Annotated in this window: 60 protein-coding genes (1 of these 60 only partly in view); 17 read left to right on the top strand and 43 right to left on the bottom strand. The window is 44.1% G+C overall.

What is annotated here, in order from left to right; all coding sequences use genetic code 11:
- Nucleotides 1-178 precede the first annotated feature (178 nt).
- The gene (locus BLV90_RS12200; protein ID WP_091741360.1) at nt 179-571 is read right to left on the bottom strand and encodes a DUF2283 domain-containing protein; all 393 of its coding nucleotides are present in this window, start codon (nt 569-571) and stop codon (nt 179-181) included.
- 792 nt (nt 572-1,363) lie between these two features.
- Here BLV90_RS12200 and BLV90_RS12195 point away from each other — a divergent pair.
- The 5 genes from BLV90_RS12195 to BLV90_RS12175 all read left to right on the top strand — a co-directional run bounded on the left by BLV90_RS12195 (nt 1,364) and on the right by BLV90_RS12175 (nt 6,061).
- A complete protein-coding gene (locus BLV90_RS12195) occupies nt 1,364-1,891 on the top strand; it encodes an NAD(P)H-dependent oxidoreductase (RefSeq protein ID WP_091741357.1) in 528 nt (175 codons plus the stop codon).
- Between the two features lie 162 nt (nt 1,892-2,053).
- Nucleotides 2,054-3,229: an MFS transporter gene (locus tag BLV90_RS12190; protein WP_425433889.1), complete on the top strand. Its 1,176-nt coding sequence runs from the start codon at nt 2,054-2,056 to the stop codon at nt 3,227-3,229.
- A gap of 219 nt (nt 3,230-3,448) precedes the next feature.
- A complete protein-coding gene (locus BLV90_RS12185) occupies nt 3,449-3,865 on the top strand; it encodes an Ohr family peroxiredoxin (RefSeq protein ID WP_091741354.1) in 417 nt (138 codons plus the stop codon).
- Nucleotides 3,866-4,215: 350 nt separating this feature from the next.
- A complete protein-coding gene (locus BLV90_RS12180; protein WP_425433892.1) occupies nt 4,216-5,601 on the top strand; it encodes an MDR family MFS transporter in 1,386 nt (461 codons plus the stop codon).
- A gap of 127 nt (nt 5,602-5,728) precedes the next feature.
- On the top strand, nt 5,729-6,061 hold the full coding sequence (locus tag BLV90_RS12175; protein ID WP_091741349.1) for a hypothetical protein: 333 nt from the start codon (nt 5,729-5,731) through the stop codon (nt 6,059-6,061).
- Between the two features lie 67 nt (nt 6,062-6,128).
- Here the strand turns inward: BLV90_RS12175 and BLV90_RS12170 are convergent, their stop codons facing one another.
- The 13 genes from BLV90_RS12170 to BLV90_RS12110 all read right to left on the bottom strand — a co-directional run bounded on the left by BLV90_RS12170 (nt 6,129) and on the right by BLV90_RS12110 (nt 16,119).
- Nucleotides 6,129-7,109: an ABC transporter substrate-binding protein gene (locus BLV90_RS12170; RefSeq protein WP_091741346.1), complete on the bottom strand. Its 981-nt coding sequence runs from the start codon at nt 7,107-7,109 to the stop codon at nt 6,129-6,131.
- Between the two features lie 101 nt (nt 7,110-7,210).
- Nucleotides 7,211-7,708, bottom strand: coding sequence for a BsuPI-related putative proteinase inhibitor (locus BLV90_RS12165; RefSeq protein ID WP_091741343.1), 498 nt, complete (start codon nt 7,706-7,708; stop codon nt 7,211-7,213).
- Nucleotides 7,709-7,854: 146 nt separating this feature from the next.
- A complete protein-coding gene (locus BLV90_RS12160) occupies nt 7,855-8,247 on the bottom strand; it encodes a thioesterase family protein (RefSeq protein ID WP_091741340.1) in 393 nt (130 codons plus the stop codon).
- Between the two features lie 14 nt (nt 8,248-8,261).
- Nucleotides 8,262-9,470, bottom strand: a complete 1,209-nt coding sequence (locus BLV90_RS12155; RefSeq protein WP_091741337.1) for a thiolase family protein — start codon at nt 9,468-9,470, stop codon at nt 8,262-8,264.
- On the bottom strand, nt 9,463-10,218 hold the full coding sequence (locus BLV90_RS12150; RefSeq protein ID WP_091741334.1) for a 3-hydroxyacyl-CoA dehydrogenase family protein: 756 nt from the start codon (nt 10,216-10,218) through the stop codon (nt 9,463-9,465). Before BLV90_RS12150 ends, BLV90_RS12155 begins: the two co-directional genes overlap by 8 nt.
- Entirely contained in the window at nt 10,208-11,065 is an 858-nt protein-coding gene (locus BLV90_RS12145; RefSeq protein WP_091741331.1) for a 3-hydroxyacyl-CoA dehydrogenase family protein, read from the bottom strand. The genes BLV90_RS12150 and BLV90_RS12145 overlap by 11 nt, the downstream gene beginning before the upstream one ends.
- A 2-nt stretch (nt 11,066-11,067) precedes the next feature.
- A complete protein-coding gene (locus tag BLV90_RS12140) occupies nt 11,068-11,379 on the bottom strand; it encodes an EthD family reductase (protein ID WP_091741328.1) in 312 nt (103 codons plus the stop codon).
- Nucleotides 11,380-11,484: 105 nt separating this feature from the next.
- The gene (locus BLV90_RS12135) at nt 11,485-12,819 is read right to left on the bottom strand and encodes a phenylacetate--CoA ligase family protein (protein ID WP_091741326.1); all 1,335 of its coding nucleotides are present in this window, start codon (nt 12,817-12,819) and stop codon (nt 11,485-11,487) included.
- A 56-nt stretch (nt 12,820-12,875) separates the two neighbouring features.
- On the bottom strand, nt 12,876-13,358 hold the full coding sequence (paaD, locus tag BLV90_RS12130; protein WP_245726350.1) for a 1,2-phenylacetyl-CoA epoxidase subunit PaaD: 483 nt from the start codon (nt 13,356-13,358) through the stop codon (nt 12,876-12,878).
- A gap of 13 nt (nt 13,359-13,371) precedes the next feature.
- Nucleotides 13,372-14,166, bottom strand: coding sequence for a 1,2-phenylacetyl-CoA epoxidase subunit PaaC (gene paaC, locus BLV90_RS12125; protein ID WP_091741324.1), 795 nt, complete (start codon nt 14,164-14,166; stop codon nt 13,372-13,374).
- A gap of 14 nt (nt 14,167-14,180) precedes the next feature.
- Complete coding sequence (locus BLV90_RS12120) at nt 14,181-14,567, bottom strand: phenylacetic acid degradation protein (RefSeq protein WP_091741320.1); 387 nt, start codon at nt 14,565-14,567, stop codon at nt 14,181-14,183.
- A 15-nt stretch (nt 14,568-14,582) separates the two neighbouring features.
- Nucleotides 14,583-15,500 carry a 1,2-phenylacetyl-CoA epoxidase subunit PaaA gene (paaA, locus tag BLV90_RS12115; RefSeq protein ID WP_245726352.1) on the bottom strand — a complete coding sequence of 306 codons (918 nt, stop codon included), beginning with the start codon at nt 15,498-15,500 and terminating at the stop codon, nt 14,583-14,585.
- A 13-nt stretch (nt 15,501-15,513) separates the two neighbouring features.
- Complete coding sequence (locus BLV90_RS12110) at nt 15,514-16,119, bottom strand: TetR/AcrR family transcriptional regulator (RefSeq protein ID WP_091741317.1); 606 nt, start codon at nt 16,117-16,119, stop codon at nt 15,514-15,516.
- Nucleotides 16,120-16,341: 222 nt separating this feature from the next.
- On the opposite strand from BLV90_RS12110, the gene BLV90_RS12105 reads away from it, so the two are divergent.
- Both BLV90_RS12105 and BLV90_RS12100 read left to right on the top strand, forming a co-directional pair.
- Nucleotides 16,342-16,557 (top strand): hypothetical protein, encoded by a 216-nt coding sequence (locus BLV90_RS12105; RefSeq protein WP_091741314.1) that lies wholly within the window; start codon nt 16,342-16,344, stop codon nt 16,555-16,557.
- Between the two features lie 397 nt (nt 16,558-16,954).
- Nucleotides 16,955-17,410, top strand: coding sequence for a protease complex subunit PrcB family protein (locus tag BLV90_RS12100; RefSeq protein ID WP_091741311.1), 456 nt, complete (start codon nt 16,955-16,957; stop codon nt 17,408-17,410).
- 32 nt (nt 17,411-17,442) lie between these two features.
- Here BLV90_RS12100 and BLV90_RS12095 read toward each other — a convergent pair whose 3' ends face one another.
- Complete coding sequence (locus tag BLV90_RS12095) at nt 17,443-18,195, bottom strand: sirohydrochlorin chelatase (protein WP_091741308.1); 753 nt, start codon at nt 18,193-18,195, stop codon at nt 17,443-17,445.
- A 372-nt stretch (nt 18,196-18,567) separates the two neighbouring features.
- Here BLV90_RS12095 and BLV90_RS12090 point away from each other — a divergent pair, with 372 nt between their 5' ends.
- Nucleotides 18,568-19,155 carry an ANTAR domain-containing response regulator gene (locus tag BLV90_RS12090; RefSeq protein ID WP_143035053.1) on the top strand — a complete coding sequence of 196 codons (588 nt, stop codon included), beginning with the start codon at nt 18,568-18,570 and terminating at the stop codon, nt 19,153-19,155.
- Between the two features lie 323 nt (nt 19,156-19,478).
- Nucleotides 19,479-20,027 (top strand): GNAT family N-acetyltransferase, encoded by a 549-nt coding sequence (locus tag BLV90_RS12085; protein WP_091741303.1) that lies wholly within the window; start codon nt 19,479-19,481, stop codon nt 20,025-20,027.
- A gap of 52 nt (nt 20,028-20,079) precedes the next feature.
- Here the strand turns inward: BLV90_RS12085 and BLV90_RS12080 are convergent, their stop codons facing one another.
- Complete coding sequence (locus tag BLV90_RS12080) at nt 20,080-20,829, bottom strand: polysaccharide deacetylase family protein (RefSeq protein ID WP_177168039.1); 750 nt, start codon at nt 20,827-20,829, stop codon at nt 20,080-20,082.
- Nucleotides 20,830-21,019: 190 nt separating this feature from the next.
- Here BLV90_RS12080 and BLV90_RS12075 point away from each other — a divergent pair, with 190 nt between their 5' ends.
- Entirely contained in the window at nt 21,020-21,457 is a 438-nt protein-coding gene (locus BLV90_RS12075; protein ID WP_091741297.1) for a peptidylprolyl isomerase, read from the top strand.
- A gap of 179 nt (nt 21,458-21,636) precedes the next feature.
- On the opposite strand, the gene BLV90_RS12070 is transcribed toward BLV90_RS12075, so the two are convergent.
- The 4 genes from BLV90_RS12070 to BLV90_RS12055 form a co-directional block, all read right to left on the bottom strand.
- Entirely contained in the window at nt 21,637-22,164 is a 528-nt protein-coding gene (locus BLV90_RS12070; protein WP_091741294.1) for a cysteine hydrolase family protein, read from the bottom strand.
- A 169-nt stretch (nt 22,165-22,333) separates the two neighbouring features.
- On the bottom strand, nt 22,334-23,326 hold the full coding sequence (gene lplA, locus BLV90_RS12065) for a lipoate--protein ligase (RefSeq protein WP_091741291.1): 993 nt from the start codon (nt 23,324-23,326) through the stop codon (nt 22,334-22,336).
- Between the two features lie 184 nt (nt 23,327-23,510).
- Nucleotides 23,511-24,194 carry a thermonuclease family protein gene (locus BLV90_RS12060; protein ID WP_245726349.1) on the bottom strand — a complete coding sequence of 228 codons (684 nt, stop codon included), beginning with the start codon at nt 24,192-24,194 and terminating at the stop codon, nt 23,511-23,513.
- Between the two features lie 324 nt (nt 24,195-24,518).
- Complete coding sequence (locus BLV90_RS12055; RefSeq protein ID WP_091741288.1) at nt 24,519-25,592, bottom strand: thermonuclease family protein; 1,074 nt, start codon at nt 25,590-25,592, stop codon at nt 24,519-24,521.
- 512 nt (nt 25,593-26,104) lie between these two features.
- Between BLV90_RS12055 and typA the strand changes: the two genes are divergently transcribed.
- Together typA and BLV90_RS12045 are read left to right on the top strand one after the other, a co-directional pair.
- On the top strand, nt 26,105-27,934 hold the full coding sequence (gene typA / locus BLV90_RS12050; protein WP_091741285.1) for a translational GTPase TypA: 1,830 nt from the start codon (nt 26,105-26,107) through the stop codon (nt 27,932-27,934).
- Nucleotides 27,935-28,127: 193 nt separating this feature from the next.
- A complete protein-coding gene (locus tag BLV90_RS12045) occupies nt 28,128-28,736 on the top strand; it encodes a DedA family protein (protein WP_091741282.1) in 609 nt (202 codons plus the stop codon).
- Nucleotides 28,737-28,818: 82 nt separating this feature from the next.
- Here the strand turns inward: BLV90_RS12045 and BLV90_RS12040 are convergent, their stop codons facing one another.
- The 7 genes from BLV90_RS12040 to BLV90_RS12010 all read right to left on the bottom strand — a co-directional run bounded on the left by BLV90_RS12040 (nt 28,819) and on the right by BLV90_RS12010 (nt 36,132).
- The gene (locus BLV90_RS12040) at nt 28,819-29,226 is read right to left on the bottom strand and encodes a VOC family protein (protein WP_091741279.1); all 408 of its coding nucleotides are present in this window, start codon (nt 29,224-29,226) and stop codon (nt 28,819-28,821) included.
- Nucleotides 29,227-29,327: 101 nt separating this feature from the next.
- Nucleotides 29,328-30,341, bottom strand: coding sequence for an NADP-dependent oxidoreductase (locus tag BLV90_RS12035; RefSeq protein ID WP_091741276.1), 1,014 nt, complete (start codon nt 30,339-30,341; stop codon nt 29,328-29,330).
- 334 nt (nt 30,342-30,675) lie between these two features.
- Entirely contained in the window at nt 30,676-32,280 is a 1,605-nt protein-coding gene (locus BLV90_RS12030; RefSeq protein WP_091741273.1) for a peptide ABC transporter substrate-binding protein, read from the bottom strand.
- A 140-nt stretch (nt 32,281-32,420) separates the two neighbouring features.
- Entirely contained in the window at nt 32,421-32,963 is a 543-nt protein-coding gene (locus BLV90_RS12025; protein WP_091741270.1) for a GNAT family N-acetyltransferase, read from the bottom strand.
- A 104-nt stretch (nt 32,964-33,067) separates the two neighbouring features.
- A complete protein-coding gene (locus BLV90_RS12020; RefSeq protein ID WP_091741267.1) occupies nt 33,068-33,472 on the bottom strand; it encodes a hypothetical protein in 405 nt (134 codons plus the stop codon).
- Nucleotides 33,473-33,511: 39 nt separating this feature from the next.
- Complete coding sequence (gene menC / locus BLV90_RS12015; RefSeq protein ID WP_245726348.1) at nt 33,512-34,627, bottom strand: o-succinylbenzoate synthase; 1,116 nt, start codon at nt 34,625-34,627, stop codon at nt 33,512-33,514.
- Entirely contained in the window at nt 34,624-36,132 is a 1,509-nt protein-coding gene (locus BLV90_RS12010; RefSeq protein WP_245726347.1) for an o-succinylbenzoate--CoA ligase, read from the bottom strand. Before BLV90_RS12010 ends, menC begins: the two co-directional genes overlap by 4 nt.
- 233 nt (nt 36,133-36,365) lie before the next feature.
- Here BLV90_RS12010 and sugE point away from each other — a divergent pair, with 233 nt between their 5' ends.
- Nucleotides 36,366-36,686: a quaternary ammonium compound efflux SMR transporter SugE gene (gene sugE / locus BLV90_RS12005; protein WP_091741264.1), complete on the top strand. Its 321-nt coding sequence runs from the start codon at nt 36,366-36,368 to the stop codon at nt 36,684-36,686.
- Nucleotides 36,687-36,777: 91 nt separating this feature from the next.
- Here the strand turns inward: sugE and menB are convergent, their stop codons facing one another.
- The 3 genes from menB to menD form a co-directional block, all read right to left on the bottom strand.
- Entirely contained in the window at nt 36,778-37,596 is an 819-nt protein-coding gene (gene menB / locus BLV90_RS12000) for a 1,4-dihydroxy-2-naphthoyl-CoA synthase (protein WP_091741400.1), read from the bottom strand.
- A gap of 63 nt (nt 37,597-37,659) precedes the next feature.
- On the bottom strand, nt 37,660-38,463 hold the full coding sequence (menH, locus tag BLV90_RS11995; protein ID WP_091741261.1) for a 2-succinyl-6-hydroxy-2,4-cyclohexadiene-1-carboxylate synthase: 804 nt from the start codon (nt 38,461-38,463) through the stop codon (nt 37,660-37,662).
- Nucleotides 38,463-40,247, bottom strand: coding sequence for a 2-succinyl-5-enolpyruvyl-6-hydroxy-3-cyclohexene-1-carboxylic-acid synthase (menD, locus tag BLV90_RS11990; protein WP_281242030.1), 1,785 nt, complete (start codon nt 40,245-40,247; stop codon nt 38,463-38,465). Before menD ends, menH begins: the two co-directional genes overlap by 1 nt.
- Nucleotides 40,248-40,513: 266 nt before the next feature.
- On the opposite strand from menD, the gene BLV90_RS11985 reads away from it, so the two are divergent.
- The gene (locus tag BLV90_RS11985) at nt 40,514-41,422 is read left to right on the top strand and encodes a 1,4-dihydroxy-2-naphthoate polyprenyltransferase (protein ID WP_425433891.1); all 909 of its coding nucleotides are present in this window, start codon (nt 40,514-40,516) and stop codon (nt 41,420-41,422) included.
- A 95-nt stretch (nt 41,423-41,517) separates the two neighbouring features.
- On the opposite strand, the gene trxB is transcribed toward BLV90_RS11985, so the two are convergent.
- The 3 genes from trxB to msrA form a co-directional block, all read right to left on the bottom strand.
- On the bottom strand, nt 41,518-42,468 hold the full coding sequence (gene trxB / locus BLV90_RS11980) for a thioredoxin-disulfide reductase (protein ID WP_091741258.1): 951 nt from the start codon (nt 42,466-42,468) through the stop codon (nt 41,518-41,520).
- A 101-nt stretch (nt 42,469-42,569) separates the two neighbouring features.
- Nucleotides 42,570-43,178, bottom strand: coding sequence for a class I SAM-dependent methyltransferase (locus BLV90_RS11975; RefSeq protein ID WP_091741393.1), 609 nt, complete (start codon nt 43,176-43,178; stop codon nt 42,570-42,572).
- Nucleotides 43,179-43,621: 443 nt separating this feature from the next.
- Nucleotides 43,622-44,092 (bottom strand): peptide-methionine (S)-S-oxide reductase MsrA, encoded by a 471-nt coding sequence (gene msrA, locus BLV90_RS11970; RefSeq protein WP_091741255.1) that lies wholly within the window; start codon nt 44,090-44,092, stop codon nt 43,622-43,624.
- 232 nt (nt 44,093-44,324) lie between these two features.
- Between msrA and BLV90_RS11965 the strand changes: the two genes are divergently transcribed.
- Nucleotides 44,325-44,591 (top strand): hypothetical protein, encoded by a 267-nt coding sequence (locus BLV90_RS11965; RefSeq protein ID WP_091741251.1) that lies wholly within the window; start codon nt 44,325-44,327, stop codon nt 44,589-44,591.
- Nucleotides 44,592-44,681: 90 nt separating this feature from the next.
- Here BLV90_RS11965 and rbsB read toward each other — a convergent pair whose 3' ends face one another.
- Genes rbsB through BLV90_RS11940 form a run of 5 tightly spaced genes read right to left on the bottom strand, consistent with a single transcriptional unit; the run spans nt 44,682 to nt 50,007 of the window.
- Nucleotides 44,682-45,599: a ribose ABC transporter substrate-binding protein RbsB gene (gene rbsB, locus BLV90_RS11960; RefSeq protein WP_091741247.1), complete on the bottom strand. Its 918-nt coding sequence runs from the start codon at nt 45,597-45,599 to the stop codon at nt 44,682-44,684.
- A gap of 34 nt (nt 45,600-45,633) precedes the next feature.
- Nucleotides 45,634-46,572: an ABC transporter permease gene (locus BLV90_RS11955; protein WP_091741390.1), complete on the bottom strand. Its 939-nt coding sequence runs from the start codon at nt 46,570-46,572 to the stop codon at nt 45,634-45,636.
- 4 nt (nt 46,573-46,576) lie between these two features.
- The gene (locus BLV90_RS11950) at nt 46,577-48,109 is read right to left on the bottom strand and encodes a sugar ABC transporter ATP-binding protein (protein WP_245726345.1); all 1,533 of its coding nucleotides are present in this window, start codon (nt 48,107-48,109) and stop codon (nt 46,577-46,579) included.
- Entirely contained in the window at nt 48,096-49,010 is a 915-nt protein-coding gene (gene rbsK / locus BLV90_RS11945) for a ribokinase (RefSeq protein ID WP_245726344.1), read from the bottom strand. The genes BLV90_RS11950 and rbsK overlap by 14 nt, the downstream gene beginning before the upstream one ends.
- Nucleotides 48,988-50,007, bottom strand: coding sequence for a LacI family DNA-binding transcriptional regulator (locus BLV90_RS11940; RefSeq protein ID WP_091741244.1), 1,020 nt, complete (start codon nt 50,005-50,007; stop codon nt 48,988-48,990). Before BLV90_RS11940 ends, rbsK begins: the two co-directional genes overlap by 23 nt.
- Before the next feature lie 448 nt (nt 50,008-50,455).
- Between BLV90_RS11940 and BLV90_RS11935 the strand changes: the two genes are divergently transcribed.
- Nucleotides 50,456-51,004 (top strand): DUF2062 domain-containing protein, encoded by a 549-nt coding sequence (locus BLV90_RS11935; RefSeq protein ID WP_091741241.1) that lies wholly within the window; start codon nt 50,456-50,458, stop codon nt 51,002-51,004.
- Between the two features lie 156 nt (nt 51,005-51,160).
- Here BLV90_RS11935 and BLV90_RS11930 read toward each other — a convergent pair whose 3' ends face one another.
- From BLV90_RS11930 to abc-f, 4 genes are all read right to left on the bottom strand, one after another.
- On the bottom strand, nt 51,161-51,811 hold the full coding sequence (locus BLV90_RS11930; RefSeq protein ID WP_091741238.1) for a peroxiredoxin: 651 nt from the start codon (nt 51,809-51,811) through the stop codon (nt 51,161-51,163).
- A gap of 109 nt (nt 51,812-51,920) precedes the next feature.
- Entirely contained in the window at nt 51,921-53,198 is a 1,278-nt protein-coding gene (locus BLV90_RS11925; protein WP_091741235.1) for an ABC transporter permease, read from the bottom strand.
- A gap of 10 nt (nt 53,199-53,208) precedes the next feature.
- Entirely contained in the window at nt 53,209-53,910 is a 702-nt protein-coding gene (locus tag BLV90_RS11920) for an ABC transporter ATP-binding protein (RefSeq protein ID WP_091741232.1), read from the bottom strand.
- A gap of 165 nt (nt 53,911-54,075) precedes the next feature.
- A complete protein-coding gene (gene abc-f, locus BLV90_RS11915; protein WP_177168038.1) occupies nt 54,076-55,905 on the bottom strand; it encodes a ribosomal protection-like ABC-F family protein in 1,830 nt (609 codons plus the stop codon).
- 570 nt (nt 55,906-56,475) lie between these two features.
- On the opposite strand from abc-f, the gene BLV90_RS11910 reads away from it, so the two are divergent.
- A complete protein-coding gene (locus BLV90_RS11910; protein WP_091741226.1) occupies nt 56,476-57,294 on the top strand; it encodes a class I SAM-dependent methyltransferase in 819 nt (272 codons plus the stop codon).
- A gap of 65 nt (nt 57,295-57,359) precedes the next feature.
- Here BLV90_RS11910 and BLV90_RS11905 read toward each other — a convergent pair whose 3' ends face one another.
- Nucleotides 57,360-57,671: the final stretch of an MFS transporter gene (locus BLV90_RS11905; RefSeq protein WP_091741224.1), read on the bottom strand. It continues 888 nt past the right edge of the window; only the last 312 of its 1,200 coding nucleotides appear in the window; its start codon lies beyond the right edge, outside the window — the gene reads right to left on this strand; it ends in the stop codon at nt 57,360-57,362.

Raw genomic sequence — 57,671 nt, 5'->3', positions numbered from 1 at the left:
GCAGTTAGGGTTTTTTCAGTTGTAAGCAACAGGACAAGCATATACTGATAGTTGGAAACATGAAAACTTGACCCTTTTCTGGTTATGGATACAAAGCTATTCTCGTTCCTAATTATGTAGGGTTTTAGTTCGAATCTGTTCCTCTAATAGATGAATCAAAGTGGTGGCTTATATCTCCTCATATAGTTAGTGAATCCAGTATTTCTCGACCATAGAGATTCACATCTGTGATATCTAACCCAACAAAGTCCTCAAATTCTTCTCCCTTGAAATACAGCACAAGTCCATTCACCTGAACTGATTTCTTTGGTTTGATATCAGCTAGACGAAAAGAATATATTATACCCTTATCCGACTGATTTTTGGTATATATCTTTTTTACATTATTCATATCTCTAAATTTAAGAGCAGTAAAACCAAAAAATTCAATTCCTATCACTTTTCCGGATGCATCAAAATCTAAATTGAGGTCAGAATTCTCTTCTAATTCATCGGTATTTTTCACCTTGATATTTCGGTTATTAGATACTAAATGAACATATGCCAACTCTGCTTGATTATCATATGTTATTAAACTCTGTCAAAATGACAGGGGTACTTAATATGGGAAAGCCAATTGCTCAGATTCTAAACAAGGGGGATATCTATGTTTTACTACCTAATAGACTCACTGGGCTATGTCGATGATTCTCCACTCACCATACTAATACTTCTATTATAACTAAATATTTCCTTCATTACTTTCTTATCGATATGGAAACCGAATAACCCCAGTGTATGGGGCATGTCTAATTGGATTATTCTAATTGACTCCTGTTTTACATTATCCCTAATATAGCTAAAACGATTGGGCAGGAAATAATTATAATATACTTTGTTCTATTAATAATAACTTCAATAGTTTGTATGTTCGGCTTTATATACACTATTTTTTTAAAGAATAAATAACAACTAGTCTTCCAGCCTTCCCAAATCACATTATTAATCAATTAATCCCCTGCTTTCTATAGTTTTGCCTCCACTATAAATCACAATGTTCAGACAAATTAATTGCCAAAAATTGAAACATTAGAAAACCTTATTTGCCCTTGATATCCGCAAATGTAATGTTTATAATTACATTAATTTCGCACGACGTTACAGGAAAGTATTGTAGTGAATGTTGATTCCAAATAGGAGGATAATAATGATGAATCTGGACTGTGATTATACTTGGTAAAAAGAAGGCACATGAGGGCCAATAGTATTTTATTCCAATTTACTAAAATATCTTTTACTTGTAGATAATCGCACCTGCACTCGAAATATACTCCTCAAAGCATCAGACTCTAAAATATAAGTTCATATCGAAAGGTAGATAACCATGAAAACTCTTGTCATTGTTGCACACCCGAATTTAACACAGTCTAATGCAAATCGTATCTTAGTAGATGAATTAAAAAACCATCCAGAAATCGATATTCATTATTTGAATTGGGAAATAAACGTAAAAAAAGAGCAAGAATTACTAGAGAAATATGATCGCATCGTTTTACAATTCCCATTTTATTGGTATAGTGTGCCTGCTGTACTGAAGAAGTGGTTTGAAGAAATTTTAACACCGGGCTGGGCTTTTGGTGAGGGGGGAAATAAGCTTGCAGGAAAAGAATTTATCTCAACCATTACAACTGGCGGAAGCATGGAAGGATATCAAGCTGGGGCATATAATTGGCATACCATTAGCGAATATATTCTTCCTCTTCAAGCAACGATCACAAGGTGCCAAGGTATTTTCTTACCCTCATTTGTAATACATGGTACCAGAGATTTAACAAAACATGAGTTAAAAGAATACGCGCAACAGCATATCGATTATATAAAAAATTATAAATATGTTCCATTTCCCCATTGAAAAAATACTGGAAGATCAATAAGAAAAATACAGAAGTAATTGGATGATAACCCAGATAGAAAAGAGACCGATCATTTATCTGTCTCTTTCAGGGTTTGTCCACTATCCAATAGTCTAGAAGAGAAAAAAGGCTTTTTGAACCTTGGTAGGGAGTTTATAGATTTGAAAATAATAAAACGAACTCACTTATATATATTGGCGTTATTTTTCGCCGCTATTAATTTACGTATAGGAATCACATCGATCTCACCTATATTAGAGACCATTCGTGAGGACTTAAATATGAGCAACTTCACCGTTAGTTTCCTGACAGCTATACCTGTCTTTTGTATGGGTGTATTCGCTTTACTTACAGGTAAAGTGATCAGGCTATGGGGAGTGGAAAGGGCAATTGTCGCTTGTCTCATTCTAATTGGAGTCACAACATTTATGAGAGCTTTTACCTATTCAGTTTCCACATTGCTAACTAGTGCTCTATTTATCGGTATTGGGATTGGTCTTGCAAATCCATTGTTATCTGGATTTATTAAGGAGAGATTTCCTACTAAGATAGGTTTGATGGTTGGAGTAAATACGTTCGGAATGGTAGCAGGCGCTGCCTTAAGTGCAGGATTAACTATCCCTCTGCAACATGTATTAGAAGAGACTTGGAATACGGCACTCGCATCTTGGAGTGTGCTTACTATTGTTGCTCTTATTTTCTGGTATTTCGTGATAAACCAAGATAAGGGTACTGAAAAACACCACGGTAGAAAAAACGCCACGATATTGCCGTTAAAAAATAAGAAAGCATGGTTGTATACCGTCTTTTTTGGATTACAATCAGGTATTTATTATTCTTTTATCACTTGGTTTGCTCCAGCAATGCAAAGTTCAGGGGCAAGTAGCCAGCAAGCTGGAACACTTATTACCGTCTTAACTTTGATTCAAATGGTATCTAGCTTTTTAATACCAACCTTAGCGGATTATTATAAGAATCAAACATTTTGGTTATTAGGAAGTATATGTTTTGTACTATTAGGGTTGTCTTTTATGATTTACCCACTAGCTACACCATGGGTCTCTCCCGTTTTAATGGGAATTGGGCTTGGTGGTATATTTCCGTTATCCCTTATGTTTCCATTGAATGAAACAAAAACATCGGAAGATGCGAGTGCGTGGTCTGCGATGATGCAGTCAGGAGGATATATTATAGGTGGATTCATTCCTATTTTCGGAGGCATCATACGTGATTTTTCACACAGTCATCAACAGGTTTTTTTCATGATGGCACTTCTAAGCATTGTTTTGATATTTTTAACTTTACGTCCTTCCTTCTTGATACAAGATCACGATTGAAAACATCATTCTCCATTCATAGCTTACGAAGAGCTTCGTTATCGGTACATCTCATTGGTTTACTTTGGAATCCCTTCCTATAGGCAATGGAATGTATTTTGCACAATTGATTCGCGAACGAATAAATTGCACTGGATGATAATGAATATTATGTCAATGTGTGACTAAAACTCTCCATATCAAGGGAGGATATTATTAAAATTATAAGGAGGAACTGTTATGAAACCCCTTTTTACAACTGCTGTAACCTCTCAAGGTGGCCCAGAAGCTAAAATTGCCTCTAAAGATGGTGTAATCGATCTCGATGTACGTAAGGCAAAGGAAATGGGTGGCCCAGGTGGACATGCTACGAATGCAGAACAACTATTTGCAGCAGGCTTTGCCACTGACTTCAATACTTGTCTAGGTATAGTAATTCAAAAAGAGGGCGTAAATGCAGGATACCCTGAAGTTACTGCCAATGTCTCCATCGGTGAAAATAGCAAAGGTGGTTATAGTCTCGCCGCTAAATTGCAAGTCAAGATCCCCGATGTTGACCGTGAAACAGCGGAAAAGCTGGCTAAAGCTGCCGATCAAATATGCCCATACTCTAATGCCACGCGTGGAAATATAGAAGTAGAGCTTGAAGTAATTTGAGCACATAACTCCATAAGGACTAAAACCTATGTCTCAGAGCAGATACTCAGGTTTTAGTCTTTTTATTATTTTTAAGGTCGTCCCCTCTCAGAGGTCAAAAAAAGACCGATAAATCACCCATCCGTGTTTTTCGACTACAATTAAAATTATGAGATCGCTCTCCGTGGATCTAATTTTTGCATTTTATGGAATGTGAAAAAACAACGTATCATTAGTATAATAAAAACTGTGTGATCATCACTCTTGGGTAATATCGTACTTTAATTGTCAAATATCATAATATTATGATGAAATATTGGAGGTACTTTTTGAAAGCAAAAATCAATGCTAAGGCTATTTTAATCACTTTTATGATCGGGGCATTTTTCACTATATTGAATGAAACCTTGTTGAGTGTTGCCTTAACTAAGTTAATGGTTGTATTTAATGTTGATGCTACGACCATCCAATGGTTGACAACTGGATTTATGCTTGTGATGGGTATTTTAATGCCTATTTCAGCCGTATTCATTCAATGGTTCACAACAAGACAACTATTTATAGGCGTGATGACCGTTTTTTTACTGGGAACATTGATTGCTGCTTGTGCAGTAAACTTTCCCATGTTATTAGCCGGGCGTATGATACAAGCAGTCGGTACGGGATTATTGATCCCTATCGTTATGAATACTTTACTGCTTATTTATCGACCTGAAGTTCGTGGAAAAGCGATGGGGACATTTGGGTTGGTTATCATGTTTGCTCCTGCAATCGGGCCTACTCTATCAGGGGTAATCGTTGACCTGTTAGGCTGGCGATGGTTATTTATCATCGTTATTCCTTTTGCGATCTTTTCCATGCTATTTGCTTTGAGGTTCTTGCAGAACGTTGGAGAGGTCACACGTCCTCGTGTGGATATCCTATCGATCCTTTTATCAACAATCGGGATCGGCGGAACTATTTACGGATTTAGCAGTGCAGGAAAAGATCCGGAAGGGTTTATGTCCATCTCGAGCATTTCTGTTATTTTGATTGGTTTGATCAGCTTATTGTTATTCGTACTCCGTCAATTGAAGTTGGATGAACCTTTATTGGACGTCCGTGTATTCACCTATAAAAGTTATTCAAAAAGTATGAGTCTTTATGTCATTATCATTATGATAATGCTTGCTTCCGAGATTGTGTTGCCCATGTATTTACAAGGACCCCTTGGCTATTCTGCAAAAATCACCGGCTTATTGCTTCTACCCGGAGCGTTACTACACGGTCTGCTATCACCAGTTATGGGATCATTATTTGATAAGTTTGGACCCAGGAGGCTGTTCATCCCTGGAGCCTTCGTATTAGTAGGCGTGATGTTTTTCTTCAGTAACATTTCTCCTTCGTTGCCCATTTGGACGTTCATCATTGCCAATATCGCATTAATGATCTCTATTTCTGCAATAGCGATGCCAGCCGAAACCAATGCATTAAATGAATTGCCAAAGAATTTATATCCTCATGGGACAGCGATTGCGAATACATTACAACCGTTTGGAGGTGCATTAGGCGTTTCGGTATTAGTAAATATTATGAGTTATGGTAGGGAATCCTTCGGAGAAGGGAAATCAGAACCCGTTACTGAGAAGTTGGTGGATGAAGCAATGACGCATGGTGTACATTATGCCTATTGGTTTGCATTCGCCTTATGTAGCATCGCTTTCATTGTTGCACTATTTATCAAAAAATCAATTGCACCAGATTTTGACCAGAATTAAATATTTTCTCAACAGAAGGGGGCCAATTTCAGGCCTCTATTTGTTGAGAAACAAGGTTCATAGATCTCATCGAATGAATTTACATCCATAGGGAAAAATAGCTAGGGAATCTGAAGGAGGGAGTCCTTTGAGCAAGCGATCCTACTATGTGGCCATCCATTCTGGTGAAAGTGCAGGTGCTCTTCTTCAGGAGAAGGGTTCTTCTCGGTATGACTTCGAGATTGAAGCGACAGAGGAAGAAGCTCAGGAATTGAGCAGTCTACTTAGTAATCAAGCCAATAAGGATTTGGCTAGTTTTTGGAGCGCTCACACCCCCTATCTCCATGATCAACCTAGTCATGAAAACGGTGGCTATGATGAAACGTTAACCTCCATATATGAACATATCCACCGCCTCGGCACTCCAGAGACAAAACAACAGATCGAATCCATGAATATTTTAAAAAAGAATCGAGATTAGTTTAATTAAAAAACGATCCAGGTTAATAACACCTGGATCGTTTTTTAATTCTTCACCTTTTATTTTCTTACTTTTTCAATAGGTATTTTTCAATATCATCGAGTAGCAGATTTGCTGCTTCTACTCCACCTGCTGTGGTCCAGATGATATCATCTACTTTATATGCCCGTTTGTTCTTCACTGCATCCAGTTTCTTCCATTGACCATCTTGTGTCCACTCTTTTTCAATCTCGCTACCTTCTTTACCTTTACCTGTTTCTTGGTATGTGAAGTAGAAGAGAGCGTCCCCATCCATATCTGGAATCCGTTCCTTGGTAACTTCTTTTGCAAATTCATTTTTTTCTTGGGTTTTGGGTCGTTTGAGGCCCACTTGGTCCAAAATTACACCAGGGAAGGAATCTTTATAGTAAATACGAGTTTGACCAGGAAGGAAACGAACCACAGATACTTTCGTGTCTTGTTTGCCTTCTTTTTTCAGGTTGGCTTTGATGCTTTTTACTCGCTTATCAAAGTCAGAAATCACTTTTTTCCCTTCATCCTTCTTGCCCACAGCTGTAGTATACAGTTTCAAGTTGTCTTGCCAATCTCCACTTAGTTGCTCGGCAAAGACGGTAGGAGCAATAGCAGATAGTTGATTATATACTTTTTCTTGACGAATCTTGTTACCGATGATCAGGTCAGGTTTAAGAGCAGCGATTGCCTCAAGGTTTGGCTGTGATTCTAAACCTACATCCTTAACCCCTTTCATCTTCTTCTCCAAATGTGGGTACCAAGTACCACCACCAGAGAACGCACGTACAGCACCGACTGGTTTTACTCCAACGGAAAGTAGTGCTTCTAAACCTTCATTGGTCAGAACAACGACGCGTTTTGGTTTACCCTTAACCTTTGTCTCACCCATCGCGTGTTTGACAACGGTGGTTTTCCCTTTATTCTGGGACTCTTTATTCCCCACCTGTGCACCACAGCCTGCAGTTACAAGCAATGCTGCGGATAGGAGGCCGCTAATCATGAACCGTAGCTTGTTATGTATCGGTTTCCTAAACATGATGTTTCTCTCCCTATTATTGAGAATAATTATTGATAATGATTTTCAATATCATCGATATCATAGCGCTGATGGGTGAGCCTGTCAATGATTTCTTTTGGTTATTGAAAGGTCCAACTTTTTTGTTTCCGAAGTAAACCTTTCTCGACAGACTGTCCATTCACCTCAGCTAGTAATACCTCTACGGTTACGGTATACTTCCCTGCCTTCACAGCCCTACTTTTTAGCGAAGGTTCCCACTCAGCTGACCATCTCAAATGATCCCCTGGCTTTAGCAGTAAAATTGACTCTCCTTTATCCTTAGAGGATGGAGTTGGCCAACGATATACTATATTTCCATTTGGGTCAGTCACCGTCAATTTCGTCCGTTGACCAGAACCAAATATTAACTTAGTCTGCTCTTTCCCGCCATTTACAATTCCCCATTGAAACTGTGTAACCCCTCTTGTCTCCTTCACCTGCAGTCCCAAATCCAGTTGCACAGGATGGAATTGGTGGGAAGGAGCCTCTTTTTTATTGAAATACCCTCCCCAAATCAAAATCAGGACAGTTATCAATAAACCACCTGACCACCATGTAATCCACTGATATTCTTTCATGAGTAAGACCCCCTTACTTCATTGAATTCTGCGTAGTTCGGCCATTATGACGGGTTATCAACAGATCGACCTGGAGAAGTAAAAAATTTTCTAGGACCATTGCACAAAAAAAAGACGTAAAAGCCCGGAAGCTTTTACGTCTTTTTTCATTTCATCTCTTCAATTCGTCGGTACAACTTCTCCACAGGTAAGATCACCTGTTGAAAAGTTCCTTCGCCGACGAGAGCTTTATCATGCTCTGCTTTTACCTGACAGATAACACGACTTGCGCTAACCTCGATTACTTCCGCTGTAAAAGTAACGATCTTACCTAAGGGAGCTGGAGCACGATGGTGAAGCGTGATCGCACCACCTACTCCTTCCTCTCCTTCTTCTAAAAAGGGAAGAAGGATGTTGCGGCCCGTCCATTCCATGTAGTAAACCATGGTCACTGTAGATAAAACAGGGTGAATTTCTACTCCACCGAAGGAAGCCGTCATTTCAGAGGTGACAGTTACCTCCATCTGCTCTTGTCTTCCTGGTTGAAGTCCTTGTTTCATTGGACTCCTCCCTTTTACTTTCGCATATTCTCAACCAATACAGCCATCCCCTGTCCTACCCCAACACACATTGTAGCGAGCCCCCAGCGGCCCTGCCGCCGAATTAGCTCATGCACCAAGGTGGTAAGAATACGGGCTCCACTAGCACCCAATGGATGCCCTAGAGCGATAGCTCCACCGTTGACATTCACCTTTTCGGGATCCAGGCCCAACTCCTTCATACAAGCGATCCCTTGAGCAGCGAAGGCTTCATTTAGCTCAACTAGATCCATGTCCTGAACAGAAAGACCTGTCCGAGCCAACAATTTACGTACGGCTAAGACTGGACCGATCCCCATGTATGCTGGATCACAACCGGATACAGCAACAGCGTGAACGCGTGCCATCGGTTTCATCCCAGCCGACTCTGCCTGTTCCTTTTCAGCAATCAGTAAAGCTGCGGCACCATCGTTGATACCGGAAGAATTGCCCGCAGTCACGGTTCCTTCTTTGCGAAAAGCTGGGGCGAGAGTGGCCAGTTTCTCTAGCGTGGTACCTGGACGTAGATGCTCATCCCGTTGGATGACAACCGGGGCGCCTTTCCGTTGAAGCCGTGTCACCGGAACGATTTCATCAGCAAAGCGTTCCTCTTCCCAGGCACGGGCGGCTCGGAGTTGGCTTGTTAAGGCAAACGCATCCTGTTCCCCTCGAGAAACATTATACTTGGTAGCTACATTCTCCGCAGTCTCTCCCATACTATATGGGTAATGAATAGCGGCCAACTGGGGGTTGATAAAACGCCAACCAAGGGTTGTATCCACTAGCGTATGGTCTCCCCGAGACTGGCTTCCTCCAGGTTTCATCATCACCAGGGGAGAACGGGACATGCTCTCCACTCCGCCAGCGATGAAAAAATCACCACTTCCCATCAAGAGGGACGCTGTCGCCTGATTGACCGCCTCCAGACCAGAAGCACAGAGTCGATTAACCGTCACTCCAGCCACTTCCACAGGAAGGCCTGCTAACAATCCCGCCATCCGGGCAACATTCCGATTATCTTCCCCAGCTTGATTGACACATCCAAGCATCACATCTTCGATCCGACTGTGAACCATCTTTGGGTTCCGATCCAATAGTGCACGAATCACTCCTGCCGCTAAATCATCCGGACGCACATCAACTAGTGCTCCTTGAAATCGACCAATTGGTGTACGAACAGCATCGACGATCACAGCTTCACGCATGTCCTTTACCTACTTCCATCTTTTCATACTGATAAAATCCACGACCTGCCCTTCGCCCTAACCGATTCGCGTATACCATCCGCCTTAGAAGTGGAGCAGGGCGATAACGATCCTCTCCCAATTCTTCAAAAAGACCCTTTAGAATCCACAATACTTGATCAATCCCAATTCGATCCGCCCACTCCAGCGGCCCAAAGGGATGACGGGTCCCTTGTTTCATCGCTCGGTCAATGTCTCGGCTCTCCGCCCCGCGTTCCGTCAATAGCCAAGCGGCTTCGTTCACCATAAGGGCCCAAGTACGAGGAAAGACCAGTCCAGGCTCATCACCAAGAATCTCCACTCGCTTTCCCCAGGACTCCCAGAGGTGAACTCCTTTCTCCCAAACAGGGGCATCCTCTGCCTGTAAAGGTTGGCTAATTTCTAGAACGCCTGATTCCTGTAACAACAAGGGAGAAAATCCTGAAAGCCGTTCGGGATGTTCTAAATTTGCTGCCAAGCGAGTCGCACAGTAAGCAAGGGTTGATGTGAAGATCGGTACCTCCGAAGCTACCAAGCGTTCCGCCATTTGTAGATCCGTGATTTTTGATTCAAGGGGGCCAGCTGTTACATCCATTACAGCAACTACCCTGCCATTTTCATAGGGGGGCACCTCAGAAAGGGTACGAACCTTCACCTTTTTGTTTCGGAAAAATTGATGGACTTCCTCAGCCAAGGGGGCTTCCCCTATCAACAGTACTTCATTCATCATAGGTGTAATGCCCCCTTCCAGATTTTCGACCGAGTGCACCACTTTCCACTAGCTTCCGTTGCGCAGGATGAGGCCGAAAGCGTGGATCTTGGAAATTGCCTTCATAAACAGCCACTGAGGCAGCATAATTGATGTCAATGCCGATTAGATCCTGCAATTCAAAGGGCCCCATCGGAAAGCCTGCTTCTCTAAGAATACGATCCACTTGACTTTTTTCAGCTACACCATCTCCAACGATTCGATAAGCTTCGTTATGAAAAGGACGAGCCACACGATTGACCAAGAACCCCGGAGTGTCCTTCACCATGACCGCTTCTTTACCCAGATTACTCATCCACTCTGCCGCTTGCTTCGCTACCTTCTCATCGGTCCGTTCCCCAGATACTACTTCGACTAGCGGCATGATCATCGCTGGATTAAAAAAGTGGAGACCCATCATTCGTTCCGGACGATGAAGAACCGTTGCGATTTCCGTTACAGATAAAGAGGAGGTATTGGTCGCAAGCCACGCCTGGTCGTCTACTACCTTTTCTACTCCTGCGAAAAGCTCTCGCTTTACTTCTAAACGTTCTACTACTGCTTCAATCACACACGTCACATGAGATAAACTAGAGAGATCCGTCACAGGATGGATACGTGCTATAACACTCTCCCGCGCTTCCCGACTCAGTTTTTTCTTCTCCTCCAGGCGTAACAGGCGGGCGCGGATAGACTCTAGCCCTTTTACGAGGGGCTCTTCATCGATATCATAGAGAAAGGTTTCGCATCCTGCGGTAGCAAGAAACTGGGCAATACCCCCACCCATCGTTCCTGCTCCTAGGACGGCGCATATCTGTCCTGCTTTCATAATCAACTCTCCCGAGCAACTTCACCGATCATCATCGTCACCAGTGGACCTGCAAAATCCATCACATCTTTAGCAGCGGCACGCCCCTCAGGAGAGCCCATCGCAGCATCCAAGGCTGCCCGATCTTCAAAATACATTGCCGCCTCCATATAGTACTTGGCATCTCCTCCCATCGGGGCTGACTGCATCCGTGTCACTTCCAACTTTTTCAGTCCAGGCATTTTCTCCACTAAGGGTGTGTGTGTCTCTTCATAATGCTTATCGAAATCTTCTCTAGCCTCAGGATGCTTGTACAATGCTACTAATTTCACCATATTGGATCTCCCCTTTATTCATAGATAGAATTTACATCCATTGTGGATGCTTCTTCGGTTAGTCATCCTGTAAGAATTCATGTCTTACGACTTCATTATTCGCCTCTACCTCCTCAACATAGCGTCTCGTTGGTCTATCACCCGTACGGCCTTTCCTTCGCTTCGAGGAAGAGTCCCAGGTTCCATGAGATTAATCTCCGTGGTCACTCCCAAAATCTCCTTTAAACGCTGACGCAGGTTCGCACTCAGTCGGTGACTCTCATCATCAGTTGGATCAAAATGACTTCCGCCCTTCGTTCCAAAAAACTCTGGGTTCACCTCCACTTCCAGGGTAAGAGCGTCAAGGGTATCCACACGATTGACTAAGAGTCGATAATGGGGGGCAAATTCCTTCATCCCAAGTACCACCGGTTCGATCTCAGAGGGAAATACATTGACCCCACGGATAATTAACATATCGTCGATACGTCCTTTAATCCGAGACATCCTCGCATGTGTTCGCCCACATCGGCACGCCTCCCTCGTCAGACTAGCAATGTCCCCTGTACGATAACGAAGAATCGGAAATGCCTCTTTCGTCAACGAAGTGAAAACGAGTTCTCCTTCTTGTCCATCAGACAATGGTTCACCTGTGTTTGGATCAACTATCTCAGGTAGAAAGTGGTCTTCCGCAATGTGAAGTCCATTTTTCCCTTCACGGCATTCCATGGAGACTCCTGGACCGATCACCTCCGATAATCCATAAATATCGAGGGCATCGATCCCCCAAATCCCTTCCAGAGCTTGTCTCATTTCCTCTGACCAGGGCTCGGCACCAAAAATGCCATATTCGATGGATGTATCTAAAGGGTCTACCCCTTCTGCCATCATCATTTCTGCCAGACTAAGCAGAAAAGAAGGCGTCCCTGCAACCCCTCTTGGTGCAAAATCGTGGATTAGAGTAATTTGACGAGAACGATTCCCCCCTGATACAGGTACCGTCACCGCTCCTAGCAATTCCGCACCATAATGCATTCCTAAGCCACCCGTAAATAAACCGTAGCCATAAGCATTGTGAAACACATCACCCGGGCGCCCCCCAGCAATTGCAATTGCGCGAGCACATACCTCTGCCCAGCATGTAATATCCCTTCTTGTGTAACCCACTACCGTCGGTTTTCCTCTCGTGCCCGAGGAGGCATGGATACGCACTACATCCTGACGATCAACGGCAAAAAGACCAAAGGGATACTGATCCCGCAGGTCCTTTTTGTAAGTAAAGGGCAAACGGTGAAGATCCTCCAACCCACGAAGGGATGTAGGATGAACACCCGTCGATTCCAATTTCTCTCGATAAAAGGGAACGCGATGCCACACACGCTCCACTGTTTCACGTAACCGATCTTCCTGTAGCCTGACTAAATCTTTCCGCGACAGTGTCTCTAGTTCTCGTTGAAACATGTTGACTCCCCCCTCTATCCCTCGAGAATGGACAAACACATGCTCATGCAACTCGATTAGGCTGGCTTCATGCCTTCAAAGGGTTCTTTACAACGACGGCAATAATAGATCGCACGGCATGCAGTAGGACCAAAAAGGTTGTGCACATCCCCCTCCACCTCTCCACAGTAGGGACAGGCTGGAACCCGATGGTGTAGCTCTTCCATGTCCTGAAGCGGAGGAGCAATACCAAACTCCGTCAATTTTTTTCTTCCTTCTTGCGTAATCCGATCACTAGTCCATGGAGGATTCATCACAACCTGCACGGATACCTTCTCCACTTTATCCACTTTAGCTAGTCGCTTTTCTACCTCGGAGCGGATCATATCCAGCGCAGGACAGCCCACAAAGGTTGGGGTTAACTCTACGTAGGCCTCTTCACCTCTTCGCTCTGCAAGGTTCACAATCCCCAGTTCGACGATGCTCACCGCTGGAATCTCAGGATCCTTCACATCCTGAAGTGCTTCGATGAGGTCAGGATCATGAATCATCACTGTCATCGCTATCCCTCCCTTACCATTGAGCGGCTGGATCCAAATTGTACACAGAGGATAAATCCAGAAGTAATCGATCCATTTCAGGAGAGTGCTCGCCAACACGCCCATCCTTCTCAGGTTGCTGTAAGTCCTCAATCCAAGGTATACCTGCTTCAGCAAATACTGGCCGAACACGCTCCTGCCATCGATGCTGTAATTCAAAAGAACTAACTGGGATAATCTTTTTCGTCAGTAGCTCCTCTTCCCAAGCTCCCCAGGAAAAGAGACCTCCCACATCCGACCACAATTGATCAATGGCAAATTCCATTCGTTTACGCGCTTCTCCTCCCGCCCCACCCAACCTTACAAACCAAAGATGCAGATGAAGCAGATGGTACCGTTCTTCACGGCGGATTTTCGCTACTCCTTCTGATAATGGACGATATTCTGAATCGGCTAAAGCTTCTAAGCGCAGGGCATCAAAGGTATCATAGAAAAAGTGGCGAACAATCGTATGTGCCCAATCTCCATTTTCCCTCTCCGTCAGCAGCGCATTTCGCCGCTCATTAGCCGGTCGCGCAAAGGCGAGGGCATCTGCACTGCAATCACTCAGCTCTGCCAATAGCTCATAGTAAAATGTAGCATGGCCTACTTCATCCTGAGCAATGGAACTAAAAGCAACATCCTCTTCAATATCCGGTGCCAGTCCTAGCCATTCAGAATCCCGATGCCCGATACATAGCTCATCGTCTGCCAATTGAAACAGTAGATCCGCTAGTGCCCTTCGATCAATCGAATTCGTCAAAACCATATCCACCAGCTTCCCATGCATCTCATCACCCCCGATCAACTGGAAGCGCTTTCATTTTTGCGTTTATCTTTTTCGCCATGTAAGTCTTCTACGATTTCATCCAAATGCAACACACGTTCCTTATACATCTTCCATAAGCGGCCATTCTCAGGGTAACCACCTGCTTCGCGATACTTCCGATCCATTTCTCTCGCGAACCAATCCACATCTGTATCATAGGGAGTTGCCGTTACACACTGACGAGGGACAACCCACAAATTTACACCGGATTCCCGACGCAAAAAATTCTCCCGGGCATTCATTAGAGCTACGTCTGGCGAGGGAGCCACTATACTTCCAACATGAGTATGAAAATCCGCTTGGGTTTTTTGTACAAAAACCTCGAAAACTTCATACTCTTCCGGCACATCATGTTCCTTCATCTTCCGCACCCCCTCTCACACAATCATCGAAACCGTTTTTTTGCGTGAGCGTAACATGGCTTCCCGGACCCATTGTTGCTCTTCATGGGCAAACCGACGTAAATCCACTCGTTGCTGAGACTTTGGCCCCTGATTCTCCTTCACAACCCTTCCGAATTTCTCCCAGTCGGGTTCTGTCCATATCCAACGTTTCGCCTCCTCATCATAGGAGAGTTTCGGATCAGGTACTTCCAGTCCAAGAGATCGAATTCGAGGCACATATTTGGTAAAAAACTGTTGCCTAAGCTCTTCATTGGTTTTGGTACGGATTCCATAATCAATCATCCGCTGAGCAGAAGCCGTTACCTCCACAGGACCAAAAAAGAAGAGTAGAGATTCCCACCAGCGATTTAGTGCATCCTGGAGCATCTGCCGCTGATCATCTGTTCCCCCTGCTAGAGTTAGGATAATGCTTTCTCCGTGTTGCATATGAAAGCTCTCCTCCGCACAGATTCGTTTTAGTACCCGAGCATAAGGACCATATGAAGTATGAAGGAGTGCGGCTTGATTGATGATCGCTGCCCCATCTACCAACCAACCAATGATTCCAGCATCCGCCCAGGTAGGTGCTTCCATATGAAAAACATTATGAAATTTAACTCGCCCATGGATCACATCTGTGACCAAATCCTCACGCGTTCGTCCAAAGGGTGCAGCTAAATCCTCTGCTACGCGAAGCAACAATTGACCATGACCCATCTCATCTTGAACCTTGGCCATAATCGCCAATTTCCGTTTCAATGTCGGTGCTTTTGGCACCCATTCTTTCTCAGGCAAAGCACCCATAATCTCGCTGATTCCATGCATATGAATGAGCTTCAATAGGAGTTTCCGATACTCATCTGGCATCCAGTCCGTCGCTTCTATCTTATATCCCGCTTTGATCCGTTCCATAAACCGGATCTCTTTATCCGCTATGCTCACGACCGGCTACCTCCTCCCGATAATCCAATCCTGTCAATAAGATTGTCGCAAATCGTTCTGCCACTTCCTCTGGAGTCAATTCACCTGCTGGTTGATACCATTGATAAAGACCGTTCATCGCAGACAAGATTAAGAGGCGCGTAAACTTCTCATCGAGTGATCGAAAACTTCCCTCTCTCATCCCTTCTTCCAATAGTTGCGACCACAGCCCTTCATATTTATCTCGTTTTCTCTGAATGCAAGCACTTCGTTCATTCGTCAAGGATCTCCACTCATGAAAAAAAACCGTGGCTGCTTCCAGATGATCCGCAATCACACGCACATGAGCTATCATTGCTTTTCGTAATTTGGTGACTACATCTCCTTCCCCTTCTACAATCGGACGAACCGATTGCAGGAAGTGTTCTGCTCCTCGGTCTGTAATCTCAAAGAGAAGATCCTCCTTGGATTGGATATGGGCATACAGACTACCAGACAAGATACCACTCGCTTCAGAGATGTCTCTAATCGTTGTCGCATGATATCCCTTCCTACTAAAGAGGCCACTTGCCTTTTCTAATATTTGTTCCTTTCGTCCAACCCTAGGCATCACTACTCCCCTTTTCTACACCAAAAAACAAGCGCTTGCTTGCCTTCAGCATATAGAAAAAAACGCATCCTTGTCAATGATCCGAATCAATTTTTAATTTGGTAAATAAGGGATTGTCAACCCCTATCGAATCTGTTAAGGTAGAAATACAACCACGATGTCACGAAATGTTCACCTGTTGATCAATGAATGTTCACTACTCCTGCAGAAAGGGTGTTGCAGATGCCTGGCTCACTCATCCTCTTTGGTGTCGTAATCTACCTTCTCTTCTTCACCTTCATGGCGTTCTTCCTGGGTCGTGCCGTGCTCGCCGAACATCGTCAACAGGTTGCCCTGGAAGCGGAAGCCCAATGGCAAGTAAAAGCACCACCAAATAATAAAGGTAAAAATGAAAACGTTTCCATCAAAACGCGTCGGACTCCTATCACTTCCACTTAACGTTATTAACAAGAATAACCTCAATCGCCACAATGCGGCATTTTAAACAACCTGAGCTCGGTAATCCACCGGGCTCAGGTTGTTTAAAATGGATTTAGAAGCATTTGATGGTTGTAGATTTGTGGAGGACAAGCCGTTTTAACGTGCCAAGCCACCTGTTTACAGGGCACATCATCACACCACATGGCCAACGTGATGAGACAGATTTTTCTCATAAAATGAGCGTTGCCAAGGGTTTCTCTACATTACCAATAGACTTCATCTTATATGGAAAATAAACATAATTTAACCAATTATTCGGAGTTATTTTAATTTTACATCTTATTCCATTTGTATAGACGGAGACGCCGGATGCGGATACAATTACCTCCGATAACAGTTATTGGAGGGGATCGCAATGAAAGTCCTACGGATGGGATTCACCTTTTTAACGGCTTCTGTCATCGCTTTGGGATTTCAAACAGGTGCCTTTGCCGCCACGGAGAAAGTACCAGCACCAAGTAATCATCAGGTTAAAAAGGCTACAAACTATCAAGAAGAATCGTCTCGATATGATCTGCCTTTAAGCGTTCAAGAGGAGATCGATGTCCTTCTCGCTAAGCAGGAAAAAGGTCTCTCATCCATCAAAGCAGACGGCAGAACCTATGTGATTCTCTCCTTCGGTCCTCGTCCTTCCTCTGGTTATACATTCGATATAGAACAATTTACACAGTGGGGTTCTGATATCTACATTACCACCCATGAAACGCCTCCTGCTGATGGTCAAATTATTAATTTCCCCATCACCAATCCAATCACTGTCCTCTCGATAGAAGGAGAGCAAGACCTCAACTTTTACTGGTCCGCCCATTAATGTAACCTAAAACCCGCCATCTGGCGGGTTTTTTATACATCCGGATCGATCATCTCTTCTAACCAACTCGTAATAGATGAATGGGGAAGAAATGCTTCTCCTCGGTATTCATGAGGAATTCCCTCCAATTCCTTTGGTACAACAACCTCTGTAAAATAACCATTACTTAAAAAAATCGGTACCACAAGTAAGCGACCACGCATAGCAAGCGCCTGCGCCTTCGGCCTTACATCCTTCGTACGTAGCATCGCATAGTCGATACTCGAAAACTTAAAGCGTTCAACGAGTGCAGCTGCAAGTTCTGCCAAACCCCGCTCCCATCGCTCGCGAAATCCAGCCTTTTCACTTCCATGGGCGACCAGCAGAATGGACTCCTCCTTCGGTTCTTCAGCGAGCATTGCCACTCGTTCTTCGATAATTTCAATGATCCGAGGATGTGCATCCATTCCCTGACTTGGAATCACCTCCGCTGTTACCTTTATTCGATCAAGGTTAGTAGGTAATCGAGGCGACTCAATCACACCCAAGGAATACCAAATCTCTTCCAAATGGGTACTTCCCGAACTAACAAAAAGGGGAATCGCTAAAATCCGTTCAACTCCCTGACTCTCTAATTCCTTCACCCCATCTGGAATGAGGCGACCAGGAACCAATTCCAAATAGCCAATCGCGATAGGAAGATCCGTCTTCACTCGTGCGACCGCTTCATCCACAAGACGATTCCATTCAGCGCTTCGGGAACCATGAGCGATTACCAGTACGCCATTCTTTTTCATACGGGCCATATGCGTCACCTCTTTTTACGAAAACATTACTTCTACTCTACATCTAAAACATCTTGCAAAGGTAAGATCTCATTAGTCCCAAGAATTCCTTGCCTCAGACTGGGCACCCCAATCAATGCGTAACATCCACACTCACAAGACTATCTATACCCGAATTCGTTACATGACCCATAAGATGTAGTACCTCTTACATATCCTCTCTCATTCTACACCATCTGCTGAGTTTGCAATGTCAAGTATACGTCATATTATCTAACATAAAAGCCGCATTATCCACCGGAGATCTTTTTCATGTAAACTATCTTTACAAACAAGCGGTTTTATTATAAGATAAAACCCATAAGAACTACGCTACAGGGGGGGGTTTTTGTGGTGCTTACCCTGCTGTTATCCTCGAAAGACGACAACCTTTCAAAAGATGATTGCAAGCAAATACTTACCAGTGCTGATTGCCAAGTTCAACATGGTTCAATTGACAACCTTTCAGGCCTGTCACCTGACGTGGATGCCATCATTATCCAGTCTCTCTTCCCATCCACTTCCCTAAGTAAGGAACAAATGAAAATTCTTTTACACTTTCCTCTGCTCTGGTATTGGGAAGGTGCTTCGCCAGATATTTCACCTGAAGAAACCCATCATTTTGATGGCCTTTTATTTCCTAATATGCCTTCGGAATCTGTTCGCCTCACCCTTAATAACTCCCTAAGAAACCATCGTCACCGAATCCTCCTCCAAAAGGATAATGATAAGCTTGCCTATCAGTTAGAAGAACGACGCTGGGTAGATCGAGCTAAGTCAATTCTCCGTGAGGAACGTAACATTACAGAACAGGAGGCCTACACTTTTTTACGCAAGCAAGCGATGGACGAACGACGAAGGCTTCCAGAAGTTGCCGCTTCCCTTGTCCAATTTCATAAGATGTTGGAGAAACCAAGGGAAGCTGAACACATTCGCGGTTAAATGGTTCGCTGGTTATATAAGCGTATAGAATGAAGGAGAAGGTTGTTAACCTAGTAGAAATCTACTGGGTTATTTTTTCGTTGCCGATTACAGTATACAAGGGAATCTGGATGCAAATGATACTTTTATAACGGTTCCATTTTATCAAACAAAAATAACCCATTTATATCCTCTTTTTCATTTTGTCAAGGACTAATTTCTTATAAAATAACAAGTATTCCCTGTATTTTTTCTGTAAATCTCCAGATGTATGATACCATTAAGTTATTGCCACCTCCCCAGAGTATTTCCATCTGGGACAAAACAAACCGGGAGGACAATCCGTGGATTTTTACACTCGCCTTAAAAATTACTTTCCAGAAGAAGAATTAAAAAAGTATGCTCACCTTCGTGACTTGTTAAACAATCAAGATACGTATTACAAAGCAGAAAATGAGGACTATCTACTCCTCTACAGTGAGTTTGACACATTTATCTTTGTAGACTACCTCCTCGTAAGTGGAAAAACACGAGGGAAAGGTGTCGGTACTCAGGTCCTTGATAAGCTAAAAGATACGGGGAAGGCGATCATTCTTGAAGTAGAACCCCCTACCTCTTCCGTTCCTGATTCGGAAAAGCGTATTCGATTTTATGAAAAGAATGGGTTTCAACTAGCGGATCAGATCCATTACAATCTAGAAACTGAAGACGGTGAAGCTCTTGAGTTAGATATTTATTATTGGAGCCCGACTCCCCTTACCCAGGAAGAAGTAATGGAGAAAATGGCTACAGCCTGCGATGAAGTTCATAATTTCCGTTCCATGCTTCACTACGGAAAAATTCGGGCTAATCCAGAAGAAGTATTAGAACTGAAAGAACCTGTCACCCACTAACTTCAACCCAAGGAACCCCCGGATTTAACCGCGGGGTTCCTTTATTCTGGGGTCATTGAATATACGCAGCTTGATGCAATAGTTCACTTAATGGGACGATACTGTATCCGCGAACGCGTAGTTCCTTAATGACTGTAGGAAGAACTGCTACAGTATTGTTCAGTCCCCCTCTCCCGGCTAAAGAGTGCATAAGAATAATACTACCAGACTGGACTTTTTTGAAGATATTTGACAAGATCTGTTGTTTGGAAATTCCGGCCCAATCCCTACTATCTACATCCCATAAAACTAACAATCGATGTGTACTTGTCAACAACCGAAGAATAGTTTGATTAATTCCACCATAAGGGGTTCTCACGTATCGGGGAGTGACCCCAGTTAACTGCATAATCTTCACGGTAGTTTGGTTGAGTTCCTTTTGAATCGTTGTGGCCGACATCGAGCGGAAGTCTTTGTGCGTATACCCATGTACCCCTAAAATATGGCCTTCACGGTTGATTCGTTGTAATTCAGCTGGGTACTTAACCACTTGCTGCCCCAGTACAAAAAAAGTTGCTTGCGCACTCTCTCTTGCTAGTGTATCTAGAATACGAGGGGTATAGCGATCATCCGGGCCATCGTCAAAGGTTAAGGCGACCTGCTTCTGATCCCTTGGGCCATTAAAAAATACAGGTTGAAGATCAAGACGTTGCCAATTATACAGGATCTGCGCTTCACGTTGCTGGAAGTAGGTATGATACTGCGAAGGAGCTGGTGGAAGATACGGAAAGGGTAACCAGTATCCAGGAGGATACCACCACATCATCTTCACCCCTATAGGTTGAAAAAAGTGTATTCTCTTACATTATTCATGTTTGGGCATATTAAGTCATATTCAAACTTTCTTGATCCCAACCTATCTTAATGACATTAACGATTAATCAGCACACCTGCACCCACATATCCATTATGGTAAGATAATTAAGGATCAGATTCCAAGGAGGTAGTACACCATGGCCACCAAAGGTACCATTGAATTAGAAAACGGTGAAGTACTTGATTTAGAGTTTTACCCCGAAGCAGCACCTAGCACCGTGGAAAACTTTAAAAAACTAGCCAATGAAGGTTTTTATAACGGTCTCTCTTTTCATCGCGTGATCCCTGGCTTCGTCAGCCAAGGCGGTTGCCCCATCGGCAACGGCACGGGCGGTGCTGGATATACCATCAAGTGCGAAACAGCAGACAACCCTCACAAACATGAGCCTGGCTCCCTATCTATGGCCCATGCTGGCAAAGATACAGGTTCCAGTCAATTCTTTATCGTTCACGATGCACAACCCCATCTTAATGGCGTTCATACAGTATTTGGCAAAGTAACAAAGGGTGTGGAAGCTGCACAGAACATGAAAGCTGGCGACCGTATGAACAACGTACGTGTCTGGGAAGATTAAGTAAAGCGATATTGGTAATATAAAAAAGCCTAGGATTGCTTGGATTGCAATCCCTAGTCTTTTTTATGGAAAATCCACAGGTGGATCAGAACCCCTTATCAATAGACATTGACCGAGTTCTCGCCATTGAAGGAGGTCGGATATGATGAATCACCATAGTCTTAATAAACGGTTTTTACCTATACCGAAATCTCCTGTGTGGTGGCAACATCAGCAAAGGTAGCCATAATTTCCGTCGCATGAGCATGATGTGACTCCTCACTAAACTTATCCATCTCCTTCGCATTAGAAGCATCATGTATAAAAATCATCTGATGACCCCGATGATAACCCTCTACAATAGTAGATAGACAACACATCGTTGATCCATAGCCCACAATATGAATTCGATATTCCTTCAATCGATCCATCATCTCTGAAAACTCCTCCGATGAAAAACAAGAAAACTTGTACTTTGTTATTTCTCTTTCCCCTATACGCGGTTCAAAACCTTGCACAAAATCGCTAAACTCAGAATCAGCGTTAAAAATCTCCCCCTCCTGCAAATGTCGCACGTGCACAACCATCCATCCCTCTGTACGCGCTTTCTCCAACATCGTCTTCGCATTTTCCAGCGAGGGCCCAATCGATCGAATATAAAACGGTCTCCCCTCTGTTACATACTCCCTCTGGATATCAATCAACACCAATGCATTCCGTTCATTCATATCATCAGCTCCTTTTAGATATTAAAGCGATCCTCACCATGTAATTATGTGCACTATTCTCGACCTACCATCTCCCTTCCTTCAAAGCGATCAAATTCAGCCTATCTTCCCCCATAAAAAATCAACTCCCACAAAATATCAGAGGGAGTTGATTTAATAGACGAATATTTTAATATATCAAATCAATAAACTGCTCCTTCGTTAAATTGCCAAAGTACTCCTCAATTTTCACATCAGCCATAACACTCAATAGGTCCTTACGATCATAACGACGACCTATTAGCATGCGTTCCATTTCCTGAACCTCACGAATGCCAAAAAAATCACCAAAGATCACACATTGCCGAATCACGCCCTTTTCCACCTGGAGACGGATATCAACACTTCCTACACCCTCAAACCGCCGGGAATGCTCCACATTAAATTTAGGCGAGTGGCCAAAGTTCCAATCCCAGTTCTGGTATCGCTGAGCAGAGATTTGCTCTATTTTTCCCCAATCTTCCTTGGTCAACTGATACTGGGGGATCTCCTCATGCTCTTCAAAGATATAGTGGAGAAGCGTCTCTCGAAACTCCTCAATTGTCATTTTTCTATTTATATATTCTTTGATATTCGCCACTCTGCTCCGCACAGACTTGGTACTCTTTGATTGGAACTTCTCCTTTTTCACCTTTAGGGCATCAGTTACCGCATCGAGATCCACATCAAACATCAGCGTACCATGACTAAACATTCGTCCCTTCGTAGAAAACTGAGCGTTCCCTGAGATTTTCTTCTCTCCAATCTGCAGATCATTCCGACCGGTTAACTCCGCTGCTATCCCCAAACGGTGGAGAGCTTTTACTACAGGTTGAGTGAATTTGCGGAAGTTGAGAAAACTCTCCCCATCATCCTTCGTGATAAAACTAAAGTTCAAATTCCCCCGGTCATGATAGACCGCTCCTCCACCAGAAAGACGACGCACCACATGAATCCCCTTTGTTTGGCAATACTCCACATGGATTTCCTCCACCGTATTTTGGTTGCGCCCAATTATGATCGAGGGTTCATTGATGTAAAACAACAGATAATCTTCATCTATATCAAGATGCTTTAGGATATATTCCTCAATCGCCAGATTAACTCTGGGATCATAGTTTTTCTCATTATCAATAAATAACAAGGGTGGTCCCCTCCTCATCAGTAACTACCTTCTTATTGTAGACAAGTAAACGGACCGAAAGCAATTTTACGTGTGACAAATTGAAATGGAAACATCCCTAAACAAAAAAGCCAGCGGCTACTTATAGCCCTGGCTTGATTCAAGCATAGCACTCATTGATGAGCATCTTCCCGTGAGGCGCTCCTCAATCCCCATTTACACTAGCATATCCTGCTTTTTCCGCATCTGATTTTGTAAGGAAAAATACACGCTGTTCAATCGGAACCTTTTTATAATCAGCAGGGTCGACATACTTTTTTGTCTTATAGTCACCTACATATTTATCGGGTTCACGATCTCCTACTCGCAAACGGAATTCAAAAGGCATTTCTGGGTTTTCTGATTTCCACATACCAGAACCGTCTTTTTTCGCTTCGAGAAGCGCAGAACGGTATTCCGTAAAGTCACCCATATTAGGCGCGATATAATAGGTTACTGCTAAACCACGCCGTACCATTTCTTCATTCACATCTAGTTTATCAGTATTAATATGAGCCAAAATACGTCCATACTGATCTTTTTCTGTTTTATCTGTCTCTACCGTTACTGAAGTACCTTCAGGTAAAAGTTTTTTTAGCTCTTTCTTTGCTTCTTCTCCATACTTCCCTTGACTTTTCCCTTGATAATTGGTCTCCGGAGCATCGATGGATAATAAACGGACCTTGGTACTCCCAAGTACTTCTTTATTTAGATGAACCGTGTCCCCATCTACTACCGACTGAATTGACGACTTGTAAGTAGCCGCCTCTGTATGACTCGGCAAAGAAAACATCAGGGTCATACTCAAAACAGCTAGTCCCAAACCATTCATTCCCATACGAATACGCATCTGTAAAACCTCCCTTAATTATTTCCTGGCATACCCTTTTTATTTCATTTTTTTAAAAATACCCATAACTACCTTACAACATATTTGCTGATGATGTAAACACTTACATATCTAAAATTCATGAATAATTTAGGAAATATTAAAAAATCCTTCACCTACAATTGAGGTGAAGAATGAAATAAATTCTATGATGCCGTATTTTTATTATTTTGGTATAAAATGTAATTTACTAGGTATTCAACAAAAATAAAGCCAGAGCTACATAGCCTCTGACTTGGCATACAACAAATATTCCTTTCTCATTATAGATAGCACATAAATATGTTACTTATTCTGAGTGCCCTTAGTTGGTGTACTAGGAGATGTTTTCCACTCTCCACCATCTGGCACCCTAGCCCAGGATGAATTTTTGGTTGCAGCCGTATAGTGATAGGAATCGACTACCGACCCATCAGCGGTTTGTAACGTTACATCATCGCCACCATTATTAAAGTAGGAAGAAGGTTCCCAGACAAAGTATCCTTTCGCTGGTAGCTTTGTACCCTTTGGAATGGTGTATGGAGAAGAACCGCTCTTCACCGTATCATCGAGGATATAACCACCAAGATCCACTGCTTCATTTCCTGAGTTATAAAGCTCTACAAACTCCTTACCAGACCCTGGATACGGAAGCACTTCATTGATAAGCACTTTTCCCTGCGGTGTTCCACCACCGCCATCACCACTCGTATACCCAGCTTCCTTTGCCTCTGATTCGGTAAGGAAAAATACCCGCTGTTCGACAGGTACCTTATTATAATCCGCAGGACCAACGTATTTTTTCGTCTCATAGTTACCCACATATTTATCGGGTTCGCGATTTCCTACCCGTAAACGAAATTCGAAGGGTAGTTCTGTTAACGGATCCTTTGGATTCCATATACCAGAACCTGATTTTTGAGCTTCTAGGAGAGCTGACTGATAGTCAGTAAAATGACTCATATTGGGCCAGATATAATAGGTGACTGCAAGACCGAGGCGTACCATCTCCTGGTTCACATCTAGCTTATCTGTATGAATATACGCCAAAAGGCGGCCATACTGATCTTTTTCTGTTTTGTCGGTTTCCACGGTTACTGAAGTGCCTTCAGGAAGGAGTTTTTTCATCTCCGCCTTCGCGTCTTCCCCGTACTTCCCTTGACTTTTCCCTAGATAATTGGTCTCTGGAGCATCGATAGAGAGTAAACGAACCGTGGTACTCCCAAGCACTGCTTCATTCAAATGAACTGTGTCTCCATCGACGACTGATTTAATCGTCGACTTATAAGTCGCTGCCTCTACATCATTGGGAACAAAAAATAAGATCACGGTACAGAGTAAAACCAACCCGGCTCCATTCATCCACCAACGAGTACGCATATCTTTGGCCTCCCTAAGTATTTATAGCAGTCACTGCAATTATACTATTACCCTGATTATATAACTAACATATTATTAATATAATAAAATATAAATGATATTATTTAATATAAAAATGAAAAAGATAATTCTGGTGCAAAGAAAACCGGCGGTTAGCCAGAAATACTTAGTTACCTATTTATCCAATTCCTTAATGATCATTTTCGGAGGAGTCGGGTAGGTCAAGCTCCTTAGGCCGCAAAAAACGTTTATGTCGGAATTTAAGGGTTCGCTTCAGGGGGCACAATAAGAATTCGCTATATCTAGGAACGTATCCTTGATTTACAGATACCTCAGTCCTCACCTACCCACGAAGACCATATGGCTTTCTCTATCCTACTGTGGTATAATTTCCTTTTGGAAGTATCTTTTCGGCAAACCGTTGGTTACCCGGCTTTGTAAACAGCCGGTTGCTTTTTTTATGAACATTTACAGCGTGAAGGAGGCCAGGGGCGCAAACTGCGCCCGGTCACATGAATCCTCAAGATATCCGCAACATTGCGATCATCGCCCACGTTGACCATGGGAAAACGACCCTTGTGGACGCGATGTTAAAACAAGCTCACATCTTTCGCGAGAACCAACAAGTCGCTGAACGAGTGATGGACTCGAACGACTTGGAACGGGAACGCGGCATCACCATTCTCTCTAAAAACACTTCCATCACCTACAAAGGCGTCAAGATGAACATCATCGACACTCCTGGTCACGCCGACTTCGGAGGCGAAGTGGAACGGGTGATGAACATGGTGGATGGGGTTCTTCTTTTGGTTGACTCCGTTGAAGGCCCTATGCCCCAGACCAAGTTCGTTTTGCGGCAAGCCTTAGAACGGGGACATAGAGCGATTGTAGTCGTTAACAAAATCGACCGTCCGAACGCTCGTCCTGACTATGTCGTTGATACGACCTTTGACCTCTTCGTCGACCTTGGAGCCAATGAAGAACAGGCCGATTTCCCCGTGATCTATACCAATGCGCTCACTGGACAATCCGGCCTTGATCCAGCAGAGATGCAGGATAACATGGAGTCTCTCTTTGAAGAAGTTCTAAAAACAATTCCTTCCCCAACGGTAGAGCCTGATGCTCCTACACAGATGCAGGCCACCCTGATGGGGTACGACGATTATAAAGGAAAGATTGTTATCGGCCGCCTAAACAGTGGTACGATCCAAAAGAACCAGAACGTTCTTCATATCCTCTCTGACGGTAGTCAGAAACCGCTAAAAGTGGCGCAAGTTTTTACCCATCAAGGACTTGGCCGTGTAGAAATAGAAACAGCAACGGCTGGGGATATCATCGCTTTGACAGGCCTTGGTAACGTTGGAATCGGTGACACGATCACTGATCCTGATGATCCTCGTCCACTGCCTCCAATCAAGGTAGAGGAGCCGACTCTTCGAATCACCTTCGGTGTAAACACAAGTCCTTTTGCAGGTCGTGAAGGTGACTTCGTCACTTCTCGTAAATTAAGAGAACGCCTCTTTATTGAATCGGAGCGTGACGTAGCTCTTAAAGTAAATGAGACCGAGTCCCCTGACACTTTCCTCGTCGCAGGACGTGGTGAGTTGCACCTTGGAATCTTGATCGAAAACATGCGTCGAGAGGGGTATGAATTCGAGGTTTCCAAACCAGAGGTTATCTTGAAAAAGATCGATGATACCTGGCATGAGCCAATCGAAACGGTAGAGGCTGAAGTGTCTGCAGATTACCAAGGGGCTGTTGTAGAACTCCTTGGGCAACGTAAAGGACAAATGACCGATATGCAAATACGGGACGATGGTAGCATTCGCTATACCTATCTCGTACCGACCCGTGGATTGATCGGTTTCCGTCAACAATTTATGACCGCCACGCGTGGGGAAGGGTTAATCAACACCCTCTTCGCTGGCTTCCAACCCCATGCAGGCGAAATCCAGACACGGGACCATGGATCACTTGTCGCTTGGGAACCAGGCAACGCTTCCAGTTACGGTCTCCATGCAGCCCAAGAACGGGGCACCCTGTTCATTCCAACTAATACGGATGTCTATGAAGGCATGGTTATTGGTCAGCATATTCGGGAAGGGGACCTGGATGTAAACGTCTGCAAAAAGAAACAACTGACCAACTTCCGCGCCTCCGGTTCTGATGATGCCCTTCGCCTAGAGCCCCCCCGTAACCTTTCCTTGGATGATGCCCTTGAGTATCTATCCGATGACGAACTCCTAGAAGTAACGCCGAAGGATTTCCGGATACGCAAACGGATTTTGCCTAAAAATGAACGGCGTAAGTATCAGAAATACGGTGGCAAAGTCAAACAATAAAAGTAGGTTAAGTAATAAAAGTAAGACCAGGTATTCTTGTCCCCTCTGATGGAGGAGATGACTACCTGGTCTTTTTTGCTTTCACTCCTCCATTTTCACGTATTAGCCATCCTTTTAACTCTCTATCGTAAGACAGCCTCTCTAAAATTTAGTATAATTTAATCTACCTTAGATCTCTGATAGAGGTGAACCTATGGAACAATGGATTACAAGTTTGATTGAGGAATATGGGTATCTAGGGATCTTTTTTATCATGGTGCTCGAAAATGTGTTTCCTCCCATTCCCTCAGAGCTCGTTCTCCCCTTTGGTGGTTTTATGACAATAAAAAGCAACCTTACCCTTACTGGAGTAATCGTAACCTCTACAGCTGGATCGGTATTAGGTGCGATTATCCTCTATGGCATCGGCCTTCTCTTAGATGTTACTCGTCTCGAAAAGTTGGTTGATCGCTGGGGATCTGTTCTTCGGATTCAAAAAAAGGATATTCACCGCGCAAATGCCTGGTTTGATCGCTATGGCAAATGGACCGTATTTTTTGGGAGGATGATTCCCATCGTTCGGAGTATGATCTCTATCCCTGCTGGGATGTCTAATATGAACTTTTCGCTGTTTTTATTCTTCACGATCTTGGGTACCGCCCTCTGGAACATCATACTCGTTGGTGCTGGGGCTATGCTCGGGAAATCCTGGACTAAAATTGTGGAATATATCAGCATTTATTCCGAGATTGTCTATGTTGGGTTTGCTATTTTACTCGTTGTGTTCATTATCTGGTATATCAGACGTCGGAAAACCACCTAGTCTCTACAAGGAAAGCGTCCTGCATAACAAAAAGCCTGCGCTATTTAAAAAACTTTCCGAGCATCCCTCGGAAAGTTTTTTATCATCCCTGCATCTCTTTTCCTTCTACCATCACAAAGGTATTGCCATAGAGGTCCTCAAACATTGCTTGAACTCCCCAGGGAAGATCAGATGGACCATCCACGATCTTTACCCCCCGTGAACGTAATAATTCCACATCTCCACGACAATCATCCGTCCCAAAAACCCACTTCGATATCTGTCCTAATCGTGCCATTCGACTATCTTCTTCCCTGGGCCCTGGTTGATAAAAAACAATCTCAGTATCCTGATGGGATGAATTTCCCCCGGTACCTAATGTGACCCAACGATATCCATTACCGAAGGGATTATCGCTTCGTAGTTCCAGTCCCAGCTTCTCTGTATACCATTGGATCGCTTCATCATAGTCTCTTACCACAATACATACATGAGCTAATTTGTTAAGCATAGGAGTGCTTCTTCTCCCTTCTATATCCTGACCTGAACTTGACCTATTGTACACAAGAAAGCCTCCGCTTGGAAGCGGAGGCTTTCTTGCATGGCAATAAATTATTGGACATCCGATACTTTTACTAATTGTTTACCCAGGTTTTCCCCTTTAAATAAACCAAGGAACGCCTGTGGAGTATTTTCAAGCCCTTCAACAATATTCTCTTGGAATACAATTTTCCCTTGGGCTACCCACTCACCCAGTTGTTTTACACCTTCTGGGAAACGAGACTGGTAATCACTGACGATAAACCCTTTCATCAACGCACTATTGATCAGTAGACTTGTCTGTACACGTGGCCCATGCTCTGGGTTTTTTAGATTATACAACGAGATCTGACCACAGAGGGGAACGCGAGCATATTTATTGAAAAGCGTAGCAACCGCATCCGAAATTTCGCCGCCCACGTTATCAAAATAGACGTCTACACCATTAGGACAAGCTTCTTCTAACGCCTTTTGTACGTTTTCCGTTTTATAATTAATGACGGCGTCAAAGCCTAACTCCTCCTTCAAATAACGAACCTTTTCCCCCGAACCGGCGATCCCAACAACGCGAGCGCCTTTTATTTTAGCAATCTGACCAACAATTGTACCTACTGCACCCGCTGCACCCGATACGACAACGGTTTCACCTGCTTGTGGTTGCCCAATATCTAGCAAGCCAAAGTAAGCAGTCAACCCTGGCATACCAAGTGCACCGAGATAGGCAGAGGGAGATGCTAAATTGGCATCGATTTTGTTTAGTTGATCTGCCTTCACTACCGAATAATCCTGCCAGCCAAGCAAACCTACGACCAGATCCCCTGCTTGAAAACGATCATCATTTGAAATCTCTACCTGGCCGACAACACCTCCGCTTAATACCTCATTAAGCTCAAAGGGTGCGACATAGGATTTACGGTCACTCATTCTCCCACGCATATAGGGATCTACTGACAAATACACCGTCCGTAGGAGAACCTCCCCAGGACCTGGTTTAGGTATATCCGATGAACGCAATTCAAAGGTATTCTCATTGGGTGTCCCATGAGGGCGTTCCATGAAATAGATTTGACGGTTAATCGTAGACATAGTTGATCACTCCGATTTATCACATTTTATTTCGGTACCAGAAATATACGCACCCTAATTAATAGTATACCAAAGATGAGCCTGAAATGCTTATCAATTTGATCCATCGATAGGTTGATTTCGTATCCCAGGATTTCAACCAGCCAAATTGATCAACTTATCTTCTACCTTGCCCCTATGTATCATTTCAATCCGTTACAATCATCTAATAAGGTAGATCCCTCTAGGGGGATCTACCTTATTAGATGAAAAACTCTCTACTTATCAAAGGATGACTCTATTCGTATCTCTACACGTCTTTGCGCTTTATCTCTTTGATATATAGTCTAACCAGTTACTTCTTCTGAGTAGCCCAGCGAACATCGGGATTACGATTTGTGCGAAAAACGATGTTTTCCCAATCCGATTGGACTAGCCCATTTTGCGAATAGTAATAGATGGGAATAAAGGGTAGATCCTTCATTAAAATACCCTCTGCCTGATGCAACAGTTTCAATCGGTTTTCTTCATTCTGCTCCTGTTTCGCTTGCATCATCAAATGATCATATTTTTTATTTACCCAGCCTGTCTGGTTATTCGGAGAATCTCCCAAATAGTAATCGAGAAAGACCACTGGATCGACGATAACCCCAGTCCAGCCCATACGAGCCATCTGATAATCTTTTTGGGAAAGGGTATTTAAGTATACTTTCCATTCCTGATTGGTCAACTTCACATCCACACCAAGGTTCTTTTTCACCATCCCTTGCACTGCTTCTGCAATCGCTTTGTGATTTTCGTCGGTATTGTAGGTAATTTCGATAGGCGGAAGCTTACTCCATCCCTCTTCCTTCATCCCCTCTTTCAACAGTTGCCGTGCCTTCTTTACATCTTCCTGTAGATAAGAGCGCTCCTCTTGGCGAAAATCACCCTTAGTAGGTGTCTTGAAGCCATAGGGAACAAATGCCATGGCTGGTTTTTGCCCTCCTCTGGTCACATGCTTCACAAGGGATTCTCGATCGATTGCTAAATTAAACGCCTTGCGGATTTTTACATTCGTAAAGGGTTTCTTTTTTACATTTAGCATGTACATATAGGTGCCAAAATAGGGGGTGGACTTATACTCTTCGCTCCTCTTCTCCTTCACTAACAAATCAGCAGGTAAATCCGTAACGACATCTAATTTCTTCGTTTTAAACATCTGATACGCCGTCTTTGAGTCATCTACCATTTCCCAGCGTATCCGCTCCATGGCGATACCCTTTTTCGCTTCATAATAGGGGTTCTTCGTTGCTATCACCCGCTCATTATGTTTCCACTCTTTCAATTGATAAGCACCGTTACTAACTAGTGTCTGGGCACTTGCAAACCAATTTTTTGGATGCTGGTTAACAACTTTCTCCTTCACGGGATAAGTGACCCAGAAAGTAAGTAACTCAGGGAAGTAGGCCACTGGATTTTCTAATGTTACCTTTAGAGTGTGTGCACCCGTCGCCTTCACCCCCACATCCTCCGCTGTACCTTTCCCCTTGTTATAAGCTTCTCCCCCTTTTAAATAATAGAGGTATATGGCAAATTGACTAGCTGTCTTCGGGCTGAGAACCCGCTTCCAAGCATACTCAAAATCCTTTGCTTTCAAGGGACTACCATCCGACCAGCGCGCATTCTTTTTCAAAGAAAATATATATGTTTTACCATCCTTAGCAACCTTCACTTTTTCAGCAACACCCTTTACTACTCGACCACGGGCATCTTTTTTATACAACCCTTCAAAAAGATGATCGAGAATCCAGCCCGATGTGGTGTCTATAGCCAATGCAGGATCGAGGGAGGGAGGTTCTGTTTGTGCATTCAGAGTAATCGAGGATGTGCTTGTAGCTTCCTTCTCTCCACTTGTACAGGCAGTAAGGGCTAAGATACAGACGAGAATCGTAGCTAGCCATTTCACAGGTGAAATCATCGTTTTCCTCCTTCATTAGCAACTTTTTTAATTTTTTTCATCCTATTAATTTTCTGTTTTTAATCTCTCAACCCTCCCTATTAATAAATCTTCCCCAATTAAAAAAGACCTCCTAACCATCTCATGGTTGAGGAGGAGTTTCACTCACGGCTATCCGTATCTGCTTTTTTAGCCATTCGATAGTCAATCACTTGATAACCTAACCGTTCATAAAGACGGACCGCTGCTAGGTTATTGGCTGTAACAAAGACTTGACGTGATGAGATCCCTTTCTCTGCGAACCAAGCTTCTCCATCCATTAGGATTTGACGGGAGAGGCCCTGGCCCTGATATTCTGGAGAAAGATAGATTTCATTGATATATCCTTCGTTCCGAAAGGTAAGATGATCTCTTCGAATATCGAGGAAGAGAATTCCTATCGGTACATCCGACCCCGGAGCGGTATAAACCTGTATATAAGCATTTTCGTCCTCTGCACGATCACCAAGTTCCTCTCTCCACCTAGCCCCTTCCTTTTCTTCAATGAGTATACGATCCCAGTAGGCCGGATCATACTTCTCCCCCTTGAGTTCGGACCATAATCGATAATGGTGTCTCATCAGGGCAAGGTGAAATTCCTCCGCTTTTTCAGCATCATTCTCAGGAGAATATCGGCGGGAGTGAAACTGCGAGATAGATTGCAATTAGCAAGCATCCTTTCTATTAGTCAAAATACAAAAAGACGCTACAATGAAGGATATATGCTTCTGTTCAAAAATCCAGCAGAGGGAAAGGTAACAAATCGAGATCACGCCGGTATCTGTTCCCCCTCGATCTTATTCCACCACAATCCACCGAAAAAGAAAGCCGCAGGCATTAGAAAGATGAGTAATCGCCAATCAAACCCATCCGTCCATCTCCCCATAAATCCAGTAATGAGTAGTGCAAGAAGAAGAGTAACTGCTGGATAGGCAAAAGGTTCTTTTTGTCTTAACCATTTTAGCACTACACTTCCCACGGGTACAGCAACCGCAAAAAATAGAAGCGCCCCCATTAACAACCTCTCGGAAACAACATACAACGTAATCAATAAGAAGAAAGAGAGTTTCATATCACCCAGTAGGGAAGATGCATAGAGACCACTTAAGATAAACTGAACGAGCAAACCAGCACCAAAGGAAGAAAGAGAAATGGAAACAATCCTTCTGACCATTGACATGACCCTCTTTCATTTTTCTCTCTATCGTTTCTTTTATTTCGTTGCTTGAAACCTTTGCGATCTTATCCGTACAGCTTCAACCTGTTCATAATTAACATGAACCCCAATACCAGGACCGGTCGGTACATGGATTAGTCCGTTCTTGACAAAAGTTTCTGGAGTGATGATATCTTTACTCCAATAACGAGAAGAGGCAGACAGATCCCCTGGCAATGTGAAGCCAGGTAATGAGGCTAAGGCAATATGCTGTGAACGAGAAATCCCTGACTCTAGCATCCCACCACACCACAGAGGGATCTCTCTTTGCATCGCCAGCTCATGAATACGCATTGCCTCAGAAATGCCACCAACACGCCCCAATTTCACATTAATCACCTGACAGCTTCCCCATTCAACTGCCCGGCGTGCATCCTCAAAAGACGTGATACTTTCATCTAGACAAATAGGGGTGTTGATTCTCTCTTGAAGTTTTGCATGGTCCATGATGTCATCCACTGCAAGGGGTTGTTCAACCATTAATAGCTGAAACTCATCCAGTGCTTTCAAGCGGTCGATATCCTTAAGACTATAGGCGGAGTTGGCATCTGCCATCAAGGGTAAATGAGGAAATGCTTTGCGCAATGGGCCTAGTACCTCTAAATCTGCGCCCGGTTGGATTTTCACTTTCACCCGCTGATACCCTTCTTCTACCCGTTGTCGTACCAACTCGATCATATCCTGTACAGAGCCCTGCGCACCTACTGCAACACCGGCAGCCACATATTCCCTCACCCCACCTAAAGTCGCAGCGAGAGAGCGGCCTTCTCTTTTCGCCCATAGGTCCCATACGGCTCCTTCTAAAGCCGCCTTTGCCATCGAATTGTACCGATAGATAGAAAAACGCTCATTTACCTCTCCAGGATGATCGATGATTTCTCCTAGCAATAGAGGTACTAGAAATTCACCCATTACCTGCCATGCTGTACCACAGGTTTCTTCCGTATACCATGGAGAAGAAAAAGCTACACATTCTCCCCAGCCAACTACACCATCCTCATCTCTTATCTCTATGAGAATCAACTCACGATCCTGGATCGTGGTGAGGCTGTTGGCAAAGGGAGCTTTTAAGCGCATGCCTAGGTGATGAAAGTCAATCTGATTGATCTTCACTCCTCATTCACCCCCTCATCCTGTTTTCTAGAAAGAAGATGAAGCAATTGACGGCGCATCAACTTATTTGCCGCATTTCGTGGTAATTCCTTCACAAAATAGATCCGCCTCGGAATTTTGTAACGAGCAAGCCGATTTTCGCAGTAAAGGATTAACTCCTGTTCTGCTACATTTTTCTCCTGACTTACACACACAAAACCTATAGCAACTTCCCCCCACCGATCATCAGGAACTCCTGTTACCCCCGCTTCTACCACTGCTGAATGGGAAAGAAGTGTTGCTTCAATCTCTGCTGGGTATACATTTTCTCCGCCAGAAATGATGAGATCACTTCGTCGGTCCAACACATATAGATAACCTTCTTCATCTAATCGTCCGATATCTCCTGTACGAAACCACCCTTCCTGAATCGCTTTTTCTGTGGCATCCTGTCGCTTCCAATAACCTTGCGTCACATTGAAACCACGAAGGAGTATCTCTCCCTCTTCTCCAGGAGCTACATCCTTCATCCCCATTACAATACGCAATTCAGTAGGAAATAAGGCCTTCCCCGCTGAACCAAGCTTTTGCAGGCTATCCTCTGGGGAAAGAGTTACCACCTGGGAAGCTGTCTCTGTCATCCCATAGGTCTGAAACACTGGAATTCCTCGTTCCCGACATTTCTCCAGTAATGGGCGCGGGGCTGGTCCACCGCCAAGCAACATACACCGAAAATGATCGGGATATCCCTCCATCGTCACGCCCTCAATCATTCGCGATAACATGGCACTAACCACAGAAACCATCGTAACCCCTTCTTGCAAAATCGCCTGATTCACCTTCACCGGATCAAAATCTTTATGAATCACAGCGGTGATCCCATACACCACCGAACGCAACAATATCGATAGACCACTCATATGAAACATCGGAGTACATACCAGCCATCGATCCTCGGTATTCAATCCCAAATTAAGCATCGATGATGTCGCACTCCACCAATGATTCCCATAGGTTAGGATCACCCCTTTGGGACGTCCTGTTGTTCCAGAAGTGTACATAATCGTATGAATATCACTTAACTCAATATGAGTTTGCAAATCGATATCCGTTTCTACATAGGTTAGCATCTCACTCCACGCCATTACTTTCGTCTTATCAACATCCACTTGAGCTACCTTCTCCTGAAATGCGCTATCATAGAGCAAGAGCTTCGCCTCTGCATCTAACAGCTGCCATGTGATCTCCGGCGCCGCCAAGCGGTTGTTTAGGGGCACTAAGATGGCACCAATGTAGGAAAGTGCATGAATCACGGCCACCATGTTCAAACTATTATCCATCAGGAGAGCCACACGCTCCCCTTTACTAACCCCGATACTCCCAAGCCGACGGGCAATTCCCTTAGCTTCCTTGTTCAACCACGCCCAGTTCCATTTTTCACCATTCACTTCTATAGCGGGTCTTTCCGGGGTGAGAAACGCTCGTTTATCTAGCCACAGGGGCATCTTCATCTGGGGAGATTGCATCAATTAACAAGCCCCTTTCACAAAAACACAGGTTACGACTTCTCCTCTATTATATCTTTTCCAAAGAAAAAGCCCTACTTCTACTAAGAAGATAAAAACTAGGTATACCGATTACTTTCACTCGTTGGAGCAATGTTTATTCCCTGTTTAAAAAGGGTAATATCATTTATAATAAGTATAATTCTATACTATAATCAAAGAAGAAAAAAGCAAAGGGTGGTTAAATAAAAATTATGTCATGGATCTATCTTATAGTAGCTGGTTTATTTGAAATCGTATGGGCCATCGGATTAAAATACACCCAAGGTTTTAGCAAGCCACTTCCTAGTTTGATCACCCTCGTTGCTATGACTATCAGTCTCATCCTCCTTTCTCTCTCGTTAAAAACCCTTCCTATTGGTACTGCTTACGCAGTCTGGACAGGAATCGGTATCCTAGGGACTATCATTGTCGGTATGATCGCCTTTGGGGAATCTCGCGATGTTCTGCGTATCCTTTTTCTTTCCTTAATCGTCGTTAGTATTCTTGGTCTCAAAGTAACTACGCCTGAGTAAGACCATAAGAAGGATTTATCATTTTCATTTATAGCCTAATCAAAAACCCCTGCTTAAGCGCAGGGGTTTCTTGTCTTAGTACAGCTTGGGTTTAAGGAAAACGTGGGAACTTATCGAATTCTGGTTTCCGTTTTTCCTTAAAGGCATCGCGGCCTTCCTTCGCTTCATCCGTTGTGTAGTAAAGGAGAGTAGCGTCACCACCCAGTTGCTGAAGGCCTGCTAATCCATCAGTATCTGCATTGAAAGAAGCCTTCAAGAAACGAAGAGCCGTGGAAGATTTTGAAAGGATTTCATCACACCATTGTAGCGTAACCTCCTCCAGCTGTTCCAATGGTACGACGGTGTTGACCAAGCCCATATCTTCAGCTTCCTGTGCATTATACTGGCGGCATAGATACCAAATTTCCCGAGCTTTCTTGTGGCCAACAATACGAGCTAGATATCCAGCACCATAACCTGCATCAAAGCTACCTACTTTGGGGCCTGTTTGACCAAAAACGGCGTTATCAGCAGCAATCGTCAAATCACATACGACATGCAACACATGGCCTCCACCAATAGCATAGCCTGCCACCATGGCGATAACAGGTTTTGGGGTCATTCGAATTAAGCGTTGCAGATCCAATACGTTTAAGCGAGGGATTTGGTCCTCACCCACATAGCCCCCATGACCGCGTACGGATTGGTCACCACCTGAGCAGAACGCCTTTCCTCCTGCACCGGTTAGAATAATAACCCCTATGTCAGAATCGTCACGAGCACGGGAAAACGCATCGATTAGTTCCATTACCGTTTGCGGACGGAAGGCATTATGTACTTCCGGACGATTAATGGTGATTTTTGCAACACCTTCATGATGTTCATACATAATATCTTCGTATTGGCGTACAACTTTCCATTCTACAGTCATCTTACTTCCCTCCATCAACTCGCCAAGTGTTCCCACACAAAGCGATACAGAATATGAACCCTCCTATTCAAGGAAGTCCATCACTATTGTACCAAAGAGTCGGGTTTGTTCCACGTGGATCGTATGCCCTGATAAAGGAATGTTTTCCAATCGTGCATCAGGGAGTCGTTTAATCATCTCTTCGCCAATATGACGAAATTTGGTGTCTTTCTCTCCTACAAGCAACATCACCGGTATCTTCAACTGGGGTAACTTATCCCACCAAGAAGGCTGAGCTCCTGTACCTATCCCTCGAAGACTGTTGGCAAGACCTACAGGATTGTTAGCTAGCCTCTGTTTTCGGATTTCATCACGGACCGTCTGGGGTAACCCCTGCTGACTGGCAAAAAGGGGGATCTTCTCCCAGCTATCAACGAAGGCTTCTAATCCTGAGGTCTCAATCCGATTAGCTAGGACCTCATCACTTTGTCGTCGTTTTCTACGCTCCTCTGAGGATGCCAGACCCGGGGAGCTACTCTCTAGTAACAAGCGCTCAACCCGCTCAGGATACAACATGGCAAAGGAAAGCGCCAGCCTTCCACCCATAGAGTACCCTAGAAGGAGAACGCTTTTCTCTCCTAACTCATCAAGGATTGCCGCTAGGTCCGCAGCGGCTGGTTCTACTCGATATCGCTCCAGATCTCCTGGGGATTCTGTCCCTCCATGACCTATCAGATCCACTCGGATGGTCCGAAAGTGAGGAGTAAAAACAGGCAATAAAGGAAGCCAATTATCCCCTGCCCCGGTAAACCCATGCAGCAAAAGAAGGGCAGGGCCTTCTCCTGCTATCTGTACTTGATATCGAAGCCCATGGACGCGAATCTCCATCAGAAACTCACCTCTGCCAGCCATGGATCCAAGGATTGATGAACATTTTCCCAGATGGCGCGATGAGTGGATACATTATCAGTACGATCGGTGGGAATCTCGATGACGTGCATCCCTTTACCATCCATGCTTTTTTGCAATGCATTATGGAACTCCTCCCAACTGGAAATACGCGTAAAGGAGCCACCATACATAGTAATTACAGGCTCATAATCCAATCCAAGCGGAGTACCAAACAACGTTTCAAAGGCAACTTGATCCGCCTCTTTCGCCTGGGGCAGGAAGGAGAAGATCCCCCCTCCACCATTATTGATAACAATAATGGTGATATTGATGGTATGAAGCTTAGCAGCAAGAAGCCCATTTAGATCGTGATAAAAAGAAAGGTCCCCCAGGACGAGCACCGTCGGCGATTGGACTAATGCAGCACCCAAGGCTGTTGAAGTCACCCCATCGATGCCATTGGCTCCACGATTGGCCATTCCCCATACCATCGCGCCTTCTTTAGTGAAGAAGCTATCCATATCCCTCACAGGCATGCTATTCCCAGTAAAGAGTAAACTTCCATCAGGCATGGTTTTTCCTAATTCAGTAAATACCCGCCCTTCAAAGAGTCCCTCTATCTGAACACTACTAGCAACCATTCCTGCTCGCGTTCGCGCATCTAATTCAAGTAGATTCTCAGACCAGTTGCCCTGTCTTTTTGGATCGATGGCTGATACCCGCTTCGCCACTTCTTTAGCAAAATGGTCGGGATCACTATAAATCATCTCTGTCGCAGATAATGTAGGTTCCCGCCAACCACCATCCGGATCTACAACAAGTTGACGACAATCGCGAAACTGCCCCAGGAATAAGAGAAGGGCTTTTGAAACAGGCATCGCACCAAAACGGATCACCACCTCTGGCACAGCGCGTTCCTTGATCACTGGATGGCGAAGAAAAGCATCATAGCTATCTATCACCCATCCATTTTTATGCTCCCCGCGACGCAGTTGAGATAACGGGTCTGCCAAGATTGGCCAGCGGAGAGACTCCGCTAAGTGAACAAGAGCTTTGCCTAGTAAAGGATCTTCCTGGGGTCCACAGATAATTAAACCTCTCTCAACCTCTGCTAATTCACTAGCCCATTCATCCAAAATAAAGGAATCTAGTTTGCGGTCCCCTGTAGTGATGTGAATATAAAAATCCCTTTTACTAGATCGTCTCCCGCCTGTGAACATACCTTGTGATGTTACATCGGGTACCAATGGTTCACGAAAAGGAAAGTTGAGGTGGACAGGTCCTGCGGGACCTATGGATGCCGTTTTGGTTGCACGGGCTGCCATCGTTCGAGCATAACGAAGCATAGATGCTGAAGCTTCTGGTAAAGCCATCTCCGCAAACCACTTGACATGGGAGCCAAACATCCCCAGCTGATCAATGGCCTGCGGAGCACCCACATCCCTTAATTCATGAGGGCGATCTGACGTCAATACAACTAAGGGTACGCGAGCGAGCTTCGCTTCAACCACAGCGGGATAATAATTGGCTGCTGCTGTCCCTGATGTACATAACAATGCAACCGGTTTCCTGGAAGCCTTCGCCAAACCCAGGGCAAAAAAACCAGCCGATCTCTCATCTACATGCATTTTTATATTAAGGCCTGGATGGTTCGCCATGACCATCGCCAATGGTGTCGAACGGGAGCCTGGACTTATAATCACCTCAGTGACACCACTCATCACTAATTCATCGACGAAGGCCCCCGTATAACCTGTCAAATCTACGATATAATCTTGCAACAATCCCATCTCCCAATACTGATAGCAAGGGACCAACTACTCCCCTTCGCCTTCTCGATAATTTCTTCTCTCGAGAAAACCTCTCGTTTTCTTATCCGAGTTTACGCCACCTCCAGTATACAGGAATGGAGTATTCATTTCTACAAAGGGAGAATGGTTGATCCAAGTCGTTCTTTCTATTACAGAGTTTCCAGAAGGAGAGGAGAGAGGTATAATGGTTTTCGTTCAGTTGCACCTACTTTTCCTTGCTGAATCCTAAAGGAGAGATTCCCTTGAACCAACACGCTAGATGGCGAGTCTGGTGGCAGTTATTACGCCCCCATACCTTAACTGCCTCCTTCGTCCCTGTTTTAATAGGAACAGCACTCGCCCTTGAAATCAACGAAATTCAACTCCCACTCTTTCTTGCCATGTTGCTCGCCTCAGTTTTGATTCAGTGTGCCACCAACATGTTTAATGAGTACTACGATTACAAACGGGGGCTGGATAATAAAGACTCTGTAGGCATCGGTGGTGCTATCGTCCGGTATGGAATTTCTCCGCAAACCGTGATGAATATCGCCATTACCTGTTGTGTGATTGCCGTACTGCTCGGCATCTATATCTGTAGTGCTACTAGTTGGTGGCTCGCAGTCATCGGTGTAATCTGTATCGCAGCAGGATACTTTTATACTGGAGGGCCATGGCCAATTGCTTATACTCCCTTCGGTGAAGGTGTAGCTGGATTTTTCATGGGTCTGATCATCATCCAAATCGCTTTTTTTATCCAGACGGATGCGATCACACAATTAAGCATCCTCATCTCGATCCCCACTTCTATTCTTGTAGGCGCGATCCTGATGGCGAACAACATCCGCGACCGTGAAGGCGACAAAAAAAATGGACGAAAAACCCTTGCGATCCTCCTTGGGCATGAAGGGGCCGTCCGCTTCCTTGCGGGGATGTTTATCGTCTCTTACCTCTGGGTGATTGCTTTAGTCATCCTCGGTTTATTCTCTCCTACTCTATTACTCGTCCTGCTCAGTGTGACCAAGGCAGTAGGCGCAGTACAGGGGTTTGCTGGTCGTCGTACCAATGTGGAAATGATGCCAGCAATGGGAGCAACTGCACAGTTAAATTCACTGTTTGGTATTTTACTCGCTATTGGACTCACATTAGATGCCCTAATCCTTTAACACTCTTCCATCACCTATAGGTACGATCTAAAAAGAGCCTGCCCAAAGTACTCACACACCTTGGACAGACTCTTTTTGATTATTCATGACTATACTTAAAGGCTTTGGCTCCAATCAATCACAGCCTCACCCTCCAGGAATTTCTCCGTATCCATCGCTGCCATACAACCCGTACCAGCAGCAGTAATTGCTTGCCGATAGATATGATCCTGCACGTCACCACAAGCGAATACACCCTCGACACTGGTTTTGGTTGTACCAGGCTCTACCTCGATATAGCCTAGTTCATCCATGGTTACTTGACCGCCAAGGAACTTAGTATTCGGATTGTGGCCAATGGCAATGAAGATCCCATCCACTTCGATTAGTTCTTCTTTACCCGTTTCGCTGTTCTTTACTTTCAGCCCTTTTACTCCACCCTCATCCTTTTTCACTACTTCAATCGGAGTTCGATTTAAGGCCCATTTCACCTTTTCGTTTTCACGTGCACGATCCTGCATAATTTTTGAGGCACGTAGTTCTTCACGACGATGAACCACGGTGACCTCCGAGGCGAATTTGGTCAGAAAGGTAGCCTCTTCCATTGCAGAATCCCCACCACCGATGACTGCGATCTTTTTACCACGATAGAAAAATCCATCACAGGTCGCACAAGTAGAAACCCCTTGTCCCATATTCGCTTTCTCTCCAGGAATTCCTAAGAGCTTCGCTGATGCACCGGTAGAGAGAACAAGCGCTTCCGTTTTTACCTCTCCCAAACTATCCACTGAAAGGGTGAACGGCCGCTTAGAGAGATCGACTTCTGTAACCCACCCTCTTTTAAACTCTGCTCCAAAGCGTTCTGCCTGCTTACGCATGTTATCCATTAATTCTGGTCCCATAATTCCATCTGGAAAACCCGGGAAGTTTTCTACATCTGTTGTTGTTGTTAGTTGACCACCTGGTTCTGGACCTTCAATAACCACAGGAGCCATATTAGCACGGGCAAGATAGATCGCTGCTGTCAATCCAGCTGGGCCAGTACCTAGAATAATTACTTTATGCATAGTTTATTTTCAACCTCCTCATTACACGTCAAAAACCACTCTTTGTGATATTATACCCGGTAGGGGTACCTATTGTAAATATCGGTAACTCCCTTGTATAATCAACCTACATTTAACTGTTCCACTAATTGCTCACCGTTAACCCTCATTACCCTTTCATATGGTTCTTTACACACGTATACAAATGCCGAAGGAATGTTCAAAGGAACAAATTTGACTTCAACACTGCGAAAACGCCTCTGTAATAGTGACTTCATCTGTAAAGAATACTGATAAGCGACAAAAACTCCATCAGGAGATAGATGTGCCTGAATCTGATCCAATATCTCAGTACGTTTCGCTTGTGGAAAATTAGCAAAGGGGAGCGAAGAAAGGATGATATCGGCGTGTCCATTCCCATACTGGTTCAGCACACGTCCCAACTCTTCTGCATTGGTTGTCAAATAAAGCTCAGGAAATTCCTGTTCCAATAAGAAACATAACCTTGGATCTTTTTCAAAAATGTATAGTTGTGCATCTGACGATAATTGACGAATCAATGATTTAGTAATGACACCAGTACCCGCCCCCAACTCCACCACCGTATCCATTTTTTCCCTATCGACGACATTCAGCATCGAACGAACAAGAAAAGGAGAGCTAGGAATAATACTCCCTACTTGACGAGGCGCGCGAAGAAAACCCTTCAAAAACTCCAATGAATCAGTCATCCATGTCAACAAAAACTCACCCTTTCAACTAGAACGACTCTAAAGTGTCTGTCTACTTATTTCCATAGAAAATTGTTTGTTTAATATATAAATTAAGTTCCAATGATAACATATAGTCAGGTGTATTTGTTATCCAAATATCTGGTTAATCAACAGCCCTGGCATACAATACAACACGCTGACACGTTAAGGAGCACATTCTTCTCATATGATGCACCCGCAAAAAAGCCCCTCCATACCTTACAAGGAAGGATGCCTTGTCTTAAGGAGGAGAGGTTTCATGGGGAGACCCTTTCTATCTAGGTTTACTACATTCCCTTGGTTAAACGCCCTGTTCAATGTGTTCTTTATCGCTCTTTCTTTGCTTACGATCTGGCCTCTTGCCATTGTATAGCAAAACAATCCCCGCTTCGCTATTCAGCGAAGCGGGGATTGTTTTTGTTTCAAATCTGGCAGGAAGACTGGCTTCTCTTTTGTAAGTAACGTTGGTGATATTCTTCTCCACGATAAAAGGTAGGAGCTTCTTCAATCACAGTAACGATAGGATCTTTCCAGCTCCCTGAGGCATCCAGTTCACGTTTTGCTTTTTCGGCGGCTTCCATCTGCTCGGGTGTATGATAAAAGACGACTGAACGGTATTGGCTACCCATGTCCGGGCCTTGGCGATTGAGTGTCGTCGGGTTGTGATTCTCCCAAAATATATTTAAAAGCTCTTCATAGGAGACAATGGACGGCTCAAACTCTATATCTACTACCTCAGCATGGCCTGTTTTATCGGTACAAACCTCTTGATAGGTGGGGTTCTCCTTCTTCCCGCCCATGTATCCGACTGCGGTAGCGGTAACACCTTCGATCCTCCGAAAAAGTTCCTCCACGCCCCAGAAACAGCCTGCTCCAAAAGTAGCACGTGCCAAAAGACTCCACTCCTTCCACCATTACGTTTTCTCTCATCATACCTAAGGGTTCACTAGATAGCAATAAACCGACTTTACCAATCGCATTATTGAAATATTAGAGAGAATTACGATGAAAATTCCTATACCTCTTTATAAATACCAAGAGATCCAAAATAATCATTGGGTTCCGCAAATGAAATATTTCATGTACACTAACTATATGGCATTTTTTTTGAGGAGGTTGACCTTTTTGGGATCCAAACCACTAGAAATTTCCCAAAGTGAACGTGAAATCATAGTCATGTGCCTAAACTCTCGTGAAGAAAAAATCCTTGATGCAATGGAAGATCGTTTCCATGAGATTGTAGGTGAAAAACTTGCTTCTCGAGCAGAGAAGCAGGTACGGAATCTTTTTAATGACTGGCATAGCCTCAATGAAACAAGGCAGTTAAAAGAACGTGTTCATCGTGTTGCACCAACGGAGCAGGAAGGCCACATTAAAGCTGTACCTAAGTAAGACCCTTAACCAACATAAAGAACAACAAAAAAACCGATTCGGCTACCCGAGCGGTTTTTTTGTTGTTCCAAAACATGTTTGCTCATTCCCTTACTTCTTCGTCACCAATTTCAGTGATACTGGATAAAACTCTTTCACCTTTTCTCCTTTGGACGCTCTCATAGAGATATCCACAGCTTGTTTACCAATTTCCTCTGGTTTTTGGGCGATAGTAGCTGATAGAGTTCCTTTTTTCACTGCCTTGACAGCATCCTCTGTAGCATCAAACCCTACAACCATGATCTCTTTTTTTGCTGCACGGATGGCCTCTAATGCGCCAAGAGCCATTTCATCATTATGAGCAAACACTGCCTGGACATCCTTTTCTCTTTGCAATAGATTCTCCATCACACTAAGACCCTTTGCTCGTTCGAAGTTTGCCGGTTGGGAAGCTAGGATTTTCACTTTGTTATGGCCTTGAAGAGCTTTGTGAAATCCTTGCCCACGATCACGAGCCGCAGTTGTTCCTGGGATTCCTTCCAACTCAATCACTTTCCCTTTATCCCCAAGTTGATCGAGCATATATTTTCCAGCCATCTTTCCACCTTCAACATTATCTGAAGCGATATGAGAGAGGACCTTCCCTCCCTCTGTTGCACGATCCACTGTAATTACAGGGATTTTTGCTTTGTTTGCTGACCGGATAGCCGCAGCAACGGCCTTACTATCCGTAGGGTTAATTAACAGGATATCTACTTTTTTCTGGATAAGATCTTCTACATCGCTAGCTTGTTTTGCTGTATCATCTTGCGCGTCTGCTACAATTAGCTCTGCTCCTTTTTGCTTAGCTTCTTTTTGTGCTCCATCGCGCAGGCTAACGAAAAATGGATTATTTAGTGTTGAAAGAGAGAAACCTACTTTCAACTCTTTATCTTTCTTCTCGTTCTCGAGTGCAGACTTTGATGTACATCCCACTAACATCCCCGATACAAGCAACGCAACCATAAGGAACCCACTTATTTTCTTCATCATTCTTACCTCCTAGAGAAAATGTTGATTCCATTCACGTTTTTTGCGAACGATCCAATAAAACCGCGATGAGGATGACTGCACCTTTAACAACCTGCTGATAAAAAGAAGAGACGTTTAGCAAATTTAACCCATTATCTAGCACACCGATGATCATAGCACCGATTAGGGTACCAGTAATCCAGCCCTTACCTCCAGTTAAACTGGTACCCCCAAGGACTACTGCCGCGATAGCAGAAAGTTCATACCCTGTCCCCATTGTAGGCTGAGCGGAACTAAGACGAGCAGTGAGTATGATCCCTGCCAAGGCTGCAAAAATTCCACTGAGGGTATAGACAGCAACTTTCACTCCAACTGTTCGAATTCCTGCAAGTAAGGCAGCCTCTTCATTCCCCCCCAGGGCATAGATATGGCGACCGAAGGGAGTATTTTTTAAGATGAACCCTAGCACAAAGAAGCAAATGAGAATCCAGATAACTGGGATAGGAATTTCTAGAAAATACCCTTGTCCCATTATTACAAAAGAATAATCATCACTGATGATTGGTCGTCCTTCGCTATAGACGAGCGTTAATCCACGAAAGAGTGACATGGTAGCTAAAGTAGCAATAAAGGGAGCAACCCTTCCTTTCGTAATCAAAAGACCGTTGATCGATCCCATTACAGCTCCAGCTATGATGCCGATCAATGAAGCTAACCATGGCTCGATCCCCATTCCCATCATTCCTGCTGTAAGCACTCCAGATAGGGCAAGGATCGATCCTACCGAAAGATCAATCCCACCTGTCAAAATGACCAGAGTCATCCCAAAGGCGAGAAGAGCATTGATCGAAATTTGTCGAAGTACGTTGAAAATATTCGACATACTCAGAAAATCATGGCTAATCGTCGATAGCAGAATAATGATTAGTAGCAAACCCGCTAACGGCCCCATTTTTTGTAGCCAACTAACGCGTAGATCCCGCGCTTTCATCTCCCTATGCAAGAAGGCTTCCCCCTCCTGAGGCAGCTTGCATCACCTTTTCTTCATCTGCATCCTCTCGGTTGAATAGAGCGACACGCTTACCTTCTCGCATCACTAATATCCGATCACTCATCCCTAGGACTTCGGGTAGATCAGAGGAGATGAGCAAAATCGCCATTCCCTGCTCTGTCAGTTGATTAATCAGCTGATAGATTTCTCTCTTTGCTCCAATATCCACCCCACGGGTGGGCTCATCTAAGATCCATACCTTTGGCTGATGGAGCAACCATTTTCCGATGGCTACCTTTTGCTGGTTCCCCCCAGAGAGAAAGCCCACTTTCTGCTCGATACCCGTTGAGCGTATGCCAAGTTGTCTCATCAGCTTCTCAGCCATTTCATTTTCTTGCTGTTTACGAATGAAACCGCCTTTAGTAAAGGAAGCCAAGGAAGGGAGAGTAAAGTTTTCCTTTACTGAACGGGAGAGAACTAATCCTTCTCCCTTCCGATCCTCCGTTACATAAGCCAATCCTGCTTGAATTGCATCCCGAGGATGACGAATACGAATCTGCTTCCCATCAAGCCATATCTCTCCAGCGTCCTGTTTCTGAACTCCAAAAAGGAGATTGGCCATCTCTGTTCTACCTGCACCGATAAGACCAGCCATGCCAAGAATCTCCCCTGCTTGGATACTAAAGGAAACCTGAGACACTTTACCCTGTTGAGTAAGTCCTTCAACACGAAGACGCTCCGCTGGCTGCTTGATAGTCAGCTCTCGGGGAAATTGCTCTTGGATCTTTCTCCCAACCATCAGACCTACCAACTCATCCATCGAAGTCTCTTTCGTCATACGTGTGCCAATCGACTCCCCATTACGCAACACGGTGATGCGATCACAAAGTTCTTCGATCTCTTCTAATCGATGGGAGATGTAGATCATTCCAACTTGTTTCTCACGTAGTCTACAGAGGGTCGCAAAGAGGGCTTTCTTCTCAGACTGTGTTAAAGCCGCTGTCGGTTCATCTAAGACAAGAATCTGCGCATCAAAGGAGAGGGCTTTAGCGATCTCTACCATTTGTTGTTGACCAATGGATAGTTCTCCTACTTTGCAGGAGGGATCCACAAGGAGTCCAATTTTCTCTAGCCAAAGGAGCGCCTCTCTTCTCATTTTTCGCCAACGAATCCAGCCACGCCCAAAGAGATGCTCTCTACCGAGAAATATATTTTCACAGATACTAAGATGAGGAACAAGATTAAATTCTTGATGAATCACACCTACTCCAGCCACAAGTGCTGCTCGAGGAGATTTGAAGACTTGCTCTTTCCCATCGATGTGAATCCTTCCCTGATCTGCAGAATAGATTCCACTAAGGACTTTAATCAGTGTGGACTTGCCAGCACCATTCTCCCCAAGCAGAGCATGGATCTCCCCCGCCTGCAATGTAAAGTCCACATGTTTGAGTACATGGACACGTGCAAAGGATTTGTGGATTCCAACCATCGATAAAAGAGGCGCTGTAATCGTAATCCCTCTCTCAATATGATTCATCTAACTTATCAACCTCTGATCGCACGGGCATACCTGCCTGTGCTCCTAATTTAGTAATGGCTAATGACGCTGTCTTCCCAGCAAAATCTACCGCTTCTAAAAGCGACTTGCCCTCAGCTAACGCACAGGCCAACCCCGCATTAAAGGCATCTCCTGCACCAGTCGTATCCACCACATCAACTACTTTCTTTCCTGGTAAGTGCTTAAATTCACCCCCTAGTTCTAATATGGCCGCCCCATCTGCACCGAGGGTAGTAACTACACCTTTTACCCCCATCTCCAACAACTTCTGCATTGCCTCACGCAACCCCATCTTGTCTAGGGAGCATCCACTTAACAACTGAAGTTCTGACTCATTTGGAGTGAGGAGATCCACATTCACCAATAATTCCTTCGGTAGCTCCTTCGCAGGAGCTGGATTGAGAATCACTCGAGTTCCCGCTTGTCGCCCAATCTTAGCTGCTATCATTACGCTCTCAATAGGAATCTCCAATTGCAGAAGGAGGATATCCGCAGCTTCGATATACTCTCTGGCCCCTTCTACATCTTTAGGGGTAAGGAGACCGTTAGCACCAGGAACCACGACAATTGAGTTATCCCCTTCAGCTAGGAGGATGGAAGCTACCCCTGTGGTTTGATCGGGCAGAGAATGCAAGGCTTCTATATTAATACCTTCCTTCAACAAAGCATCCCGCAACGTTTCACCAAAAGGATCTGAACCAACCGCCCCAATCATCGTCGTCTTTGCCCCCAAGCGTGAAGAAGCAACCGCTTGATTTGCCCCTTTCCCACCAGGGACCATATACACCTCCTCTCCATGGATTGTTTCTCCAATTCGCGGGCGGCGAGAAGCACAGACGACAACATCCATATTTAAGCTACCTACCACTACCACTGACACCTTGAATCCTCCTTGTCGAATCCCGCTTCAATAATGTAACCTCCAATTCTTCAACTGGAGATACAACCTCCTCACCCTTAATCCGAAGCATTAGTTCTGAAACCGCTACTTTTCCAAATTCCTCAATGGGCTGGGCTACGGTCGTCAATTCTGGTTCTGTTAATGCCGTCACAGAGATCCCGTCAAAACCGCACAAAGCCACTTGGAAAGGCACATCGACTCCAGCGCGATGGAGGGCTTTAAGAGCACCGACAGCCATCAAATCATTGCCAGCAAAGATGCCATCCATATCAGGAAATCTCTCCAGCAACAATTGGGTAGCTTTCATCCCCCCAGCAACAGAAAATCCTCCAGGTACAATCCAACTAGGATGAAACCATGACAAAGACTCTACTTCGTCTAGATACCCCCTATGCCTTTCCATTGCTGGAATCAATTCGACTGGACCTGCGATATGAGCCACTCTCTGGCAACCTACTTCCAAGAGATGGCGAACAGCTATCCGAGCCCCATCTACATTGTTTGAGCGAATGACAGATGTATCCCCAATCCGAGGCGTACGATCCAGAAGAACAAAGGGTAGTCCCTGCTCCTCCATCAATGTCATCTCCCTCTCTCCAAGTGTTCGAGAGACAAAAATAATCCCTTCTACCGCTCGTCTATGCAAAAGATGAATATAGGTTTTCTCTCTAAACCCGAAATCATCTGAATTGCATAAAATAACTGTGTAATCATATTCCCGTGCCGCATCCTCTACTGCTCTCGCCAATTCAGCGAAAAAGGGATTACTGATGTCTGGGAGAATCATCGCTATCGTCGCCGTCTGTGAATCAATGGATTCATAACGAGTCACTTCTGGCTTATAATTCATTTCCCGAATCACCTGCCGTACACGGGCCTTAACTGTGGATCGCACATAGCCAGTCTCATTGAGAATACGAGAAACAGTAGCGACAGATACCCGAGCCTGTTTTGCCACTTCGTGGATCGTTGTCATATACACCACTTTTCATATGTAATATTTTCTTATTTCCAGTTACAAATAGGCTACACTTGTATTCTTTTCGGTGTCAAGGAAAAATGACACGAAATTCTTCCTTGATTTTTTCTCTAGCCATAAAAACAGAAGAATCGCTTCAAATCGACAAAACTTGACAAGTCATATCATCAAAAATTTTTAATAAAATGCACTCGTCTGAATTAAGATTACACTAAAATTCGTGCAAGTGTCTACCATATCTCCTTCATTTGGATTGAGATTATCGCTCTTCGGTATCATTTATCATCTATGTACCTTGTATAAACCTAACAAAAGCACCTTTCTTTATACAGGGAAAGTTCCATATTCTGTTTTTGGCTTTTGACGAAAGCTGTCTCTCTGTTAGAATAAAGGAGGAAGCAATTTTACCGAACCTACCCTACAGCGAAACGGAAGGTTGCCTGTGATGCACCAAAATCAAAAACACTCATGGACTCAACGTCTCAAGCGTGCTTTTCGCTACCAATTTATTCGACTTTTCCGATCTCCTGAAGGTGCTAAAAAAGTCGCACGCGGCTTTGCCATCGGGTTTGGATTAGAAATGATCGTACTCTGTACCGCCTCGCTCATCTATCTTATCTTTTATCCTATTGTACGACTCTCGCGTGCTTCTCTCCCTGCTGCGATCATTGGCAATATCATTGGTAAGCTTACTTTCTTACCGATTCTTCTTTTACCCTTCGCCAAAATCATCGGCAGTTGGATCAGCCCCATACAACCTAGTGGAAGCGGGATCCAAGAGTACTCCCTCTCCGAGATTACCGAAATCTTCACTGGGAATTTTCAAATATTGTACAACATTTTACACAGTGGTCTTCATATCCTCATCGGGATGTCAATCTTTGGTCTGATCTTGGGGGTCGCTTCCTATTTTGTGATTTACTACTTGTACGAGAAGCAACAGAAAAACCGACTAAAAAAGCGCTCTTCCAAACAGTCTACTAGTCTTTGCTAAACCCGCAAAAGAGCATGTGCACCCCTATCCATCACCTCGACAATATCGTCGCTTCCCTTGGTATGTATACCTTGAAATCATCCCCATTCACCCTCATTTACTCCGTTCCCCATGATTGCGAAAGCCCCCGATTCCTCGGGGGCTTCTTCTTATACCTTAATCTTCTAGCTTTTTCCGCTTTAGATACCAATCCGTTCCTCTTAGATCCCCTTGAAATCGCAATTTAACATCATCCATATGTTGGGGTGCTGGCTCGATTACCTTGTCACCGGGGCGCCAATCCGCAGGTAGGGCTACTCCATTCCCATCGGCTGTCTGCAAAGCATCCAATAGACGTAAGATCTCTGCAATATTACGCCCTACATTTAGTGGATAATAAATTATAGCACGAATCATTTGCTTTGGATCGATGATAAAGACACATCGAACCGTAGCCGTTTCATCCGCACCAGGGTGGATCATGCCATAAAGAGAAGCGACTGTCGTTGTCAGATCTGCAATGAGAGGAAAAGGAACCTCTACCCCCATCTTCTCACGGATATTATTCATCCATGCTAAGTGGGCAGGTAAGCTATCTATTGAGAGACCCAATAGTTGAGCATTGCGCCGTTTAAACTCTGCATGGTTCCGTGAAAAAGCAATAAATTCTGTCGTGCAAACAGGGGTAAAGTCCGCTGGATGGGAGAATAAGATAACCCACTTCCCTCTATAATCAGCAAGCCGAATTTCTCCCATGGTTGTTTTTGCAGTAAAAAGCGGAGCTGGATCCCCAATCTTTGGCAAAGGTGTACCACTAGACTCAGTCATGGGCTTCCTCCTTTAGAAGTGTTACTTGTTTATCCATTACCATACCTATGGTACAAGTCTTTCTCCCATGACCCTATTTTTCATGACTTTGTTCGGTTTAGCTTCCACCCTAGGAGTAATCTACTTTGTCAGTTACTCTCTCTTTTCTCCTTACTCGAGAAAGGGGTTGCACAAGTGTAAAGATACTAGCCATGATCCGCCCAATCACTCCACCTAATATAGGCATTCCTAAAGCTCCCATCCACCCATAATGCATCGCTCCGAAGAAAATAGAGAGAGGGAGGTACCCTAAACATACCGCCAGAAAAAGAAACCGCTCATAGGCGCTGATAAAGAGGGCGGTATCAGAAATCCAAGTAGAAAAAAAGGGGGATGTGGAAACCTTCTTCCAAAACATCCTGCCCCAGAAGGTGAAAATGATTGCAAAAACGACCCACAAACACCACCCCATCCACATAGGTACTTGTATCAATGCAAATAGAGAAACCCCCACTAATTGCCCAAATTCTAGCAACATCTGTCTATTGCGCATCAAAGCCTTAAAAACATTTTCTGTTACAATATTCGTACCAGTTCGCTTGGGAAATATCCGCCCTGATTGAGGGAAAATCCAAGGCTTTTTACGCGCTCCTCCAGAGGGAGGGTCGATCTGTTGCCCTACTTCGAGTAAGAACTTATTCCATTTGGAACGTTCTTCTTTCTCTATCTCGATATCGATTAAAAACGTCCCTCTTTGCGCAATACGACTATGAACCTGTATATAAAGAGCACAAGCTAAGACTATGCAGGTAAAGCACAGTATCCAAGGATTCTTCAGCCCCCATGTCCCGACGATGACAAATAGACTACCACTAACCAAAAAATATGAAATCTCATATAAATGCTTCTTCCAGCTTCTAACTCGTGTGTAGATCAAGTTACCTGCAAATACAAGACTCACCCTTGCCAGCCAACAATATAATAATAAGCTTAAAAGTAAGAGACTATCCAGATGGAACTCTTTCACCAACACAGGGAACATCACTAAGAAGATTACAATCACTGTCCATAGTTCCCTGAGGATTTGATGTAGGAGAGCACATGTAATAAAACGCTTTAACCAGTCTTTCTGCTGAATAATGAATAACTGATCTGCTTCCTCAATCTGTAACCGAAGCTTCCTCATACTTGCAAGCAAATAAAACCCAGCTAGGAAATGCCACGGTGAGAAATTAGAAAACCAATGGGGGGCATCTTTCAACCAAGATATATAGCGCTCACCAAAAATCACCACTGCAGGAACAATAAAATAGACAGCAACTACCCAATCAATCACTGTTTTCCAAGTACGAAAATTATAGATTCTTTCTAGTTTTCGTCGTTTTCGATAGCACCTTGCTGGAGACATTTCATCCTCCTCATGAAGTTAATTGATCAAAACAATCTAATAATCCCCCGCCCCGAATACCAGCTTGCTCCTGTAAACTTTTTAAATCTCCCTGTGCCACACCTTGCCCATGATCCAATAGCAAAAAGGTATCGCAGATTTTTTCAGCAGTATCTAATACATGGGTACACATTAAAATCCCAGCCCCGCGCTCTTTCTCTTCATTTAATAGTTTTATCAATTCTTTTGTTGCCTTTGGATCTAATCCAATAAAGGGTTCATCCACAATATATAGATCCGGCTTCATCAAAAAGGCAATCATAAGCATCACCTTTTGTTTCATCCCTTTTGAGAAGCCCACCGGCAGATGGTGCTTTGCATCGCTCAGATCAAAACGGGACAGAAAGCTTCCCGCCTCTTTTTCATAAGTCTCCTTCGGAATCTCATAGGTGGTAGCTAATAGTTCCAAGTGCTCCCATAACGTTAAATCTTTATATAAAACCGGATGTTCGGGGATGTATCCGTACCGGTGATTCTCCCCATTCACCCTTACTTCTCCCCTTGTTTTATTAATTAACCCTAGGATTGCACGAATGGTTGTACTCTTTCCAGCTCCATTGGGCCCAATTAAACCCATCAACTCTCCAGATTCCAAGCTAAAAGAAAGATCATTGACGGCGTTTTCCTTCCCCTCATAACATACACTTAACTTTTCCACTTCTAGAATGGACATATTTTCACCACGATCCTCTTAGATCTCATTGATTTATCATGAACATGAAATTCCATACATGCCCATATTATCAAATATAGAATTTATTGACTACAAAAAAGTCTGATTTTTATTACAAATTAAAATAAGGAAGCGAATAAATAACGCTTCCTTTTTAAATAGAATTCAATTTTTAGCTTCGTTGATTTCTCCTTGCACCCTACGAATTTCACGCCAAAGTTCCTCTTCAGCACCAGCATCACTGTTCTCTCCCCTCGATACTAGTTGAGCCAGCTCTAATTCTAAGAGGCGAATCCGATTATCCTGTTCTAAATCAGGATGACGGTTTTCTTTCTCCCTTTGATATGCTAAATACTCATCATAGGATCCCATAACCATTTCTACACTTCCATTTTCCACGATGGCCGTTCGGTTGGTCACACGCTCGATAAATCGACGATCATGGGAGACCAACAATAGGGAGCCTGGATAACGCACCAAAGCATCCTCAATCCGTTCCCTTGTCGGGATATCTAGATAATTGGTCGGTTCATCCAACACAATCAAATCGGCTTCAGAAAAGTAGAGGTGTAAAAAAGCGACTCTACTTTTCTCTCCCATACTTAACTCTCCTATACGACGATACACATCGCCTCCTCGAAAAAGGAAACTGGCAAGTATATTTCCCGCTTCTGCCCGAGTCATCCCTGGTAAATGCAGAAGGCTATCCAATACAGTCACCCTTGGATCAAGTCCCTCTAATTCCTGGGCAAAATACCCCACTGTTAGTTCCGGATGAAGGTGAATTTCCCCTTTACTTGGTTGAAGATCCCCTATCAAACATCGCAGGAGGGTTGTCTTTCCACTTCCATTCACCCCAACAATACCTAGCCGCTCTCCCCGATGGAGAGTCAATGACACATCCTCAAAAATATACTCCCTCCCGTAAGAGAATCCCATCTCTTTCGTGCGTAAGAGAGTACGTGCATTAAAATCTCGTCCCGAAAAGTTCACTCGGATCCTGGGATCTTTCACTGGAGCACCTTTCATCTCTTTCTCCAACCGCTTTAATGCCTCTTCTTTTGCTCGAAAACGAGATTGGTGTTTATTCGCTTTTTTCTTATAAAATGGATTTCTCTCTCCTGCTGCCGCATGAGCTTGATGAAACCAATCGCGATACCGCTGGATCGCTTCATCTAATTTCTTTTGCTCCTGTACCTGCTTTTTATGAAGAGCTTCTTGTTCCCTATTCTCTCGATCTCTTTCCTTGCGATAATTGGTATATCCACCTTTGTATCGGCGCGTTCCTTCTCGAGTTAACTCTACGACCACATCAACCGTCTGATCAATAAACCATCGATCATGGGAGACTAATAGAATGGAGCCTTTATATTGATCTAGCCATTTTGCCAACCAATCCAAGGTTTCATGATCCAGATGGTTCGTTGGCTCATCTAGTAATAAAAATTTCGGTTGACTCACAATCACCCGAGCGAGTTGAGCACGGGTTTTTTGTCCTCCACTCAGGTGAATATAGGGAGTTTGGTAAAGGTCTGCTAGCAACCCAAGGCGGGTCAGTGTTTGCTCAACTTCTCGTTCCCATTCGTATCCATGACTCGCTTGATATTGTTCAAGACAACGGGCGTATCTTGCCAAGGGCTCCTCTAATTGCCCCTCAGCCACGGTAGAAAGTTTCGATTCAGCAACTCTAAGTTCCATTAGTTGAAGATGTCGCTCTGGCGAACCTGCCTGAACAAATTGTAAAAGCGTACAATGCTCTTCTACGTCCGGATTCTGTTCCAAGAGGCCCCAGAAGGTTAGGGGCAAACACCGATGGATCTTCCCCTTATCCTGGGTCAACTCACCCATTAAAATCTTTAGTAATGTGGTCTTCCCAACACCATTTGCTCCGATCAGAGCTACTTTTTCCCCTGTTTGTACCTCTAGATTCACATCCTTTACCACCGTTACACCATGTAACTCCTTAGTCAATCCTTCTGCTTTTACTGTAAACAAAATGCATCCCCCCACTTAGCCAAAATAATAACGCCCAGGCTCTCCCTGTGCGCGAAGGGGGTAAATCGTATCAAAAAGAAACTATACACAAACCAGCTCAAGTGAACATATCACCTAAGAATAGCTCTTCTCAGCCCAGAACCCTGGTTTGTATCCAATTCCTTTACGGAGACCTCAAAGAAGGCACACCGATCCATACCCCCTGCCATGCACCTGGCAGAAACCCATTAACTGTAGTCAATTGGTTATAGGTAAGATCAGTAAGTGCTCATATCGCTTTGGATACCTCCGCTCAGTCAGGTACCACCATTATATAATATTCAATATCCCAAAAACACACTATTCCAACCCTATTTTCCTCTAAATCTCCCATCCAACCTTACTCTAAAAATAGGTTCTAAGACTACCAACGCCATCATAGAGTATAACAATACAAAACAAGGTCTCTTTCCACAATACTCCAATCCCAACATTATGAAATATTCCCAATTTACAGCCCGCCGGCCTCATCGATTGTGATATTATGGAAGATGCTCCGCACATATAAGTAGAGAAGGGGAGTTTTCATCCATGAAACATAGGTTGGCTGAGCAATACCGCGATGATCGGCAGTTAGAACTACGCCGGCAAATCCATCTGCAATATAGTCTATCTCCTGTTCCTTTTGTTGACTGGACGCTAGATAAGCTACCATTGCGTGGGGATGAACGTATCCTTGATGCGGGATGTGGATCAGGAGGATGGCTTTTTCCCATGGCGAACAAGCTATCTTGTGGCGGGGAAATAACTGGACTGGACCTCTCTCCAGGGATGATAGAAGGGCTACGAAAAAAAGCGGACCAGTCTAGCAATATTCATCTGGTCATCAGTGACCTACAAACATTGCCCTTTAAAGCAAGCTCCTTTGATATTGTGATGGCCAACTTTTGTCTGTATCACGTACCCAATATTAATCAAGCCATCGCAGAGCTGTATCGGGTTTTACGTCCTGGAGGCTACCTGATGGCTGCTACAGGAAGCCTCTCTAACTATAAGGAATTAACCACCATTGATCGGGAATGCCGTGAACGATGGGGGTTCCCTCTTGTAGACGAAAAGGAAGAGGGGTATGGACGATTCTCCTTAGAAAATGGGGATGAATATCTACGACAATATTTCGGTTGGTCGGAGCGATATATTTTGGATGATGTTCTCGTCTTTTTAGAAGCTGAACCCATCATCGACTACTATGCTTCGGGTATGGTGGAACGTGGCGGAACCTCCGCAGGGCAACGGACTACACTCATCACCGATGTTAATCGAATCATTCGACATGAAATCGATACACGGAGCTCCTTCACCCTCCGAAAAAGTGCTGGATTCTTCCTTGCACAAAAACTATTCAATTAATCGCTAGAAATTTATACACAAAGCCCAGCGACAACTTTTGCCGCTGGGCTTGTCTAATTCATCTATCATCGACTTAGGACAACTTCTTCCTGATCCTTTCCTTCCACTACCCTCGTTGGAGAGGGGGTGCGATAGAGGAATGTCAACATGACAAAGGCAAATAGGGTACCTGCAATCAAGTAGAAAAGGCTACTCCCACCTGCAACCTGAATCAACACCCCACCTACATAGGGCCCTACCAAGCATCCTATTGCAAAATAAGCACCCGATAAAGCATTTGCTTCTGGCAGATCCTCAACCGGAACGATATCTGCCAGAAAAGCGAGGCCGAGAGAAAAGAGAGAGCCCAACAACCCACCAACAAGGGTAAACAAAGT

The organism is Marininema mesophilum, assembly GCF_900106775.1.
Classification (GTDB): Bacteria; Bacillota; Bacilli; order Thermoactinomycetales; family DSM-45169; genus Marininema; species Marininema mesophilum.
The sequence above is the reverse complement of the archived record's forward strand: the minus strand, read 5'-3'. Positions and strand labels throughout refer to the sequence as shown.

What these genes read in the sequence shown, in the direction of transcription:
- BLV90_RS12195 (WP_091741357.1), top strand. Translation starts at nt 1,364, where the DNA reads ATGAAAACTCTTGTCATTGTTGCACACCCGAATTTAACACAGTCTAAT.
- BLV90_RS12185 (WP_091741354.1), top strand. Translation starts at nt 3,449, where the DNA reads ATGAAACCCCTTTTTACAACTGCTGTAACCTCTCAAGGTGGCCCAGAA.
- BLV90_RS12180 (WP_425433892.1), top strand. Translation starts at nt 4,216, where the DNA reads ATGATCGGGGCATTTTTCACTATATTGAATGAAACCTTGTTGAGTGTT.
- BLV90_RS12170 (WP_091741346.1), bottom strand. Translation starts at nt 7,109, where the DNA reads ATGTTTAGGAAACCGATACATAACAAGCTACGGTTCATGATTAGCGGC.
- BLV90_RS12165 (WP_091741343.1), bottom strand. Translation starts at nt 7,708, where the DNA reads ATGAAAGAATATCAGTGGATTACATGGTGGTCAGGTGGTTTATTGATA.
- BLV90_RS12160 (WP_091741340.1), bottom strand. Translation starts at nt 8,247, where the DNA reads ATGAAACAAGGACTTCAACCAGGAAGACAAGAGCAGATGGAGGTAACT.
- BLV90_RS12155 (WP_091741337.1), bottom strand. Translation starts at nt 9,470, where the DNA reads ATGCGTGAAGCTGTGATCGTCGATGCTGTTCGTACACCAATTGGTCGA.
- BLV90_RS12150 (WP_091741334.1), bottom strand. Translation starts at nt 10,218, where the DNA reads ATGATGAATGAAGTACTGTTGATAGGGGAAGCCCCCTTGGCTGAGGAA.
- BLV90_RS12145 (WP_091741331.1), bottom strand. Translation starts at nt 11,065, where the DNA reads ATGAAAGCAGGACAGATATGCGCCGTCCTAGGAGCAGGAACGATGGGT.
- BLV90_RS12140 (WP_091741328.1), bottom strand. Translation starts at nt 11,379, where the DNA reads ATGGTGAAATTAGTAGCATTGTACAAGCATCCTGAGGCTAGAGAAGAT.
- BLV90_RS12135 (WP_091741326.1), bottom strand. Translation starts at nt 12,819, where the DNA reads ATGTTTCAACGAGAACTAGAGACACTGTCGCGGAAAGATTTAGTCAGG.
- paaD (WP_245726350.1), bottom strand. Translation starts at nt 13,358, where the DNA reads ATGACAGTGATGATTCATGATCCTGACCTCATCGAAGCACTTCAGGAT.
- paaC (WP_091741324.1), bottom strand. Translation starts at nt 14,166, where the DNA reads ATGCATGGGAAGCTGGTGGATATGGTTTTGACGAATTCGATTGATCGA.
- BLV90_RS12120 (WP_091741320.1), bottom strand. Translation starts at nt 14,567, where the DNA reads ATGAAGGAACATGATGTGCCGGAAGAGTATGAAGTTTTCGAGGTTTTT.
- paaA (WP_245726352.1), bottom strand. Translation starts at nt 15,500, where the DNA reads ATGGAACGGATCAAAGCGGGATATAAGATAGAAGCGACGGACTGGATG.
- BLV90_RS12110 (WP_091741317.1), bottom strand. Translation starts at nt 16,119, where the DNA reads ATGCCTAGGGTTGGACGAAAGGAACAAATATTAGAAAAGGCAAGTGGC.
- BLV90_RS12105 (WP_091741314.1), top strand. Translation starts at nt 16,342, where the DNA reads ATGCCTGGCTCACTCATCCTCTTTGGTGTCGTAATCTACCTTCTCTTC.
- BLV90_RS12100 (WP_091741311.1), top strand. Translation starts at nt 16,955, where the DNA reads ATGAAAGTCCTACGGATGGGATTCACCTTTTTAACGGCTTCTGTCATC.
- BLV90_RS12095 (WP_091741308.1), bottom strand. Translation starts at nt 18,195, where the DNA reads ATGGCCCGTATGAAAAAGAATGGCGTACTGGTAATCGCTCATGGTTCC.
- BLV90_RS12080 (WP_177168039.1), bottom strand. Translation starts at nt 20,829, where the DNA reads ATGTGGTGGTATCCTCCTGGATACTGGTTACCCTTTCCGTATCTTCCA.
- BLV90_RS12075 (WP_091741297.1), top strand. Translation starts at nt 21,020, where the DNA reads ATGGCCACCAAAGGTACCATTGAATTAGAAAACGGTGAAGTACTTGAT.
- BLV90_RS12070 (WP_091741294.1), bottom strand. Translation starts at nt 22,164, where the DNA reads ATGAATGAACGGAATGCATTGGTGTTGATTGATATCCAGAGGGAGTAT.
- BLV90_RS12060 (WP_245726349.1), bottom strand. Translation starts at nt 24,194, where the DNA reads ATGCGTATTCGTATGGGAATGAATGGTTTGGGACTAGCTGTTTTGAGT.
- BLV90_RS12055 (WP_091741288.1), bottom strand. Translation starts at nt 25,592, where the DNA reads ATGCGTACTCGTTGGTGGATGAATGGAGCCGGGTTGGTTTTACTCTGT.
- typA (WP_091741285.1), top strand. Translation starts at nt 26,105, where the DNA reads ATGAATCCTCAAGATATCCGCAACATTGCGATCATCGCCCACGTTGAC.
- BLV90_RS12045 (WP_091741282.1), top strand. Translation starts at nt 28,128, where the DNA reads ATGGAACAATGGATTACAAGTTTGATTGAGGAATATGGGTATCTAGGG.
- BLV90_RS12040 (WP_091741279.1), bottom strand. Translation starts at nt 29,226, where the DNA reads ATGCTTAACAAATTAGCTCATGTATGTATTGTGGTAAGAGACTATGAT.
- BLV90_RS12035 (WP_091741276.1), bottom strand. Translation starts at nt 30,341, where the DNA reads ATGTCTACGATTAACCGTCAAATCTATTTCATGGAACGCCCTCATGGG.
- BLV90_RS12030 (WP_091741273.1), bottom strand. Translation starts at nt 32,280, where the DNA reads ATGATTTCACCTGTGAAATGGCTAGCTACGATTCTCGTCTGTATCTTA.
- BLV90_RS12020 (WP_091741267.1), bottom strand. Translation starts at nt 33,472, where the DNA reads ATGGTCAGAAGGATTGTTTCCATTTCTCTTTCTTCCTTTGGTGCTGGT.
- BLV90_RS12010 (WP_245726347.1), bottom strand. Translation starts at nt 36,132, where the DNA reads ATGCAATCTCCCCAGATGAAGATGCCCCTGTGGCTAGATAAACGAGCG.
- sugE (WP_091741264.1), top strand. Translation starts at nt 36,366, where the DNA reads ATGTCATGGATCTATCTTATAGTAGCTGGTTTATTTGAAATCGTATGG.
- menB (WP_091741400.1), bottom strand. Translation starts at nt 37,596, where the DNA reads ATGACTGTAGAATGGAAAGTTGTACGCCAATACGAAGATATTATGTAT.
- menH (WP_091741261.1), bottom strand. Translation starts at nt 38,463, where the DNA reads ATGGAGATTCGCGTCCATGGGCTTCGATATCAAGTACAGATAGCAGGA.
- trxB (WP_091741258.1), bottom strand. Translation starts at nt 42,468, where the DNA reads ATGCATAAAGTAATTATTCTAGGTACTGGCCCAGCTGGATTGACAGCA.
- BLV90_RS11975 (WP_091741393.1), bottom strand. Translation starts at nt 43,178, where the DNA reads ATGACTGATTCATTGGAGTTTTTGAAGGGTTTTCTTCGCGCGCCTCGT.
- rbsB (WP_091741247.1), bottom strand. Translation starts at nt 45,599, where the DNA reads ATGAAGAAAATAAGTGGGTTCCTTATGGTTGCGTTGCTTGTATCGGGG.
- BLV90_RS11955 (WP_091741390.1), bottom strand. Translation starts at nt 46,572, where the DNA reads ATGAAAGCGCGGGATCTACGCGTTAGTTGGCTACAAAAAATGGGGCCG.
- BLV90_RS11950 (WP_245726345.1), bottom strand. Translation starts at nt 48,109, where the DNA reads ATGAATCATATTGAGAGAGGGATTACGATTACAGCGCCTCTTTTATCG.
- BLV90_RS11940 (WP_091741244.1), bottom strand. Translation starts at nt 50,007, where the DNA reads ATGACAACGATCCACGAAGTGGCAAAACAGGCTCGGGTATCTGTCGCT.
- BLV90_RS11935 (WP_091741241.1), top strand. Translation starts at nt 50,456, where the DNA reads ATGCACCAAAATCAAAAACACTCATGGACTCAACGTCTCAAGCGTGCT.
- BLV90_RS11930 (WP_091741238.1), bottom strand. Translation starts at nt 51,811, where the DNA reads ATGACTGAGTCTAGTGGTACACCTTTGCCAAAGATTGGGGATCCAGCT.
- BLV90_RS11925 (WP_091741235.1), bottom strand. Translation starts at nt 53,198, where the DNA reads ATGTCTCCAGCAAGGTGCTATCGAAAACGACGAAAACTAGAAAGAATC.
- BLV90_RS11920 (WP_091741232.1), bottom strand. Translation starts at nt 53,910, where the DNA reads ATGTCCATTCTAGAAGTGGAAAAGTTAAGTGTATGTTATGAGGGGAAG.
- BLV90_RS11910 (WP_091741226.1), top strand. Translation starts at nt 56,476, where the DNA reads ATGAAACATAGGTTGGCTGAGCAATACCGCGATGATCGGCAGTTAGAA.